47 protein-coding genes, 9 tRNA genes and 1 rRNA gene (1 of these 57 only partly in view) are annotated in these 45,735 nt (G+C 37.7%); 10 read left to right on the top strand and 47 right to left on the bottom strand.

Translation table 11 applies throughout. From position 1 onward, the window contains the following. The 27 genes from ABD814_RS10175 to acpS form a co-directional block, all read right to left on the bottom strand. Positions 1-26 (bottom strand): 16S ribosomal RNA (locus tag ABD814_RS10175) (its annotated part extends 238 nt beyond the left edge of the window); the annotation flags it as partial. Between the two features lie 98 nt (positions 27-124). Further along, a tRNA-Ile gene (locus tag ABD814_RS10170) sits at positions 125-201 on the bottom strand. Between the two features lie 4 nt (positions 202-205). Further along, positions 206-279 (bottom strand) — tRNA-Gly (locus ABD814_RS10165). 131 nt (positions 280-410) lie between these two features. Beyond that, positions 411-494 (bottom strand) — tRNA-Leu (locus tag ABD814_RS10160). Positions 495-510: 16 nt separating this feature from the next. Beyond that, a tRNA-Lys gene (locus tag ABD814_RS10155) sits at positions 511-583 on the bottom strand. A gap of 120 nt (positions 584-703) precedes the next feature. Further along, positions 704-778, bottom strand: a tRNA-Gln gene (locus tag ABD814_RS10150). Between the two features lie 8 nt (positions 779-786). Next, positions 787-863, bottom strand: a tRNA-Asp gene (locus ABD814_RS10145). 30 nt (positions 864-893) lie between these two features. Next, a tRNA-Glu gene (locus ABD814_RS10140) sits at positions 894-968 on the bottom strand. Positions 969-982: 14 nt separating this feature from the next. Beyond that, positions 983-1,073: transfer RNA gene (locus ABD814_RS10135), tRNA-Ser, on the bottom strand. A gap of 1 nt (position 1,074) precedes the next feature. After that, positions 1,075-1,149: transfer RNA gene (locus ABD814_RS10130), tRNA-Asn, on the bottom strand. 147 nt (positions 1,150-1,296) lie between these two features. Beyond that, complete coding sequence (locus ABD814_RS10125) at positions 1,297-1,749, bottom strand: SprT family protein (protein WP_344912803.1); 453 nt, start codon at positions 1,747-1,749, stop codon at positions 1,297-1,299. A 178-nt stretch (positions 1,750-1,927) separates the two neighbouring features. After that, positions 1,928-2,860, bottom strand: a complete 933-nt coding sequence (arcC, locus tag ABD814_RS10120; RefSeq protein ID WP_344912801.1) for a carbamate kinase — start codon at positions 2,858-2,860, stop codon at positions 1,928-1,930. Positions 2,861-3,089: 229 nt separating this feature from the next. Further along, entirely contained in the window at positions 3,090-5,261 is a 2,172-nt protein-coding gene (locus tag ABD814_RS10115) for a Tex family protein (protein ID WP_344912799.1), read from the bottom strand. An 80-nt stretch (positions 5,262-5,341) separates the two neighbouring features. Further along, positions 5,342-5,935, bottom strand: a complete 594-nt coding sequence (locus ABD814_RS10110) for a PP2C family serine/threonine-protein phosphatase (protein ID WP_344912797.1) — start codon at positions 5,933-5,935, stop codon at positions 5,342-5,344. Continuing rightward, the gene (sigB, locus tag ABD814_RS10105; RefSeq protein ID WP_344912795.1) at positions 5,935-6,723 is read right to left on the bottom strand and encodes an RNA polymerase sigma factor SigB; all 789 of its coding nucleotides are present in this window, start codon (positions 6,721-6,723) and stop codon (positions 5,935-5,937) included. Before sigB ends, ABD814_RS10110 begins: the two co-directional genes overlap by 1 nt. Beyond that, positions 6,698-7,171, bottom strand: coding sequence for an anti-sigma B factor RsbW (gene rsbW, locus ABD814_RS10100; protein WP_344912793.1), 474 nt, complete (start codon positions 7,169-7,171; stop codon positions 6,698-6,700). The genes sigB and rsbW overlap by 26 nt, the downstream gene beginning before the upstream one ends. Then, positions 7,171-7,506 (bottom strand): STAS domain-containing protein, encoded by a 336-nt coding sequence (locus ABD814_RS10095; RefSeq protein WP_344912791.1) that lies wholly within the window; start codon positions 7,504-7,506, stop codon positions 7,171-7,173. Before ABD814_RS10095 ends, rsbW begins: the two co-directional genes overlap by 1 nt. Positions 7,507-7,564: 58 nt before the next feature. Next, positions 7,565-8,575: a PP2C family protein-serine/threonine phosphatase gene (locus ABD814_RS10090; RefSeq protein ID WP_344912789.1), complete on the bottom strand. Its 1,011-nt coding sequence runs from the start codon at positions 8,573-8,575 to the stop codon at positions 7,565-7,567. A 17-nt stretch (positions 8,576-8,592) separates the two neighbouring features. Next, the gene (locus ABD814_RS10085) at positions 8,593-8,991 is read right to left on the bottom strand and encodes an anti-sigma regulatory factor (RefSeq protein ID WP_344912787.1); all 399 of its coding nucleotides are present in this window, start codon (positions 8,989-8,991) and stop codon (positions 8,593-8,595) included. Between the two features lie 2 nt (positions 8,992-8,993). Next, positions 8,994-9,350, bottom strand: coding sequence for an STAS domain-containing protein (locus ABD814_RS10080; RefSeq protein ID WP_344912785.1), 357 nt, complete (start codon positions 9,348-9,350; stop codon positions 8,994-8,996). Positions 9,351-9,354: 4 nt separating this feature from the next. Then, a complete protein-coding gene (locus ABD814_RS10075; protein WP_344912783.1) occupies positions 9,355-10,224 on the bottom strand; it encodes an RsbT co-antagonist protein RsbRA in 870 nt (289 codons plus the stop codon). Between the two features lie 919 nt (positions 10,225-11,143). Further along, entirely contained in the window at positions 11,144-11,494 is a 351-nt protein-coding gene (locus tag ABD814_RS10070; protein WP_344912781.1) for a type II toxin-antitoxin system PemK/MazF family toxin, read from the bottom strand. A 4-nt stretch (positions 11,495-11,498) separates the two neighbouring features. Beyond that, positions 11,499-11,774 (bottom strand): antitoxin, encoded by a 276-nt coding sequence (locus ABD814_RS10065; protein WP_344912779.1) that lies wholly within the window; start codon positions 11,772-11,774, stop codon positions 11,499-11,501. Positions 11,775-11,970: 196 nt separating this feature from the next. After that, entirely contained in the window at positions 11,971-13,098 is a 1,128-nt protein-coding gene (gene alr, locus ABD814_RS10060; RefSeq protein WP_344912777.1) for an alanine racemase, read from the bottom strand. Positions 13,099-13,210: 112 nt separating this feature from the next. After that, positions 13,211-14,233, bottom strand: coding sequence for a LolA family protein (locus ABD814_RS10055; RefSeq protein ID WP_344912775.1), 1,023 nt, complete (start codon positions 14,231-14,233; stop codon positions 13,211-13,213). 54 nt (positions 14,234-14,287) lie between these two features. Beyond that, positions 14,288-15,790 (bottom strand): NAD(P)H-hydrate dehydratase, encoded by a 1,503-nt coding sequence (locus ABD814_RS10050; RefSeq protein WP_344912773.1) that lies wholly within the window; start codon positions 15,788-15,790, stop codon positions 14,288-14,290. A gap of 69 nt (positions 15,791-15,859) precedes the next feature. Next, positions 15,860-16,216: a holo-ACP synthase gene (acpS, locus tag ABD814_RS10045; RefSeq protein ID WP_344912771.1), complete on the bottom strand. Its 357-nt coding sequence runs from the start codon at positions 16,214-16,216 to the stop codon at positions 15,860-15,862. 122 nt (positions 16,217-16,338) lie between these two features. Here acpS and ABD814_RS10040 point away from each other — a divergent pair, with 122 nt between their 5' ends. Next, positions 16,339-17,109 (top strand): rhomboid family intramembrane serine protease, encoded by a 771-nt coding sequence (locus ABD814_RS10040; RefSeq protein WP_344912769.1) that lies wholly within the window; start codon positions 16,339-16,341, stop codon positions 17,107-17,109. Between the two features lie 53 nt (positions 17,110-17,162). Here the strand turns inward: ABD814_RS10040 and cshA are convergent, their stop codons facing one another. Further along, positions 17,163-18,620, bottom strand: a complete 1,458-nt coding sequence (cshA, locus tag ABD814_RS10035) for a degradosome RNA helicase CshA (RefSeq protein ID WP_344912767.1) — start codon at positions 18,618-18,620, stop codon at positions 17,163-17,165. A 530-nt stretch (positions 18,621-19,150) separates the two neighbouring features. Here cshA and ABD814_RS10030 point away from each other — a divergent pair. Then, positions 19,151-20,017, top strand: a complete 867-nt coding sequence (locus tag ABD814_RS10030) for a DegV family protein (protein ID WP_344912765.1) — start codon at positions 19,151-19,153, stop codon at positions 20,015-20,017. Between the two features lie 16 nt (positions 20,018-20,033). Here ABD814_RS10030 and ABD814_RS10025 read toward each other — a convergent pair whose 3' ends face one another. The 9 genes from ABD814_RS10025 to ABD814_RS09985 all read right to left on the bottom strand — a co-directional run bounded on the left by ABD814_RS10025 (position 20,034) and on the right by ABD814_RS09985 (position 26,924). After that, positions 20,034-20,750, bottom strand: coding sequence for an alpha/beta hydrolase (locus ABD814_RS10025; RefSeq protein WP_344912763.1), 717 nt, complete (start codon positions 20,748-20,750; stop codon positions 20,034-20,036). A 61-nt stretch (positions 20,751-20,811) separates the two neighbouring features. Next, positions 20,812-21,141: a YppG family protein gene (locus ABD814_RS10020; RefSeq protein WP_344912761.1), complete on the bottom strand. Its 330-nt coding sequence runs from the start codon at positions 21,139-21,141 to the stop codon at positions 20,812-20,814. A 76-nt stretch (positions 21,142-21,217) separates the two neighbouring features. Further along, positions 21,218-21,457, bottom strand: coding sequence for a glutaredoxin family protein (locus ABD814_RS10015; protein ID WP_344912759.1), 240 nt, complete (start codon positions 21,455-21,457; stop codon positions 21,218-21,220). Positions 21,458-21,736: 279 nt separating this feature from the next. Continuing rightward, positions 21,737-22,201, bottom strand: a complete 465-nt coding sequence (locus tag ABD814_RS10010; RefSeq protein WP_344912757.1) for a MarR family winged helix-turn-helix transcriptional regulator — start codon at positions 22,199-22,201, stop codon at positions 21,737-21,739. Then, complete coding sequence (locus tag ABD814_RS10005; RefSeq protein ID WP_344912755.1) at positions 22,198-23,622, bottom strand: hypothetical protein; 1,425 nt, start codon at positions 23,620-23,622, stop codon at positions 22,198-22,200. The genes ABD814_RS10010 and ABD814_RS10005 overlap by 4 nt, the downstream gene beginning before the upstream one ends. After that, a complete protein-coding gene (locus ABD814_RS10000) occupies positions 23,619-24,308 on the bottom strand; it encodes an ABC transporter ATP-binding protein (protein ID WP_344912753.1) in 690 nt (229 codons plus the stop codon). The genes ABD814_RS10005 and ABD814_RS10000 overlap by 4 nt, the downstream gene beginning before the upstream one ends. A 9-nt stretch (positions 24,309-24,317) precedes the next feature. Then, on the bottom strand, positions 24,318-24,827 hold the full coding sequence (locus ABD814_RS09995; RefSeq protein WP_344912751.1) for a GNAT family N-acetyltransferase: 510 nt from the start codon (positions 24,825-24,827) through the stop codon (positions 24,318-24,320). Positions 24,828-24,848: 21 nt separating this feature from the next. Further along, complete coding sequence (locus ABD814_RS09990) at positions 24,849-25,670, bottom strand: DUF368 domain-containing protein (protein WP_344912749.1); 822 nt, start codon at positions 25,668-25,670, stop codon at positions 24,849-24,851. A gap of 108 nt (positions 25,671-25,778) precedes the next feature. After that, positions 25,779-26,924, bottom strand: coding sequence for a CapA family protein (locus ABD814_RS09985; protein WP_344912747.1), 1,146 nt, complete (start codon positions 26,922-26,924; stop codon positions 25,779-25,781). Between the two features lie 133 nt (positions 26,925-27,057). Between ABD814_RS09985 and ABD814_RS09980 the strand changes: the two genes are divergently transcribed. The 7 genes from ABD814_RS09980 to ABD814_RS09950 all read left to right on the top strand — a co-directional run bounded on the left by ABD814_RS09980 (position 27,058) and on the right by ABD814_RS09950 (position 33,281). Beyond that, positions 27,058-27,618: an HD domain-containing protein gene (locus ABD814_RS09980; protein ID WP_344912745.1), complete on the top strand. Its 561-nt coding sequence runs from the start codon at positions 27,058-27,060 to the stop codon at positions 27,616-27,618. A gap of 386 nt (positions 27,619-28,004) precedes the next feature. Further along, entirely contained in the window at positions 28,005-28,883 is an 879-nt protein-coding gene (gene ehuB, locus ABD814_RS09975) for an ectoine/hydroxyectoine ABC transporter substrate-binding protein EhuB (protein ID WP_425549078.1), read from the top strand. Between the two features lie 111 nt (positions 28,884-28,994). Next, a complete protein-coding gene (locus ABD814_RS09970) occupies positions 28,995-29,654 on the top strand; it encodes an amino acid ABC transporter permease (protein WP_344912743.1) in 660 nt (219 codons plus the stop codon). Further along, the gene (gene ehuD, locus ABD814_RS09965) at positions 29,654-30,370 is read left to right on the top strand and encodes an ectoine/hydroxyectoine ABC transporter permease subunit EhuD (RefSeq protein ID WP_344912742.1); all 717 of its coding nucleotides are present in this window, start codon (positions 29,654-29,656) and stop codon (positions 30,368-30,370) included. The genes ABD814_RS09970 and ehuD overlap by 1 nt, the downstream gene beginning before the upstream one ends. Beyond that, on the top strand, positions 30,370-31,140 hold the full coding sequence (gene ehuA / locus ABD814_RS09960) for an ectoine/hydroxyectoine ABC transporter ATP-binding protein EhuA (protein ID WP_344912740.1): 771 nt from the start codon (positions 30,370-30,372) through the stop codon (positions 31,138-31,140). Before ehuD ends, ehuA begins: the two co-directional genes overlap by 1 nt. Positions 31,141-31,255: 115 nt before the next feature. After that, positions 31,256-31,954 (top strand): ABC transporter ATP-binding protein, encoded by a 699-nt coding sequence (locus tag ABD814_RS09955; RefSeq protein WP_344912738.1) that lies wholly within the window; start codon positions 31,256-31,258, stop codon positions 31,952-31,954. Next, positions 31,944-33,281: an ABC transporter permease gene (locus ABD814_RS09950; protein WP_344912736.1), complete on the top strand. Its 1,338-nt coding sequence runs from the start codon at positions 31,944-31,946 to the stop codon at positions 33,279-33,281. The genes ABD814_RS09955 and ABD814_RS09950 overlap by 11 nt, the downstream gene beginning before the upstream one ends. 61 nt (positions 33,282-33,342) lie before the next feature. Here ABD814_RS09950 and glgP read toward each other — a convergent pair whose 3' ends face one another. The 8 genes from glgP to ABD814_RS09910 all read right to left on the bottom strand — a co-directional run bounded on the left by glgP (position 33,343) and on the right by ABD814_RS09910 (position 43,096). Beyond that, a complete protein-coding gene (glgP, locus tag ABD814_RS09945) occupies positions 33,343-34,956 on the bottom strand; it encodes an alpha-glucan family phosphorylase (protein ID WP_344912734.1) in 1,614 nt (537 codons plus the stop codon). 206 nt (positions 34,957-35,162) lie between these two features. After that, entirely contained in the window at positions 35,163-35,933 is a 771-nt protein-coding gene (pstB, locus tag ABD814_RS09940; protein WP_344912732.1) for a phosphate ABC transporter ATP-binding protein PstB, read from the bottom strand. 36 nt (positions 35,934-35,969) lie between these two features. After that, on the bottom strand, positions 35,970-36,812 hold the full coding sequence (gene pstA, locus ABD814_RS09935) for a phosphate ABC transporter permease PstA (RefSeq protein WP_344912730.1): 843 nt from the start codon (positions 36,810-36,812) through the stop codon (positions 35,970-35,972). A 3-nt stretch (positions 36,813-36,815) separates the two neighbouring features. Then, positions 36,816-37,727, bottom strand: coding sequence for a phosphate ABC transporter permease subunit PstC (gene pstC, locus ABD814_RS09930; protein ID WP_344912728.1), 912 nt, complete (start codon positions 37,725-37,727; stop codon positions 36,816-36,818). A 129-nt stretch (positions 37,728-37,856) separates the two neighbouring features. Continuing rightward, the gene (locus tag ABD814_RS09925) at positions 37,857-38,765 is read right to left on the bottom strand and encodes a phosphate ABC transporter substrate-binding protein (RefSeq protein ID WP_344912726.1); all 909 of its coding nucleotides are present in this window, start codon (positions 38,763-38,765) and stop codon (positions 37,857-37,859) included. Between the two features lie 393 nt (positions 38,766-39,158). Further along, positions 39,159-40,985, bottom strand: coding sequence for a translational GTPase TypA (gene typA / locus ABD814_RS09920; protein ID WP_344912724.1), 1,827 nt, complete (start codon positions 40,983-40,985; stop codon positions 39,159-39,161). 96 nt (positions 40,986-41,081) lie between these two features. Beyond that, a complete protein-coding gene (locus tag ABD814_RS09915; protein ID WP_344912722.1) occupies positions 41,082-42,401 on the bottom strand; it encodes a sensor histidine kinase in 1,320 nt (439 codons plus the stop codon). Beyond that, on the bottom strand, positions 42,398-43,096 hold the full coding sequence (locus ABD814_RS09910) for a response regulator transcription factor (RefSeq protein ID WP_344912721.1): 699 nt from the start codon (positions 43,094-43,096) through the stop codon (positions 42,398-42,400). Before ABD814_RS09910 ends, ABD814_RS09915 begins: the two co-directional genes overlap by 4 nt. Before the next feature lie 167 nt (positions 43,097-43,263). Here ABD814_RS09910 and ABD814_RS09905 point away from each other — a divergent pair, with 167 nt between their 5' ends. Next, positions 43,264-44,553 (top strand): S1C family serine protease, encoded by a 1,290-nt coding sequence (locus ABD814_RS09905; protein WP_344912719.1) that lies wholly within the window; start codon positions 43,264-43,266, stop codon positions 44,551-44,553. A 133-nt stretch (positions 44,554-44,686) separates the two neighbouring features. Here the strand turns inward: ABD814_RS09905 and ABD814_RS09900 are convergent, their stop codons facing one another. Both ABD814_RS09900 and ABD814_RS09895 read right to left on the bottom strand, forming a co-directional pair. Next, positions 44,687-45,127: a GNAT family N-acetyltransferase gene (locus ABD814_RS09900; protein ID WP_344912717.1), complete on the bottom strand. Its 441-nt coding sequence runs from the start codon at positions 45,125-45,127 to the stop codon at positions 44,687-44,689. Positions 45,128-45,143: 16 nt separating this feature from the next. After that, positions 45,144-45,446 carry a hypothetical protein gene (locus tag ABD814_RS09895; protein ID WP_344912716.1) on the bottom strand — a complete coding sequence of 101 codons (303 nt, stop codon included), beginning with the start codon at positions 45,444-45,446 and terminating at the stop codon, positions 45,144-45,146. Positions 45,447-45,735: the final 289 nt, after the last annotated feature.

Below are 45,735 nucleotides of genomic sequence, written 5' to 3'. Positions count from 1 at the left end.
TGAGCCAAGATCAAACTCTCAATAAAATTGATTGAGTTGAATTAACTCGTTCTTGAAGCACTAGCTTCTGTTTACTTCTTTTCTTAACTTCTTTGGTTGTTTGGATTCAGTTTTCAAAGATCAATGGTGGGCCTAAGTGGACTCGAACCACCGACCTCACGCTTATCAGGCGTGCGCTCTAACCAGCTGAGCTATAGGCCCTTAATGGAGCGGGTGAAGAGAATCGAACTCTCGTCATCAGCTTGGAAGGCTGAGGTTTTACCACTAAACTACACCCGCATTAAAATAAATTGTTTTTTATAAAACTATTGAAATTAATTCTTTAAAAATAATTCGTTTCGTCAACAAGCGACGTCCCTTATTGTAACACGACTATTAAATCATTGTCAACAACTTTTTTAAAATGGATATGCGGTCGAGAGGACTTGAACCTCCACCGAGTAAACCCCGACTAGGCCCTCAACCTAGCGCGTCTGCCATTCCGCCACGACCGCTTAATTCAATTAAAAGTGAGCCATGAAGGATTCGAACCTTCGACCCTCTGATTAAAAGTCAGATGCTCTACCAACTGAGCTAATGGCTCATATACAATAAGTTATCTTTCAACTTGATCCATTCATCTCATCTTTCCAATAGAAAACCCTTTAAAACGATTTGTTTTAAGGGTATCTTTATCGAAGTTATAAATGAACGAAAAAGAAAATGGCTGGGCTAGCTGGATTCGAACCAACGCATGACGGAACCAAAAACCGTTGCCTTACCGCTTGGCTATAGCCCAATAAATAATGGCGGTCCGGACGGGACTCGAACCCGCGACCTCCTGCGTGACAGGCAGGCATTCTAACCAACTGAACTACCGGACCGAAATTATACTAAACTTATTAAATTTGAAATGGTGACCCGTACGGGATTCGAACCCGTGTTACCGCCGTGAAAGGGCGGTGTCTTAACCGCTTGACCAACGGGCCATTCTTTGTGAAAATGGCGGAGAAGGAGGGATTTGAACCCTCGCGCCGCATTAGCGACCTACACCCTTAGCAGGGGCGCCTCTTCAGCCTCTTGAGTACTTCTCCATGGCTCCACAGGTAGGATTCGAACCTACGACCGATCGGTTAACAGCCGATTGCTCTACCACTGAGCTACTGTGGAATAATGTCTTATGTTTATTAGCGACGTTAAAAACTATACTATATATAATTTTTATTGTCAACTCATTTTAAATATTTTTTTCACAAAAGCCACACACATATAGTTTACTCGGTTTCATATGATTTGGTCAAGGGTTTCAGTAATTATTTAATGGACAAGTTTGATCTTTCCTTTGCATCGTCCACAAGTATATTGATTAATATTTACTTTTCTCTTTCGTTTATACAATTGACCACATTGTTTACACTTATATTTGTGAAAACTCACAGTCTTCCCCTGCTCTGAAGGGAGTGGCTGACAATGGCGTGGTGATTTGGTCTCTTTTAGTAGTTCTTTAAAAGCTTTATCTCCATGTCTAAAAGGTCTTCCTTCAATATGTAAGTGGTAATGGCAAAGTTCGTGCTTAATAATTCCAATCAATTCTTCTATCCCAAGCTCAGTTAAATATTTACGGTTGATTTCTATTTTTCTCTGTTGGGGTAGATAGCGCCCTCCTGTGGTTCGCAACCGGGAGTTGAAGCATGCTACGTCAGTAAAAGGTTTCTTAAAATACTCTATTGATAACTTAGAAACAAGTTGCTGTAATTGTTTATCATCCATAATCTCAAATCCTTTTTCTAACCTAAACAAATCATAGTGATTCTTTAGAAAACTTGGCATTCGCCAAGCCTTTAGGCGAATGCTTTAGTTGCACTTATGTAGTAAGAAAGTTGTTATACTTTCTTACCTACCCAAAATAAATCAAGCCCATAATCACAATCATTATGGGCGATTCACTTTAATAAACGTGTGTACCTACTTGCTTAGTGAGGATCTCTTCAATATTATCTAAAGATGTGATAATTGCTTTTTTCGTTCGATTTGAATGTTCTGCGAATTTTATCGCCGCCTCAACTTTAGGGAGCATACTACCAGGTGAAAAATGGTTTTCTTTTATATATTGCTTTAGTTCTTCTACAGATACTTTATTTATTTTTTCTTGATTTGGCTGATTGAAATTCGTAAATGCATGATCAACTGCGGTCAATATAATTAGTAGATCGGCATTGATTTGCTCTGCTAATTTTTCCGAAGCAAAATCTTTATCAATCACAGCTTCTACACCCGTGACGACACCGTGATCTTCTATAACAGGGAGCCCACCTCCACCGGTAGCGATCGTAATCACGCCTAAGTCAACTAATTTTTCAATTAAATGGGCTTCAGTCACTCGAATTGGCTTTGGAGATGGCACAACCTTACGCCAACCTCTACCTGAATCTTCTACATACGTTTCTTGCTCACTTCTTTGGTTCTTTTCATCTTCTGTCAAAAATGGCCCAACTGGCTTTGTAGGATGATCGAAAGCAGGATCATCTTTACTAACAACTACTTGTGTCAACAATGTCATGACATCCTTTTCGATTCCTCTTTTCTCAAGAGCATCCCGTAGTGCTTGTTGAAGCCAATAACCGATACTACCCTGTGTCATTGCTACACATGTATCGAGTGGTAAAGCTGGGTTTTCTGGTGAATCAGCTGCGCTTTGTTGTAAAAGCAGATTGCCTACTTGTGGCCCATTCCCATGTGAAATAATCAACTCGTGCCCTTGCTCAACTAATGGAGCGAGTTTCTCAGCCGTTTGTTTTAAAGCTAATTGTTGCGATTCCGCGCTCGGATCTTTTGTTAAAATTGCATTTCCCCCTAGTGCTACAACGATTCTCTTTCTCATCTTTCCACCTCGTTAAGTTAATTTTAAAAGCAGGTACGGTGCGCCATTTAGTCAAGCGATGACCCTATGTATTTTCCTATATGATATTGTATATTTATACAAGACATACGTAAAGCTTTTTATTGATGTTTTTTAATTTTTAGATAATTACTACGATAATTAATATGTAAAACCCTGAAAATGAGCGTATCAACTCTGTTTTCAGGGTAATTTGGTTAAATTCATTCAATTAGTCGTCTTTTACCATTGTTAGAGCAATGCGTTCTTTTTCTAAATCAATATCACTCACCCAGACAGTAATAACGTCACCAACAGCGACAAGATCTTTCGGATGTTTAACATATTTTTTCGACATTTTTGATATATGAACTAATCCATCTTGTTTAACACCAATATCAACAAAAATGCCAAAATCAACAACGTTTCGTACTGTCCCTTGAAGTTCAATTCCTGGTTTTAAATCTTCCATAGATAAAACATTTTTCTTTAGTAATGGTTTCGTTAAGTCATCACGCAAATCACGCTCTGGTCGACTTAACGCTTCAACAATGTCACGTAAAGTTGGTTCACCAATTTCAAGTTGGCTTGCAACATCTGTGATATTTAATTCGGTTAGCTTTGTTTGTAATTTTTCTGAGCCAAGATCGGATTTTTCACAATCAATCATCGTTAGCAATTGTTCTGTGACCTGATACGTTTCAGGGTGAATTGGCGTTCGATCTAGCGGTTCATCGCCATCATTTATTCTAAGAAAACCGATACTTTGTTGATACGTTTTCTTTCCTAATCGAGGAATCGACTCAAGCTGCTTGCGATCAGTAAAGAATCCTAATTCCTCACGTTTTTTAACAATATTATTTGCAACTGTTTTACTGAGGCCAGAAACATACTCTAATAATGATACCGATGCTGTATTTGCATTAACACCAACTTGGTTAACAGCTGTTTCAACAACAAATGTCAATGACTCAGCTAATTTCTTCTGACTGACATCATGCTGATATTGACCGACACCAATTGATTTCGGGTCAATTTTAACAAGTTCAGCTAAAGGATCTTGAACACGTCTACCAATCGAGACAGCACTTCGTTCCTCAACTTGCAGATCAGGAAATTCCTCTCGAGCTAATTTTGAGGCTGAGTAAACACTCGCTCCCGCTTCATTAACAATTAAATAAGGAACATCAAACTGCTCATCATTAATCAAATCAGCGATAAACAATTCTGTTTCTCGGGATGCCGTACCATTACCAATTGCAATTAATTGAACTCGATAATCATTCATCAATTGTTTAACAATTTTCCTTGAGCCAGCAATATCATTTCTAGGTGCGGTCGGATAAATAACATCGACAGCCTTCACTCGTCCTGTTTCATCAATGACCGCAAGCTTACAGCCCGTTCTAAATGCAGGATCAACTGCTAAGATTGTCTTTCTCTTAAGCGGAGGCTGAAGCAAGAGGTTTCTTAAGTTCATTGAAAAAATCTCAATCGCTTGTTCTTCAGCTATTTCAGTCAATGTCGTTCTAATTTCACGTTCAATTGAAGGTTGAATTAAACGCTTATAACTGTCTTCAATAGTTGCTTGTAAAAATGTTCTCACTTGATCAGTCGTCGTTTGGTTAATCATTTTCCGTTCAAGGTAATTGACAATCTGGTCAATTGAGATCGAAAGATTAATTCGAATCACACCTTCTTTTTCAGCGCGGTTCATCGCGAGCGTTCGATGTGATGCAACCTTTTTAATTGGTTCAACATAGTCATAATACATTTGATAAACACGTTTTTCATCTAAGGAATCATCTTTGACAGTCGCATTGATTTGACCATGATTGAATGTTTGATTTCTTATGTACTCACGATAACCTGCATCATCTGAAATCCATTCAGCAATAATATCATTCGCACCACTCAATACGTCTTCAACTGTCAATAATTCATGTTCTTCAGATAAATAAGGCTCTGCTTCTTTCGTTAAATCGATTAGTTCTTGCTTCCAAATTAATTCCGCTAACGGTTCTAAACCTTTTTCCTTCGCAACTGTCGCTCTTGTTCGTCTTTTCTGTTTATATGGTCGGTAAAGGTCTTCTAGCCGTTGGAGCTGATCAGCCGCTAAAATTTCTTCCCTTAACTGTTCCGTTAACTTACCTTGTTCATCGATTAAGCGAATCACTTCCTGCTTTCGATTCGTCAATTGAACAACGTAATGCCACTGATCCTCGATTGTTTTGATTTGAACCTCATCGAGGCCACCTGTTTGCTCCTTACGATAACGTGCAATAAAGGGAACCGTATTACCTTCTTCTAATAAGCCAATCACCTCTTTTACAACGTGTTGACTTAATGTTACTTTCTTTGCAACAATTTTAATCAAGTCTGTTTGATTTAATTCAACTTCCATTCTCGTTCCTCCAATCTCTTCAACTCATTTTACCAAATAAAACACAAAAGCTCTATGATAAGTCGCATTATCATAGAGCTTTAATTATATTTAATCACGGCTAGGGTAGTATCATCATCACGCGATTGATCCATGTGGAACCGAAATGCATCCGTAACTGCTTCAGCGCTGCTCTCTCTAAATAAATGATGTGTTAATTCATTTGATTGCACACCATCTGAAAACATCACAAATATTGTATTGCTCGTAAATACACCTGAGACAACTTTCGCTTGTCTTGGATAACCACCTAAATAACCTGACATCGGGATATTGCGCTTTTTAATCCCTTCAGATGTAATTGTCATTAAACCAATATTACCTATTGAAGAATAAGTAAACTGCAATGTCTTTAGATCAAGTCGAAGCATACCTAATACAACGCCTCGCTTACCAGTCAGCCTTCGGTTACTCAATTCAATGATCTCCGTTGTTGGTCTAAGCGGATCTGATTTAATCACATCAACAACAGCTTGTGATGATTCATGGGCAAAAAATCCACTACCAAGACCATCGACGACGACACACAAAAAATGATTCTCATCTTGATAGTAATAATAACTATCTCCACAAACAACATTGCCCTGTTTCACCTTTTGATAAACAGACACATCAACTCGATTGTACATACTCATTAGTCGGTAACACCTATTCCATCAGCTTGTAAAGCCTCTCTAAGTTTTAACAGTGCTCGACGTTGAATCCTTGATACGTGCATTTGAGAAATATCTAGTCGTTCTCCTGCTTCTTTCTGGCTCATATTTTCAAAATAAGTGTACTGGAGAATTTTCTGTTCGCGTTCCGATAAAATTGGCAAAACCTTTTCTAATAGCAAGCGTAGATCCGTTTTTTCAAAACGATCATCTTGATCACCAATTAAATCTAGGATTGAAACAGTACTGCCATCTGAATTAGCCTCAATTTTCTTATCAACGGATAGCGCTTTATAACTTTGACCCATTTCCATCGTCTCTAGCACTTCTTCTTCTGTAACCTCTAAATAGTTAGCGATGTCTGCAACTGATGGTGAGCGTTGATTTAGAATCGTCAACTCTTCTGTTGCCCGTTTAATTTTTGGACCGAGTTCTTTAATTCGACGTGGTACATGGACACTCCACGTTTTATCGCGAATAAATCGTTTAATTTCTCCAATAATAGTAGGAATCGCAAATGATTCAAAAGATTTACCTAGAGATGAATCATACCTTCTGATAGCCGCCAATAACCCTAACATCCCTACCTGTACTAAGTCTTCATGGATAGAGTTGTTTCTAGCATATTTTCTAGCAATTGAACGAACAAGATTTTGATAGGTTAAGACGATTTTTTCTTGTATTTCTTCATCTTTTGGGTTTTCTTGAAGGTACTCAATCCATTGGTAAACCTCATCCTCACGATTATTGTGTGGTTGAGATTTGGTCATCTATTTCCACCTCATTTGTTGGAAGTTGCTTAGTCATTAAGACAATCACACCGTAATTATTACTAATTTGAACTTTATCCATTAAGGCATCAATTAAGAAGAGTCCAAAGCCGCCTTCTCTAAGGTTCTCAATTTTTTCGTTTTGTTGATAAGGACCGATGTGTTTTTTCACTTCCTCTAAATCAAAACTTCCTCCACGGTCTGCAACCATGACTTCCAGACGATCAGGATAGACACCAAAGCCAATTGTAACTTCACCTTCTTCATCTAGGTCATACGCATGTGTCGTCGCATTCGTCATCGCTTCTGAAATCGCAACTTTTAAATCTTCTATTTCTTCATATGAAAAGCCCATTCGGTTTGCAATACCTGACACACTTAATCGAACGACGCCAACATATTCTGATTTTGCCGGTAACCTCATTTCAATAAAATCAAAATCTCTCATTAATTTCCACCCCGTACTGTGTTTTCAATTGAAATTATATTATCCAAACTCGTAATTTTAAACAGTCGCTCAACTCGTTCTTGGAGATTCACTAACTTAAATGATGACGAGTATTCTTTAGATGATTTTAATGCACTAATAAAAACACCTAATCCCGTACTGTCCATATATTTCACATTCTCTAAATCAACGATCACTTCTACATTTGCTTGCTTTGTAAGTGGTAATAAAGCTTCTTTTAATTTCGGTGCAGTATACGCATCAATTTCTCCTGAAAGGACAAGTCTTTTTACCGTTTCCTCTTCAATAAGCTCAACATCTAAATTAATATCCATTAACCCTCTTCCCTTCTGACTGTCTAATTAAATTATGTATTTCCCTTATTACTTTTAATTAAACTTCTTTTTTAATAATGATTAAGGTAAAATCATCACGCAATTGAAAGTCTTGAAGTTTTTCAAAGTAACAAAATACTTTTTCGACAGCTTCTTGTGCCGGTAGGTGTATAAAGCTTTCAATCACTTGTAAAATTTGTTTACCTTCTATGAAATGTTCACCAAGGCGACACTCTGTCACGCCGTCTGTTAATAAAATTAAACAATCATCTTTTTCAATTTTGCGAACAAATTGTTGATAATTAGTATCGTTGTTTACCCCCAGAACAAGTCCTGGCGCATAGATTTCTTCAAATTCATTACGGCTTGCATGATAGTAAAAACAAGGTTCATGACCTGCTGATGCATACGCAAAAGTTTCATTTTCAGGGTTATATAGACCGTAAAACATTGTAATAAACATGCTTGGATCAACGTTTCTTTCAACAACACGATTTAAATTTTCTAAAATCGCTTTTGGTTGCTGTTGACTTTCCGGAAAACTATCCATTGAATATTTAATCATCGACATCGCTAAAGCGGCTGGTATCCCTTTGCCGATTACATCTGCAAGTGCAATACCTAAGTGATTTTCCTTATTTGTGACAAAGTGATAGTAATCACCATTCATTGTGCTTGCTGGCACACTGATCGCACCAATATCTAAACCTTTAACTTCTGGTTTTACCGTTGATAATAACGTTTTTTGCATATTAGCTGCAACTGAAATCTCTGATTCTAGCTCAGATTGCTTTTCTCGTAAAAATTGATTCTCTTGTAAAGCAAGTCCATATGAAATCATCGCTTCTAGCAAGAAGTTTAATGAATCATTAATTTCTCGAGGGAGTTCAGGATACAAATCCTGAAGTGCCTCGATATGAATCTGAATCATTTCTTCTGGTGGTACATTATGCTTTACCGATAATCGGCTAAATTGTTCAGCTTGATAAAGGGCGGTTTCATCATTTGTTAATAAATATTCTTTTAATAATTGTCGATAGCTATTTAAATCTAAATTAGTTGTCTTCATCTCAGCACTCCACCCCATTATCTAACCCATTTTATTGTATCAATTCTCGTCCCATCTCCGTTTGATTGAATATCAAATTGATCCATTAGGCGCTTAACTCCAGGCAAACCAGCACCAAGCCCTCCTGATGTTGAATAGCCATCTTGCATAACCTGACTAATATCTGGAATCCCCGGTCCATTGTCAGTCGCAATGATCTTTAAGCCTTTTCGATTAATTTGATCAATCACTTCAAAAGAAATTTTCCCTGCATCAGCATACAAATAAATATTTCGAGTTAATTCTGATATTGCCGTAGCAATTCGCGCCTGATCAACCGTACTGAAACCCAATTCCTTAGCATATTGCCTGCCAAGTTGACGTGCACCGACAATATCAATTTCTTGTCGTATATTTACACAAGGTTTGATTTCCATTATTACCCCTCCAATTCCTGGCGAAGTTTAATCAAGCCTTGCTCTAGATTCAACGCTGTTTGAACTTCTTGCATATGGATGCCTAATTCAAGTAGCGTCATAGCCACCGCAGGTTGAATCCCAGTTAAAACCACTTTTGCCCCCATTAGATCTGACATTGTCACGACATCACCTAAAACTTTCGCAATAAAGGAATCAATGATGTCGACTGAAGTTAAATCAATCACAACACCTTTCGCACCACTTTTGTAAATTTGGCTCAATAAATCTTCTTGAAATTCAATAGCGGTTTGATCATCTAAATCAACTTGGATTGAAATAAGTAGATAATTCTGTAATTTCAAAATTGGAATACGCAAGCGATCACTCCTTTTCGATTGATTTCATAATATCTTCGATTATTTCTTTTTTCTTATTTTCTCTAATAATTTTTCGACCTGTCATTTCTAAAGCTGTTTCAAAACCTTTTCTTAATGATGAGCGTGTTGGGAATCGCGTTAGATCAATCCCCAAATTAACAATTGTTTGAGCAATTTCCGGTCTGATCCCAACCAAGATACAGTTCGCTCCAATTAATCGCACCGCTTCAGCTGCTTGAATCAAGTGATGAGCAACCATTGTATCAACTACAGGTACACCAGTGATATCGATCAGAACAACTTCTGCATTGTGCTTAATCACACCTTGAAGTAAGTTCTCCATGATCAGCTTTGCCCGCTCAGTATCAATTGTGCCGATTAAAGGCATGATCGTAATGTTTCGCATCACAGGAATGAGTGGTGCAGATAATTCTTGTAATGCAACACGTTGTAACGACACTGTATGTTCCCAATTTCCTGAGTACTCGTTAACAAGCCTTGTAATAATTGGATCGACCCAGCCATTCACTTTGTCCAAGATAACTGAGAAAAAATCAGTTTCAATTTTTTCATTCTGACTCAAAATAAAATCAAATACAACCCGACGGAAAGTTGTTAATCCATCTGTTAAGTAAGACAACGGCCACCCTAAATGAACAAGTCTCTCTGAGAAATCTTCGATATCAGTTGTCAAGTGATCTTCATGTAGACTTTTAAAGATGACGTTTACAAACTCTCTGTTCGTGCTCTGAAGCATTTCCTCAGAAATGGTTGATGTATACTCATCTTTATTTTTTTCCGAGACAGCTTTTAACCAGTTTTTAATAATAATATCGCTATTATTAATGATGATTTGATTTACACGCTTTGGCAACATTATAACCACCTTCATTTTTAGTTGTAATCGATTTCGATATTATATTTAATTTAACACTAAATTCCCCTAAAAACTATCTTTACACGTCAATTTGATACATTTTATCTACTCAACTTTCGCAGTTACATTTTTAGGTTGTGCTTAGATTGATTAAGGGTGACATTGCTTTTCAGTATAGTACTTGACTTAATGACTTACTTGAGGAAAAAACACGAATAATTTTGTTGGTGCTAGACCCGTGATTTCCACTCTGGGTGGACGCGTTCCGTGGGCACGGCCTCAACTTTTATTGCTCCACTGCCGTGTCGCAATAAGGATTTTCGGACTCGCGCTTTTCCCACTGGAGTCGCCACCCGCCGTTCCAATCACTTGATTTTACTTTCTTATTTACGTGTGGTCTTTATTATCTTGTTTGTAAAGATTCGTGTTTTGATCATGATTTTGTACTATGGAAATTGACACAATTTATTTTCTTTACACTTTCCAACTTAATAAACTTATTAGTTAAACTAGCGACAGCAACTCTAAGTGGAGATAAGCAATAGGTGAGACTTCTGCGGGAATAGGATGAGCTGAAGATCCACTTTTGTAGCGGTTTTTGCTACAAAAGTTAAGGAAGGCAGGCTAAGTGCGCCACATCATGTGGCAACGCCTGCATGACCTACGTCCTGTAGGCCTCCATCACCGCGAAAAGCGAACCTGTTGCTTTTCGGAACGAATAAACGCTCAAACTATGGATCTACAGTTAAATTTCCCACGTGTACAAGTAAGGGCAATGTGGACAATGAATAGCTCACCTATCTTACCATACCAAGGTTTACTTGCACATTTTGATCTACGAAAGTTGAGTTATCTAGATATAACGAAAAGCCCTTGTCCTCTTTTGATGACAAGCGCTTTATTATTTTTGTTGATCTTAAATATTCGTTAAGCCTAAGCTTATTTCTAATGCCTGATTAATTTTATCCATCATTTGTTCGTCTAGTTGAGTAATTTTATCAGTCAATCGTTGTTTATCGATTGTTCGAATTTGTTCGAGTAGGATAACCGAATCTCGTTCGAAGCCATATTTTTCTGCTTCTATTTCAACGTGTGTTGGTAGTTTAGCTTTTTGAATTTGAGCCGTAATTGCAGCGACAATCACTGTCGGACTAAAACGGTTACCAATATTATTCTGAATCACTAATACCGGGCGAACACCACCCTGCTCTGAACCAACAACTGGCGATAGGTCAGCGAAATATACTTCGCCTCTTTTTACGATCAAGCCATCACACCCCGCTCACTAAGCGTTCTAAGGCGATTTCGGCCTCCTCTTCAGCTAAAAAAGATTCTGAAGCGATCGTCAGGTTAATCTTTGCCATTTCCATGTATCCTCGTTGCATCGATTCATGAATATGTTGTGCTTTTTTGTCTTGTACATAAGATTTTGCCGCTTGGATCAGCAGATCATTTAAGTCTTTCTCTTCTTCTACCAAGAGTCCATTCACCTCTTCAAACAGGTTTTCAGGTAACTTCACAATAATTTCTTTCATGCTACTTGACAAAACCTCCACCTCCACACAATAATAAGCCGGATAAATTCTCTCTTATCATACCATTGCTAGCCCAAGTTTTAAAGGTGTTTTTAATCGTTTTTTTAATATTTTCAAGAAAAACTTACGATTTTCTCCACATTTATCGTTTTGTTGGTGATTTTCCTTGTTTTTTGCTTCATTAAACTTTTAAAAACTTCGAATTCAATCAAGTTTCGTCAAGATATGCACGTGGTAGGCGATCAGTTAATAAACAGGCTACTTCATAATTAATTGTTTCTAAATGAGCTGAAATTTCCTCCAATTGAATCGATTCATCTCCATCTTGTCCAATAAAAGTAACTTCTGTACCAATAGGATATGCACGATCAAGTCTAACCATACATTGATCCATACAGACTCGTCCAACAATCGGCATTCTTTTCCCATCAATCAGCACATCTAATCCTTGCCACTTTCTTTGAACACCATCTCCATAACCGACTGGGATTGTGCCAATCCATTCAGCTTGATTTGTTTGATATGTTGCTCCGTAACTAATCACTTCTCCCGCCTCAACTTTTTTAACGTGGGAAAGTTGTGTCTTTAATGATAAAGCAGGCTTTAATTTGAATGGGCGATTTTCTTCGATATAAGCTGACGGATATAAGCCGTACATACCAATTCCAAATCTAACCGCATCAAATAAACCACTCGCCTGCCTTAATGCAGCTGCACTGTTACCAATATGGACAAACAACTCCGTTTTAATCACTGTTCGGACTATTTTAAGCATTGATTCAAAGCGGTTCAATTGCTGTTGATAATAATCTGTATCTGGCTCATCTGCAGTGGAGAAGTGAGTAAATACGCCTTGGACATTTAATTGACGATGATCTATTTTTGTTAAAAAATCTTTCAGTTCAGCTTCCGTACGCAAGCCGATTCTACCCATTCCCGAATCAAGTTTGATATGGATCGCTAATTTTTTCTGTCGGTCAAAGTTAGCGTAGTATTGTTCGAGCCAACTCGATTGAAAAACAGTTAGGGTAATTTCGTGTTCGATCGCAACATCGGCAAATATTGGGTCGACCCAGCCCATCACAAGAATTGGGGCGGTTATCCCAGCTTGTCTAAGTTTGAGCGCTTCTTCTAAAAGTGCAACAGCTAATTGAGTCGCGCCTGCCTCTAGCGCAGCTTTGGCAACTTGAACATCCCCGTGTCCATAGCCATTTGCTTTTACAACTGCGATCACTTCCGTTCCTTTTGCTAAAGTTGCTTTGAGATTTTTTATATTTAATTTGATCGCTGATAAATCAATTTCGATCTTTGCTGGTCGATAATTAATTGGCTTCATCTTCTGCCTCCAGATTAACTTCTTTTGTTCATTATCTTTTTTTCCCCCAACAGTGTCAACTCACTGACAAAACAAAAACAGACCCTACTATAGGATCTGCCTTTTGGTCAAGCTATTTTTCTAGTTGTAATGTCATTGATTGAGCAACTTCGATCATTTCTGTTTCTGTCAGGTCTTCACTTGCTAAGTAATAATCAATCCCACTTTCAGACCACGACAGCGAATGATCAGTGATCGCACCCATTGTTGCACCAACTTGGATCGGATTACCGATCGAATACTCCGGCTTGCGGTAAGCAACCATTGACGATGTTTTTACTTCTTGAACGATCGTAAAATCACGTTCTCCTTGGTAACTTAACACGACACGGCGACCATCTTCCAAATCAAATTCAGACGTATCAGTTAACTCACTTTGATAAGTCACACTAGGATATCGAATTGAAAAATCACTTTGGTTCACTTGCTCTTCCATTGTAGCAACAGGTAAGCTGAGCAGACTACTCGTCAAGTTTGCATCAACATCGAAAAACTCCGCTTCAAACTCAACATCCAACTCAAACGGCTCAAAAGTAACTTCGACAGCGAGATTATTATCAGCATCATAGATTTTAACTAAATGTGGCGTCAATGTTTTTTGATCAAGATAAATCTCTTGAACTGGTAATGTTTGATTTTGCTGATAATTTGTAACAGTTGTAAAGACAAAGTAGTCTTCAACAATGACAAATTCAGCCTGCTCATCATTTAAAATATCTGAAACTAAAGAATGAAACAAGTAGGGTTGGTTCGCATTTGTCGGCCAATCCGATTGGAACTGAAAACTTTTGTTTAGTGCCGGCGTCAAGACAAATACACCCTGATCATTTTTCAAAATGATTTGACTGCCTTCTTCATCTTCTGCATTGTGCATATAGACACGATAATAGTGATCCTTCTTGAATGCGACATCAATTTGATAATGTTGGGCTGTTTCGCCCGTCTGCATATTCATCGTCGCTTTCGTTTGATAGCTTGTTAATTCAGTTACTGTCTGCTCAAGATCTTCAATTACATCCTCTTTCGAAGCCTCTCCACAGCCAGCTATAATAAAGATTGAGAAAAGAATGAGACTAAGCTTAATCATTCTGTTCATCATTTCAACTCCTTTTACTCTAGTCAGAGAAAAAGGGAATGAGTGTCCCGCAGATTAATCTAAACATGTCCGAAAAGCTTTTGGTAAGAAATTAATTAAATCTGTTGCTAGAAAGTCAATCATCGAGTGGTCTTTTTCAACCGCCAGATCGGCTGCTAAGCCATGGATATAACAGGCATTTGCTAGACTTGCTTCGATTGTACCCTTCTGCATCACTTGCGCTAAGATGATGCCAGCTAAGCAGTCACCACTACCACCTTTAGCTAATGCTGGGTTACCTGTTTGATTAATCGTCTGATAACCATTTGGGGCAGTTACAATCGTGTAGGCACCTTTTAACACTAAATACAGCTGATGTTTTACGGCAAATGATTTAGCAATTTCGAATGGATTATTTTTGATTTGCTCAATCGATTGATCGATTAACATCGCCATCTCACCTGGATGTGGTGTTAAAATTGTTGGTGCTTTTCGATTTTTCAGCTCAGACAAGCGGTTTTTAAGATAAAATAAGCCATCTGCATCAACGACGACAGGCTTTTCACTTGTTAAAACTGTATCGACAATTAACTGCGTTTGATCGGAGCGCCCCATGCCCATTCCGATCGCGATTGCATCAAATGATTTAATTTCAGCTAGTAGGTCAATTTGTTCGTCATCCAGATCAAGAAAAGTTGCTTCTGTCACACCACTCGCAACAACCGGAAGTGCCTCTTGGCTTGTCGCAACAGTTAGTAAACCAGCACCTGATCTGAGCGCTGCATTTGCCGTTAAGCGTGCAGCACCTGGCATTGTTTTTGTCCCACCAATAATTAACCCCTTACCATGGCTACCTTTATGACTATGTTGTTCTCTTCTTGGTAAGGTTTGTTTGACTTTTTCAAGTGTCCAAACTTCTTTTGAGCTTGCTTCAATTAATCGGCTCGGTAAACCGATTTCAACGATCTCCCACTTACCATAAAAACTGGCATAGCGTTCAATGAAGGCACTTGGCTTAGGTGCTTCAATGCAGTAAGTAAGATCAGCTTTAATCGCTGTGATCGGTTGATTCGTTGTTTCAGCTGGTACACCACTCGGGATGTCAACCGCGACAACCTTTGTTTCAAGTGTGTTAACCTCTTCAACAACTGATCGATACGGTTCTTTTAATCTACCTTTAAAGCCGATCCCTAGCATCGCATCGATGATAATGTCTGCTGAGTGAATCAGTTTTTGGCAAAGAGCTGTTTGATCAACATGAATAATGGGACAATTAAATTTTGTCAAAATAGCTTTATGCTCAGCGGCATCTCCTTTTATGTCTGCGTCTGCCACAAGCTGAATCACGTCAAGCTGAAAGCCAAGATTAAGCAAAGTCCTAGCAATAACGAATCCATCGCCACCATTATTACCAGCCCCGATTAAGACAACGGCCTTCATATCTTTTGTAAGCTCGGCTTGTATTTTTTCTGCAATCGCTCGACCAGCATTCTCCATTAATAGGACACCTGAAAGTTGATAATCGTTAATCGCTTTTCGGTCAATATCATACATTTCTTTCGCGGTAACACTTCTCATTTTAGTCCCTCCTACCCGCACTACACTATATGAGTTTGTCCGTTTATTTATGCAGACAAGCTCAAGCTTCTACTGCTCCAAAATAACGTTTGCGATAGCATATGTACGGCTATGTGAAATTGAAATATGACTTTTAAATGATGCTTCTCGTTTGAAAAAAAGGATCGGCTCACCTAAAGAACCTGTTAGAATCGAGATGTCTTGGAAACTTATCTGACCGATCCCAGTTCCATAAGCTTTTGCAAAAGCTTCCTTACCTGCAAAGCGTCCTGCTAAAAATTCTAGTTTTGCTTGTTCTGTTTGCTTTTGATCATAAAGCGCCTCTTCATCAGTTGTTAAAATTTTCTTGATAAATTGTGGGTTTCGTTTCACAATTGATTCAATCCGATTCAGTTCAATCATATCTATCCCTGTACCAATTATCATAAGATCACCTTTTTTAATCTATTAGTTTTATTATAGTATAAGTTTTTGATGAATGATATAATTTGTCAAACCCCATTTAAATAGCGTATGATTTTAGTATCGTCAATTAAAGGAGCGTTTCTATGTTTTTTCGTAATGAGTCATTTCGAGATTTTCTACAATTTTATCCTGTTGTTTCGGTAATTGTTGCTATTAACGTGATCTTATGGTTGCTTATGTTTATTCCAAATCCACTTAGTCCAATTATCTATACTTGGGGGGTCGGTTGGAATGTTGGGATTGATCTAGGTGAATATTGGCGCTTAGTCACACCTATTTTTCTTCATTCTCCAAACGATGTCAGCCATATCTTATTTAATTCCTTCTCACTAATTTTATTTGGCCCTGCTTTGGAGCAAATGATCGGAAAGTTTAAGTTTATGTTAGTTTATTTAATTACTGGAATTGTTGGCAATGTATTCACTTATTTAGTTGGAACATCTGCCTTACATTTAGGGGCATCTGGTGCACTTTATGGGTTGCTTGGCTTGCTCTTATATATGAGTTTTTTCCGATTGGACTTAATCGATCCAGCCAGTAAACAGATTGTGACGGTCATTACCTTAATCGGTGTTTTCATGACATTTATTCAGCCTGGCATAAATATTTCTGCACATATCTTTGGCTTAATTGCTGGTTTTGCCCTCGGACCGATCTTTTTAACTCATGCAGTTCCTTACTCACCTTGGCGGAATCAAAGACGACGTGTCGTGAGAAGTGATGGTTTAAATTATGACCCAAATCGGTGGGATAAAAGGCGATTCCGATTCCGTATGAATCGAAATGTGAGCTCAATCATTTGGTGGATTATTTTAATCTTAGCTGTTTTAGGAATTTTAGCAGGTGTGATTTAAATATCTAGGTATAAAAAAGGCCTTCCATTAGTTTGGATGGCCTTTTGTTTTTATTATTTTGACGCACGCTTGTTATTAAATTTACGATTCCGTCCGGAACTAGATGGTTTACCTTTTCTTCCGTAATGACGTTTTTTGTTAAAGTCATTTTTACCACGGAAGTTCTTGCGATTATCTTTATTGCGCTTCACACTTAGCGGTTGAACAGAAGAAAGTGTAACAGGTGTCTGGCGTCTTTCTTTTGTCATCATTTTAAGTGCTGCAGCGACAATTGTCACTGAATCATAGTCTTCTAATAAGTCCGCAGCTACTTCACGATAATCGTTAAGATCTTGCTTTTCAATTGTGCGAGTTAATTTTTTCAAGGCGATATTTTGCTGACCACGTCTTGCATCTGCTTGGCTCGGTAAGTCAATGCGTTCAACACGGGCATTTGTTACCTTTTCAATTAACTTTAGATGCGGCATTTCACGAGGTGTAATAAATGAAATCGCAACACCTGTTTTTCCAGCTCGACCTGTTCGACCAATTCGATGAACATAGCTTTCTGGGTCTTGAGGAATGTCAAAGTTATAGACATGTGACACGTTTGAAATATCTAAGCCTCTTGCAGCAACATCTGTTGCCACTAAAATATCAACTCGTCCACTTTTAAACTTGTTTAAAACACTCATTCGTTTTCCTTGAGTTAAATCACCGTGAATACCTTCTGCACGGAATCCTCGTGCTTGAAGGCCATCTGTTAATTCATCAACACGCTTCTTGGTACGACCAAAGATGATCGCAAGCTCTGGGACATGGATATCTAATAAATTTGTTAATGCATCAAACTTTTGTTTTTCATGGACAACGAGATGTTTTTGATCAATATTATCAACCGACATTTGTTTTGATTTAACTTTTACTTCTTTCGGTTCTTTCATCATCGTTGCTGCAATTTGACGAATTTCCTTTGGCATTGTTGCTGAAAATAGTAATGTTTGGCGCTCTTCTGGGACCATTTTTAAAATATCACGGATATCATCAATGAACCCCATGTTAAGCATTTCATCAGCTTCATCGAGGACGATTGTTCTGACTTCACTAATGTTGATTGTTTTGCGACGCATATGGTCAAGTAGACGCCCCGGTGTTGCCACCACGATATGTGGTCCATCTTTTAGCGAGCGAATTTGACGTTGCATGTCTTGTCCACCAAAAATCGGGAGTGAACGAATCCCTTTAAATTTGCCGAGTCGGTGAATTTCTTCCGATACTTGAATCGCTAATTCACGTGTTGGCGCAACTACTAAACCTTGAATTTTTCGTTGTCTTTTTTCAATTTGTTCGATCATCGGAATTCCAAAGGCTGCTGTTTTTCCCGTACCAGTCTGCGCCTGGCCGATCACATCCTCACCTTTTAATCCTAATGGAATCGTTTGTGCTTGAATCGGTGTTGCTTCTTCAAAGCCCATATTATCCAGTGCTTTCAATATCGGCGTCGAAATCTGTAGTTCTTGAAATGTTGTCAATTTATTTTCAAACTCCTTTTTCTAAATCTCATCGTGTGCTTGTAATGACACGTTAACAGATATCTTCATCAGTCAATACATTCACTTATTAGTGTGTATTTGATTGTAATCGTCGCATTCATCTACAAAATAATCATTGTTTTTCAAAAAATCATTTTTTGCGATACAGTATTTGTCTTATCGTTTCTGCACTTTCTAAGGCGACTCGAGAAAAGTGCTCACCGTTTATGGTGATAGGTTACCCGCAAATCTGTATGTTTATTAACGTGGAAAAAACCTCTCTCCACTTTAATGAAAGAGGCTTACTAACGAGCATTCAATGGATGTGCCTATTTTAACACAATATTAGCTTATGTTCTAGTCATAGCTATCCAATTCAAGCGACAGATCAAACAAATCATGATAAAATAGGGATATCTTATTGGATTTTGTGGTTAATAGCCGTGATTTACTTTCTTCTAAGGTAAACAATTGATCGATTTATATCTTATTCATGTTAAGAATTAAAAATAAATACTCGAGGTGAGTTTATGACAGTTCAACTAATTACAGATGGTGGATCTGATTTATCAAGACAAATGTGTAAAGACTGGCAAGTTAAAGTAATCCCACTCTACATTCATTTAGACAATGAACAAATTAAATCAGATGATGTTTCGGTAATAGATTTTGCAGAGAAAACAAGCCGGAGTAAATCATTCCCAACAACATCAGCAGCTGGGCCATTTGAATATTATAAAGTTTTTGAAAAAGTACCAAGAGAGAAAGCGATTATCCATTTCAGTGTATCTGACGGCGTAAGTAGCGCATACAAGCACGCAGTTATGGCCAAAAATATGCTGTTAGAAAAACAACCCGATCGTAACATTGAAATTATTAACACTGAATCTGCTTCATCAGGAATTATCTTATTAATGCAAGAAACGATCAATAAAATTACAGACGGGTTAGATTTTCACCAGTTACTTCACTTCATTGAAGACCGAGTGAAGCATTTAAGAACAGTTTTCATTCTTAAAACATTAGATAACTTAATCAGAAGTGGCCGCCTAGACCGAATTAAAGGGACAGTTGCTAAAACGTTAAATGTGAAGTTACTGCTTCAGGCAAGTGATGAAGGGAAAATTGAAGTACTTGAAAAGGTGCGTGGGACAAAAAAAGCTACAAAACGGTTTGTTGAAAAAATCGGTGAGTATCTTTCAGAAACAGCTAATCAAAAACTCGTAATTACTCATGCTCAAGCAAAGGAACGCTTAGACAATATTGTGACTTCAATTAAGGATAAATACCAATTTAATAAAATTATTACTGCAGAAATGGGACCATTGTTATCGATTCACGCAGGCAGTGAAGCAATTGTCATGGCATTCTTCAGTGACGAAAAAAGAAGAGCTTGAACAAAAAGATCACAGACTAACCTGTGATCTTTTGCTTTACTTCCTTTTCATTGCTCATTAAGTAATCGTAAACCGTTTGAATCACAAGCTCTTTATCATCACCTAAACAAATTAAATGCTTCGAATCCGCATAATAAATCACATCGATATCGACGGGAATTTCATTAGCGAGGTCATGTGTCGTTTGATATGGAACGAGGCCATCTTGAATCCCTTGTAACACTAGGACTGGACAAGTGATTTTTTTCAAATATGGGCGCGTTTTTGCAATACACTTAGCAAATTCGACATAAGCTCGTGCTGGAATCAAACCTTTCTTATGCTGTAAATTTTGATAAACTAAATTTTCTTCAATTTCACCAAAGAAGCGATCTCTTAATAAATGCCTTACTTCAGATGCAATTTTACTTAAACTAAGATATTTTCTAGAAGGCGACAGCATAACAAGTCCCTTAACTGGATACTTTGCCGCTAAATAAGCAGCAATCATTCCTCCCATCGAAAATCCAATTAAATAAATCTGATCAACCTTCGTTGCTAATTCTTGATAAGCCTGGTCAGCTGCTTCTAGCCAGTCTTCATGGGTAACATCGTCTAGTTGTAAGTTTAAACCGTGACCTGGTAACGTTGGCGCTTCGATTAACCAATCTGTTTCTTCTGACAAGAAAGTAGTCAACGGTTCAATTTCATAAGGTCCTCCAGTAAATCCATGAATACATAAACAACCAATCATTAAAACCATCCTTTAATTATCATAATAATGATAGTCTTGTCAATATTGACAAGACTATCCGTTAGCCGCCTTTAAAAAATGATCCAATCCCTTTAACTATTGGAGAAAATTGCTGATACGTATTTGCCACTTGGCCCGCTGTATTCAGAACTTTATCAACATCGAATTTTCCTTGATCATTTTGAAAATACCCCATAACTCCTTTAATCGGTGATTTTTGCTCAGGTCCCATCCCTTGCATATCTTGGTAAGGTGGTTGCCAAGCCCCTTGATGAAATGGCATGGTTTGATATGGTGGATAGGGCTGATGATTCATTTGTGTATGTGGTGGGAATTGATTATAGTGGTATGGGTAATTTTTGGGTCGAAAAAAGAATCGATTTGATTGCATAATAAACACCCCTATTCAATAATCTTTGTTAGATTATCATATGAGAATGTGAATCAAATCGTTCACCTAAATCCTTCTAGCTCAATCGAACTAAACGATAAATCTTATCTTTTTGAAATCCTAAAACAACTTGATTATTGATAAAAACGGCGGGAACGGAATAGACATTTCGTGCTTGTAACTCTGTTAAGTAAGCCCGATTTTCACTCACATTCCTTTCGTTGTAATTAACTTGTAATTCCTTTAAATAGTCAATGATTTGTATAGACTCTTCACAGTCATCACTCGTATAAACCGTGATCTCTTTCTCTGACATATAGATTAAGCCCCTCTCCAAAGATGAAAATTCAAATATTTATCGTTTGATGTGATACTCTTTAAATTTTAAAATTTGCTTTTCAAATAATAAATAGAGCCGATTAGGCTCTTATTCCTACTTACTCTTATAATATATACCCAGTTTTTGAGTATCTAAACGTCTGAGTTAAGTTTTCCTTTCAAAAAAATTCTGATCAAACATTAGATTTAATCAGCTTCTTCGACATAAAAAAACCCCTTTCTGTTCTCGATAAGTTAGAAAGAGGTGTAGAAGTTACTATTTATTCTCATCAGCATATAGACCTAGTTTTTTCAACAAATCAATCGACGCTAATTTTTCATCTTCAGATAAACCTGCGGTAATTTGTTCGATTTTCTTCCAGTGATCAGGGAAAGCTGAATTAAGAAAGTCTTTTCCTTTATCTGTGATTGAGGCATGAGTAATTCTCCGATCCTCTGCACATTGCGTCCGCTTAATATAGCCTTTTTCCTCTAACTTATCGACGACATAAGTAATGCTTCCACTTGCTAATAAGATCTTGTCACCGATCTTTTGTAATGGCTGATCCCCAGAATGATACAACAGTTCAAGCACCGCGAACTCTGTAGGGTTTAAACCATACTGCCGAATATCATCTGTCACTTGATCAACTACCGCACGATAAGCTTTTGATAATACAACAAATAACTTCAATGACGGATCTTGCTTTCTTTTAAGATACTGTTCTTTATTTTGATTCATTTTGTTCGCTCCTGTTTTACAATATATTGATCATTATAGCGTATTAAAGTATAGATGATAACTAATACGCTGACAATGGATGATTTTACTGAATAGATCACACCAAAAAATAAGATAATAAAGCTCAGCAGATAAAGGGAAGAAGCATGATGTTTTTCTCCAGATAATCGTTTGATTCGAAGATCGATTTGATCGAGGATCAGTCGATGGCCAATTAAAAAATAACTGCTGACATTCAAGATGAAGATCAGATTAACTTCAAACCAAAATAGTCCAGGGATCATTAAAATGATAAATATAGGGACTAGGCCAAACGTCAGCCAATAACAAAATGCCTTCCGCCATTTTTCAAGATTCCAAGGTAAAGCAAAGATCAGCCGATCTTCAAAAATTACAGGGAAAAAGCTTGTACCAATTTGAGCATAAAGTGAAATCACAATAATAATCGACCACACATAGGTAATCTCCGCGTATGTACTTAAAAAAATAATTAATCCGACTAAACCTGAAATTGCTTTGATCACTTGCTCTTTCTGTTCAGTAAACTTTAAAAAAATAATTCGATGATAACTTTGATATTTTTTGTTTTCTTTAAAAGGTTTAGTTAATTGCTTGCTTCGAATCACTTGATGGTAAAATCCTCGATGTTTTGGCGGATCAATTTTGATATTTGATGCAAGTGAGACCAACAAGCTTTTCCGTAGCAAGCGATCATTTGTTTCAATAATTGGTGACCAGTCGGTAAAGTCAAATAGTCGTCGATAGCCCCAGCTATTCACCAGGATTAGCATAATGAGACTGATGATGAGTAAAAATCCTGTTCCACCAAACCAAAACATGAATAAGTTCGCTAATAAGCTGATGCTCATAATTCCCTGACTAATTAAAAATTTAATATACCACCGTTTTTGAAACAGGAGCCATTGCGGAATAATCATTAACAACTCAATCAACCAAAACCCAAGTAATAAAGTGATGATTAATTGCGATGAAAAATAGGTCAAGCATTTTATAACTAGACCAATGACCAATCCAATCAGCACTGTTTGTTTGATCTTATCAATCACATGATAAAACCATAATTTATTTCGATCCAACGGTAATGTGATCAAAAAGAGGTCTGAACTACTAAATAAGACGCCCGGTCTCGTAAAAGCTAAAGAAAGTGGGCGTAAAAAGCCAAAGCAGAGCAAACCAAAATAGTGTGACCACAGAAAACTTTCAATATTAGAAAAGATTGTTTGATAGTCTTCAAGTTGATCGCTATACCAGATTAACAGCATTAAGCCAAAAATAGCTAAATAACTTAAACTCGTTTTATCGATTAGAATCCGAGAAGCTGATCGTGTTAACTGTTGTTTCTTCTGACGACGATTTTTCTTGACAAAGCGATAGGCAGTATAAGTTGAACTCGTTTTCATGATTGATCAAACCTGCGCTTTAATTGATCAAACGCCTCAATCGGACCAGAACTAATTAATTTTCCCTGTTGAAGCATTAAATAATGATCTGCCAATCCTTGTAAGCGATCAAGTTGATGTGTCGTTAGTAAAATCATCGTACCAGTTCGGGCTTTTTTCTTTAAAATATCGATTAAATATTCTGTCGCATGAACATCTAGCCCTTCAAACGGTTCATCGACAAGTAACAACTTCACTTCTGGTAACAGTGCACAAATAATTTGCACCTTTTGCCGCATCCCTTTTGATAGTGACTCAGGATACTGGTCTAATTTATCTCCAATCTCAAACGCATCAACATATTGTTTAATCTGTTGCTCCATTTTAACAGGATCAAGCTGATAACTCTCGATATATAGTTGAAAATGCTGTTCAACGGTTAACTCAGATAGCAAAAAAGCCTCTTCTGGTATATACGAAAGATGCTTTTTAAATGCTAAAAAATTATCTGATTGGGCGATTCCATCTAAGATGATTTCTCCTGCCTCAAGATGAATCATTCCCATAATTGCTTTAAATAATGTTGATTTACCGGCCCCATTATGACCGATTAATGCGGTAATAGAGCCGGATTTTAATAAAAATTGAATCTGATCTAAAATGACTTGTTGCTTGGTTGAAAAATAAACTTGATCAACAGTAAGCATGAATAAATCTCAGTCCTCCTCGTTGGACAAAACCTTTTCAAAATAGAAAAATTCGATCGTACCTCGGCGACCAGTTCGTTTATCAACTAACTGATAACCGTGTCGTTTGAATAGTTTCTGAGCATGCAAATTTTCACTATAAGTATCCGTATTTATTCGATAAATACCAGCATTCTTTGCTTGCTCTTCAGCAAATCGCATCAATTGATCTGCTATTCCACGACCATGATAGTCAGGATTTATGGCTACTCGTTTAAGCGTCCACGCCGGGACATCGCTAGCCCAATTAATTGAAGGGTACTCTTGATGCCCTTCGCAACTGAGCGTATACACGCCAACTATTTTACCTTCTAAAAGATAAACAAATAATTCACGTCTATCGATATCTTTTTGATAATCCGCTTCAGTTGGATAACTCATATCCCATTGTCGGCTACCTCTTTCGTGCATCCATTTTACTACAGCCCGCACGTTTGTCATAATTTCTTCTAAATCCTGAATTGTTGCTTCACGGATCATCGCATCACATCCTAACTATCATTAATAATTTTCTTTATATTCAACTCGGCCAAGCATATATGCAAGAGCTAAGCCGAGTAATAAAGCGAATCCACTTAAAATAAACTCACTACCTCCTACTGGCCAGCCAGGGAAAATAACCAAGATTGAGCCAATTACTAAACCAATAATTGAAGCATAAGTTGCGATCGGATATTGGCGCAACAAATAGCTAATGATTTTACTCATCGTAATAATACCTAAACCAATACCGATAGCAACGACGATTAAAATATCTAACTGTAACTCAGTAACTGCATTGATGATCGTCCCATAGACACCCATCATCAACAAAATTAACGAACCACTTATCCCAGGAAGAATCATCGCTGTACTAGCAATAAAGCCAGATAACAGAAGAATTCCATATGTCCCAAGATCAATTTCAGCAATGATAAATCCTTCATCACCACCAAAAAACTCAAAGCTAGCTGCAACAACTACACTAATAAGTAGCAGTATAAGGTGTTTTCCTTTAAAGTTTTGCTTTATACCTGATTCTTTAAAAAGTAATGGTAAGATCCCAATAATTAGACCGATAAAAGCAAACTGTGTCGGATCAGGGTAATACTCAAACAACCATTTAATTGCATTTGAAAAGACAAATGTTGCGATTACCATCCCAATTCCAAGCGGGATTAAGAAAGTTAATTGTTGTTTCCACCTTCTACTGAACAAGTTATTGATTGAGAGTATCAGCCGATCATAAATTCCTAGTAATAAAGCAAGCGTCCCCCCACTTATTCCAGGCACAACATTTGATGCCCCGATAATTAGACCTCTATATAAATTTTTCCACTCCATACTTGGTTACTCCTCATTTACAGTTATTTAGCGTGTAATTGTTCGTCAATATTATACATTCAATTTTAATTTTTAGCACGCATTAAATACCTCTTATTTAATGATTAATTATTCAAAAAAATCAAGTTCAGGCATCCATTGAGACATGTGACTTTTTATCTCCTCATAATGCTGTCTCGCGTCAGGCAACTGTTGATCTGTCACATCCTTCAATGGAATAACTTTATAGCCTTGATTGGGATCAACATATGTCGGTAAAAATCTTGGTGCGGCTAAAGTAATTTTTTCCGATGAAGACGTCACTTCCTTATGAATCTCAAGCTCAACTATCCCGCCGATTTGGCGATAAAGTTGGTCTTGACCTGATAAAAAGTTACCCAGAGAGTAAATCACAAAAGCTTCTTCACCTGATGCAGACTCAACCCAATCTACTGGTTGGAGCACATGCGGATGATGACCAAAGACAATATTCACACCTAAATCAACAACATATTGAACAAGTTCTTGTTGAAACATATTCGGCATTCGAATATACTCATCACCAAAATGTAAATGCATGACAACAACATCGGCTAATTCTTTAGCTTCTGCAACATCTTGAGCGATTTGTTCTTGATCAATCAAGTTAATTAAATAATCTTTACCGTTTGGAATTGGAATCCCGTTCGTTCCATAGCTATAACCTAAGAAGGCAACAGAAATATTATTCTCTTCAATTACTCTTATTTCTGCCCGATCAGCCTGATCGCGATAAGAGCCTGTATAGAGTACGTCAATCTGATCCCAATAGTCTAACGCAGAATAAACGACTTGTTCACCACGATCTAGTGTATGATTATTCGCCAAGGTGACGATATCAATTCCTAGCTCCTTAACCATATCACCAACTTCTTGCGGGCTATTAAATTGCGGGTATGTCGACAAGCCAAATGCCTCCCCACCGATCATCGTTTCTTGATTAGCTGTTGCAATATCAGCACTTACTAAATAATCCTGTATCTCACTTACCATCGGCATAAAATCAAAGCCTGAATTCGTTCGTGCATGATTATATACACGACCATGAATGAGTAAATCGCCAATTGCTGCAATCGATAGTTGATAGCTTTCTGCAGGTAAATAGGTGAGCGTTTCTTTGTTTACCTGTTCAATTTCTTTTAATTGATGCAATTCTGATCGCTTCTCTTCCGCTAGACAACCCGTCAATATAAACATAGTAATTAATATAAAACTAATCCGTTTAAAAATAGGCAAATAATCATCTCCAAATTCTTTTCATCCCCAATTTAATTGATGGACGATCCTTTAATTAATCATTAAAAATAAGTATAATAATAGTACTATAATTTATTTTAATATGCTAGCGTTAGAGAAGGGGGTAATAGCAATGTCAACAGAACGTTTAATGCGAGCAATTACTTTTGCAACAGTCAAGCATGACGGCCAAAAGCGCAAAGTAAACAAAGAACCTTTTATTGCTCACCCATATCGAGTTGCGATGTTATTAAAAGAACATGACTGCAATCAAGACTTAGTTATTGCTGGACTTCTACACGATGTCGTTGAAGATACTGACGGTACACTCGACGAAATTGACGCTTTATTCGGTCAAAACGTCACCCAACTTGTTAGTACAGTCACTGAAAAAGAAAAATCTTTACCTTGGGACACTCGGAAACAGCAGAGCATCGATCAAATCCGACAAGCACCAATCGATGTTAAGTTGATTGCTTGTGCTGATAAAATCGATAACCTTGGTTCAATGCTAGATAATGAAATGGTTTATGGAGATGCGATGTGGCATGCTTTTGAGCGTGGAAAGAAAGATCAACAATGGTACTATCAAAATATGTTCGACAGCGTCACAGCTGGTATCAATCGAAATCAATTCCACCCATTAATGGAGCAATTTGAGTTTTTATTAAGACAATTTTTAGATCAAAAATAATGATTAACTTTAAATGGATCAACTTTATTAACCACTTTTGTAATTTTTCAAAAAATTATAAAAGTGGTTTTTGATTTGCATTTTTAAAATTTCCCTATATTGTAAACCAATTTTTGAGGATCTTGAAGAATTCAAGACAATCAGCGACCATTCCTTTGATAAGTTCCGCTATTTTTTCGAGATGAGGCGAGATCACCGCTAATCCGTTCAGATCATTATATTTGCCATTTGATATCCATTTCAGCTTTCAGTTATGATATAACACATGCTTATCAAGCTTTGTTTCATAGGTTTGAAAGTCTTAGATGGAGGTATAAAGAAAAACGAGCCACCATATATAAAACAAGGAAACTTGTTTGACAAATCATTTAGGAGGGTTTTTGATTTTGAAAAACATTGTTAAAATCATAGTTTTTGTAACTATCGCGTTATTTTTAGTAGCTTGTAGCAATGGTGAAGAGACTACAAATGGAAATAATCGCTTAGAAGAGCTACAGGAAGCAGGCACAGTTACGGTCGGCTTTGCTAATGAAGCACCTTATGCATACGAAGAAGACGGTGAACTAAAAGGAGCTGCTGTTGATATTGCTACAGCTGTTTTTGCAGAATTAGGGATTGATAATGTCCAGGGTGAACTTGCTGATTTTGGACAACTAATAACAGGCGTTCAGGCAGGACAATTTGATATCATCACTGCTGGAATGGCAATTACGCCGGATCGTGGTGAAAATGCTTTATTCGGTGAGCCTGAGATGGTCTATGGTGAAGCTTTAGTCGTTGAAACAGGAAATCCCCTTGATCTATATAGCTATGAAGATATCGCTAATAATCCTGATGTAACCGTCGTTGTTATGGAAGGTGCAACTGAAATCGAATTTATGAGGCAAGCGGGTGTCAGTGATGACCAAATTACAACAGCCCCGGATATTCCCGCAACTTTCTCAGCGATTCAAGCAGGACGCGCTGATGCTACAACCGCAACAGAGATGACTGTTCGGATGGCATTGGATTCAATCGCTTCAGATGATATTGAAATTGTTGAAGATTTTGAACAACCCGACGTAGAGGGGAATCCGAGTTATGGCGCTGCCGCTTTTGCGTTAGAAAATGAAGATTTACGAGATGCATATAATGAAGTGCTTGCAGAATTAAAAGCAGACGGGACTGTTGCAGAGTTACTTGAAGCTAATGGCTTCCACCCTGAAACAAACTTCCCACCAGAGGAAGTAACGACAGAGAGTGTGATTAGCGGAGAACATTATTAATCAAATGAGTTTTGTAATTATATAATGAAAAAACTCCATAAGTCCTGTTACCATCTTTGGAACAGGACTCTTCTTTTTGTCTAAAACAAATCTAAATCTAGGAGTGAAAAAATGAATGATGTGATCAATATTAGCCGCCAACTAATGCAAGGTTTAGGGGTTACCATTACAATTCTACTCGCTGCAGCAATTTTTTCTTATCTGATGGCTTTTATTGCTGGCTTATCTCGATTATCTAAAAATTTGTTTTTAAGAAAGTTTACTGGTCTATATATTGAGATTTTTCGTGGAACATCTTTAATTGTTCAGTTGTTTTGGTTTTATTATGCTTTACCAATGTTGTTTGGCATTCGACCGGGTTCAAACTGGATCATTGGTGTCATTGCAATCGGACTCAACTATGGTGCTTATTTATCTGAGGTCGTACGCAGTTCAATTGAAGCTGTTGCTCCAGGTCAAACTGAAGCAGCTACAGCATTAAATATGTCTAGCTTTCAACGGATGCAATTAATTATTTTCCCTCAAGCACTTCGAATGATGCTACCTGAGTTTGCTAATTACACGATCCAGATGTTAAAAGGAACAGCACTTGTTTCCTTTATCTCATTAAATGACATTCTCTACTACGGAGATATTATGCGCAGCACGAGCTTATCACTTGCTCCGCTCATTTATACTGTCTCACTTGGTTTTTATTTCATACTCGCTCTACCATTAATTCACCTTTCACGAAAGGCTGAAAAAATTGCTAAGAAAGGAGTGGCTAGCTAATGAATAGTAATTATTGGAGTTGGGAAACTTTTGCCGATGCGTTTCCAAGAGTTTTAGAAGGGTTAAGTACGCTTGTATCTGTAACGATTTTAACTTTTATATTTGCTCTTGTCTTTGGTTTTGTTTGGGTTATTTTGCGACGAATTAACAATAAACAAATCAATTGGCTTGTGACATGGATTATGGAATTCATCCGATCCACACCACCGATTGTTCAATTATTCTTTATTTACTATGCATGGCCAGTTATTCCGGCTATCGGGGTAACATTAAGTGGATTTACTAGTGCGGTCATTGGACTTGGCATTCACTTTAGCACGTATATTGGTGAAATTTATCGATCTGGAATTGAATCTGTCGATAAGGGACAATGGGAAGCGTCAACTGCCTTAAATCTCTCGACTTGGGATAAGTGGTGGAGAATTATTTTACCGCAAGCAATTCCACCAACAATTCCGATGTTAGGAAACTATTTCATTATCTTATTCAAAGAAGTTCCAATTACCAGTACGATTGGTGTACAAGGTATTTTGTTTATGGCTAACTCTTATGGGGCACAGCACTTCGCCTTTCTTGAAGCGATTACGATTGTCGGCATCATTCTATTAGCGCTAAGTTATCCTTCAGCTATTTTAATTCGAAAACTAGAAACTAAACTAAATACTCGGTTTGACAAAAATGCACCGATAAAAATTATTAAAGGAGCGACAGAATAATGACAGAACCTATTGTTCGTTATCAAAATGTTCATAAATCATTTGGCGATGTTGAGGTTTTAAAGGGAATTGACTTAGATATTTCTCCGAGCGAACGGATTGCCATCATCGGACCGAGTGGATCAGGAAAAACTACAATCATTCGGATGTTGATGACATTAGAAGAGCCAACTTCTGGTGATATTATTGTTAATGGTACAAATCTATGGAAGATGGAGAAACAAGGAAAGTTAGTACAGGCCGATGAAAAACACTTACGCTCAGTTCGCGGTGACATCGGGATGGTGTTTCAACATTTCAACCTCTTTCCACATATGACGATTTTAGAAAATTGCATGACGGCACCGATTCATGTAAAAGGTGTTGAAAAAGCAGAAGCTGAGCAACGATCAGTTGAAATGCTAGAGCGAGTTGGACTGAAAGATAAAATGTCCAACTATCCTAGTCAACTATCCGGAGGACAAAAACAACGAGTGGCGATGGCAAGAGCACTTGTGATGAAGCCAAAAGTGATGTTGTTTGATGAAGTGACCTCGGCACTTGATCCTGAACTTGTTGGTGAAGTATTAGAAGTCATTCGTGATATCGCAACAAATGATGATATGGCGATGGTACTCGTCACACACGAAATGGACTTTGCCTTAGACATCGCTGATCAAGTCTTATTCCTTGATCAAGGCGTAATCGCTGAACGCGGCTCCGCCCAAAAAGTGATTAACGAATCAAAGAACGAAAGACTCCAAGAATTCCTGACTCGATTTAGAGGCTAAAAAAAGCTAAACAAAGCATCAGCATAAAATTGCTGATGCTTTTTTATTTTTTGCATCCTTTTTCAATTCGTCAACGTCATAAGGGATAGAAACGCAACGAGGGGGGATTTACTTAATGATTACAGTAAAAAATTTATCCCATCATTTTGAGATGGGTAAAAAAGGACAGAAGACAACTTTACCTGTTCTACATGATATTTCATTCTCAATTAATCCGGGTGAGATCGTAACAATGATCGGTCGAAGTGGCTCAGGAAAATCAACATTACTCAATTTAATCGGTGGCTTTATTCGACCAGTATCCGGGGACATTACAATTAATCAGCAAAATGTAAGTTCATTTTCTGAAGCACAATTTGCGGATTTTAGATTAGATCAAATTGGATTCATCTTTCAAAACTTTCAATTGATTCCTTCAATGACCGCCTATCAAAATGTTGAGCTGCCACTTATCTTAAAAGGCATCAAAGAAGCTGAGCGCAAAGAGATTACTGATAAAACATTGAAACGAGTCGGTCTCGAAGATTTTCATGGTCACTACCCAAGTGAATTGTCAGGTGGACAACAACAACGAGTTGGCGTAGCACGAGCACTCGTCTTGAACCCACCGATTATATTAGCAGACGAACCAACTGGAAGTCTTGATAGTGAAACAGAAGCCGATTTACTTAACTTTATCCAACAGCTCAATCAAGAATTAAAAATTACTTTCTTAATCATTACCCACGATGAGCAAGTCGCAAAGATCGGTCATCGAACAGTTGAAATTCAAGATGGACGTTTAATTGAAGGTGGTGACACCCATGCGTTTTAGTGATCAGTTTAGGTTTGTTAGACAAAATATTAAAAAGAACAAAATGCGAATCTTTATGACTGTTCTCGCTTCAGCAATGGGAACAACCTTCCTAATTGTGTTAGCATCAGTTGGATTCGGTTTGCACGACACACTTTTAAAAGATGTTATGGAACAAGACATGATTAATGAAATTTCAATTTATGGTTATGATGATGGTGAATACCGTTCAATTAATGACCAAGATGTTGCTTATTTTAAATCTTTAGAGAATGTTCGGGCAGTAAGGCATCTAAACTATTTATCACAAAGCCCAACCTATCGTGTCGATGATTTTGAATTAATGAGCAATACACAAAGTGTTGATTTCGCTTCAGAACAAGCAGCCGGAATGAACCTAAGTGAAGGTCGATATCCAGAAACAGATCAAGAAATTATTGTTGGTTATCATTTTGTTGAAGAACTATATCCAATTGATGTAGACCCTGAGAATATCTATGATGAAGAGGGTAATCAATTAGATGAATACACTTACCAAGATGAACTTCTAGGAAAGACGATTGCCTTTGAAATTGAAAAAATAGATTCGGAAAATAATAGCGAAACCAGATCTGTTGAAGTAACGATAGTCGGTGTGGTAGAAAAGCCGAGTCGCGAGTGGCAAATCAGTTCTAATGTTTATATCTCAGAAGGTTTGCTAACCGAACTTGAATCCTTTACAGGTACACGGAACGCCAATCCATTCACTGATGATGAATACGCTAAACTAACAGGAGAGAAAATGTACGATGAAGTTTTCATTCATTCAGATTCGATCCAGCATATTCAAAATTTAACAACTAAATTATCTGACGAACATTATTATGCATATTCGGTTGCCAATGAAATTAGACAAATTAACATGCTCTTTAATGTTGCAAAAGCCGGACTGATTTTTATTGGAACGATTGCTGTTTTAATTGCCTCAATTGGTATTTACAACACAATGACAATGGCTGTCACTGAACGTGCACCAGACATTGGAATTATGAAAGCAATCGGAGCAAATCCAAAAACAATTAAGCAAATTTTCGTCTTAGAAAGTAGTTATATCGGCTTGATGGGGGCAGCCATTGGTACAGCTGTCGCTTACGTAATTAGCTTAGCAGTTAATTTAGGTATCCCACTTATTTTAGAAGCCGTATTTGAAGAGCAATTACCTGAAGGGTTAAAATTCTCGGTTATTCCTTGGTCACTGATTGCGATAGCGATTAGCATTTGTTTAGTCGTCACGATTATCTCCGGTGCACGACCAGCTAAAAGAGCGACTCAAATCGATGTTCTAAAAGCGATGCGACGCGATCTGTGATTACCACTAAAAATAAAGCTGAGCGCATTTAATATGACGCTCAGCTTATTTTTAACTTAAGTTAGTTAGTTGCATAGAGTTTACTATAATAATCTTCAAGCATCCGCTTAACAGCAAAACGATCTCGCGTACTATTAATACTTTCCTTCATCATCTCTATCCACTTATCACGATCATCATAATAAGTTGGTAGGACTTCATTTTGTAAAACATGATAAAGTGCTTTTAAATCATGTGCGTCCAATTCGGCTTCATCATCACTTTCAAAGCCATCACCAAATTGCCAACCATTGACACCATCGTTACAACCTTCTGGCCACCAACCATCAAGTGTACTGAAGTTCAGCACACCATTCATTGCAGCCTTCATTCCTGACGTTCCACTTGCTTCTTTCGGTCGTCGTGGATTATTCAGCCAGACATCAGATCCTCGTGTTAACATAGCACCGATCGTCATATCGTAATTTTCTAAAAAGATCACAGCATTCGGATATTTTTTGGCCATCTTTACGAGTGAGCGAACAATTCCCTTCCCTGTATCATCGAGTGGGTGAGCTTTTCCTGAAAAAACAATTTGGACTTTTCCTGATTCCAATAATGGTCCAATCACTGATTCATCTGAAAAAATAAAGTCGCTTCGTTTATAAGGAGCTGCACGACGAGAGAAGCCAATGATCATCTTATCTTCAGCCAACTTCACACCTGTTCGGTCTTCAATAAAATCGATCAAATCACGTTTGTTTTTCATATGAGCTTCCCAAAGATCGCCACCTTCTTCAGCAATCCTTAGCATATTTTCATCAACCCATGTTGGAATATGAATACAGTTTGTGATCGGAATAATTTCTGATCGACCTTCAACATGTGCCCACATTTTATTTGCTGTTTTTCCGTGTAATTCAGCAACTGCATTTGATTTTCGTGACAAGCGTAGCGCACCAACTGTCATATTAAATGGCGCCCCACCAATTTCAACAAGCTGTTCGATTGTTAAGCCATTATTTGCACCCATGTATAATAGTCGATCAAGTGGGTGTGATTCGTTCCCTTCAACAATTGGTGTATGTGTTGTAAATACTGTTTCTGCTCTTGTTTGTTCCCATGCTTCTTCAAAGCTTAATCCTTGATCGATTCGCTCCTTCATTAATTCAAACCCTGCAAACAATGCGTGACCTTCATTGAAATGGTAAACATCTACATCATGTCCTAGTGCTCTTAACGCACGTACCCCACCAATACCTAAGACCATTTCCTGCGCAATCCGATCTTCACCAGCGCCACCATACAATTGGCCAGTAATCCATGCATCAGGATTTTCTGGAAGATCCGTATCTAATAAATAGAGCGGTACGTTACCAAACGCTTCAGTTTTCCATACCTTACAAGTAATATCACGTTGACGAATGGTCACAACGACTTTGACTCCTGTATCTTCTAAGAAGTCATAGTCATAGTTATGATACGAGTCATAAGGTTTACCGTTTTGATCAATCAATTGATCGGTATACCCTTGTTTCCATTTGATCCCGATTCCGACCATTGGGAAGTCATGATCCTTTGCCCCTTTTAAATAATCACCAGCTAAAATGCCTAATCCACCTGCATACGTTTTCATTCGTACGTCAAGCCCATACTCCATACAAAAATAAGCAACCTGAGAATCTTTCTGAACCATTTTAATTCCTCCTAAGCTTGTTTTTATAAGACTTATGCTGATCGTGATGTCGAAGGTTTTATCATAATGATCAAACCTTTATATTTTTATCTTACTAAACTTTTTGAACTTTTACCAGTAAATAATGAAAACGGTTGCATTATTTTTTTAAAAAAGAGCATTTTTAAATGATTCTTTTAAAAATGCTCTTGCTTATGCTAACTAACCTAACCGAATTTTCCAGTAATATAATCTTCTGTTTCTTGTTTTTCTGGATTAGTAAATAGTTGGTCAGTCGGGCCAACTTCGACGACTTCACCATCAAGGAAAAATGCTGTTTTGTCTGATACCCGAGCGGCTTGTTCCATATTATGTGTAACGATAACGATCGTATAGTTTTTTCTTAATTCGTTAATTAAGTCTTCTATTTTAGTTGTCGCTAATGGGTCTAGTGCAGATGTCGGTTCATCCATCAAAATAATCCCCGGTTCAACTGCCATCACACGCGCGATACAAAGTCGTTGCTGCTGGCCACCTGATAGACTTGTCCCTGGTTCATCTAGTCGATCTTTTACCTCATCCCATAAAGCCGCTTGTCGCAAGCTTTTTTCAACAATTTTGTTTAATTCCTTTTTATCTTTAATCCCATGAGCTCTTGGACCATAAGCCACATTATCAAAAATACTACTCGGGAATGGATTCGGCTTCTGGAAAACCATGCCCACTGCTGTCCGAAGTTGAACAACATCAACATTCGAATCATAAATATCTTGCCCGTCAATTTCAATTGTTCCGGTTACTTTTGTTTTATGAATTAAATCATTTAAACGATTTAATGTTCTTAAAAAAGTTGACTTCCCACAACCAGACGGACCGATTAATGCAAATACTTCTCGTTCAGGAATATCTAATGATATTTCATGTAATGCTTGTTTCTCTCCATAATAAAATGATAGCTTATTTACCGCTATTTTTGTTTTATTTATCTGTTTATCCACCTTAACTTACCCCCATTCACGTAAAAAGCAAGACAACTATGAAAAACGCTTAACAAGTCTTTTAAATAAGAAGCCTGCTGTGAAATTAATGATTAAAACTAGAATAATTAGAACTGCTCCAGTTCCTAATGCCATATCCATATTTCCAGTCTCCATTGCGACCATATATAAGTGGAGTGACAATGTTCGGCTTCCATCAAAAATTGTTCTTGGTAGTAGTAAACTTCCCCCGAGCGTTAATAGGAAAGCTGCTGTTTCACCAACAACACGACCAATTGATAAAATAATACTCGATAGAATCCCTGGAAAAGCGACCGGTAAAACGGTTTTCTTAATTGTATACCAACGTGTCGTACCTAGCGCTAAACTTCCTTCCCGTAATGCATTCGGAACATTACGTAGCGCCTCTTCTGATGCACGGATAATCACTGGCAAGATCATAATTACCCCTGTTAAAGAACCTGATAAGATTGACCATCCACCGGTGTATGGCTCAAGTAAGATAACGAAGAAGACAAAACCAAACAATCCAAATACGATTGAAGGAATCCCCGCTAGAGCCTCTGTCGTAAATCGAATCGTCTTTTTAAATGGACCTTCGCGTGTATATTCATTTAAATAAATCGCCGTTCCAACTCCAATCGGTGTTGCAATTAATAGTGTTGTACCGACTAAATAAATTGTTCCTAAAATTGCTGGATAAATTCCACCTTCAGCCCCCATATTTCGAGGATTTTCAGTTAGAAACTCCCAACTAATCATTTCAAGCCCCTGACTCATGACATAAAATAGGATTGCAAGTAAAATCACGATCGTAAATGCTGTCGCTAAACTTAATAGGCTAAAAGCGATCCATTGATTTCTTTTTACTTTATTCATCGCTTAATCCTCCTTCTTTTTAACGACTGCAAGTGTAACTGAATTTAAAATAATGATGAAAATGAACAGGATAATACCTGTGGCAAATAAAGCTTGGCGGTGTTCAGGACCCGCATAACCCATTTCTAACGCGACGTTTCCAGTCAACGTTCGAACAGGTGAGAAAATCCCGGTCCAGCCAAGTTCTGGGATCGCAACCGTGTTACCAGCAACCATAATAATCGCCATCGTTTCACCTAGCGCACGTCCCATGCCTAAAATAATTGAAGAGACAATACCTGATTTAGCCGCTGGCACAATGACGGTATAAATACTCTGCCACTTTGACGCACCCAAACCAACAGATGCTTCATAGTATTCGCTTGGCACCGAGTTAATCGCATCCGCTGATAACGTAATAATCGTCGGTAAAATCATAATCGCCAAAATGATACTCCCAGCTAGAACAGAGTATCCCGTTTGATAGTTTGCAGGTAAATAGTCACTTAATGGCCCGTGAGCCAATTCTCTGATCAACGAACGGATAACGATCATACCAAAAAGCCCGTATACTACTGATGGAATACCGGCCAACAATTCGATCATCGGTTTAATTGCCCGTGCAACTTTTGGTGGTGCAATTTTTGAAAGAAAAATAGCAACAGCTACTCCAATCGGTGCACCGATAATTAATGCCAAGATCGTAACATAAACGGTTCCGACGATCATTGGGAAAATACCATATATTTGTTGAAGCGGCGCCCATTCTCTTCCGAAAATGAAATTTCCAATGCCATAGTTGATCATAAAGGGTAATCCTTCTTTAAAAATAAAAAAACCAATTAACCCTAAAGCAACAACTGAAGTTAACGCTAAAATAAAGAGAATAGCCTTAACAATTCTTTCTTCTATATTATTGTTCACTTTACTAAACATTAATTTCACCCCATCATCTTTGCAGATAAATAACTTTTTTAAACAGTTAAGAACAGGGCAGTACAGAGCTACCCCGTTCTTTTATATCTCTAGTTTGTTTGATAATTTAAATTATATAATAAATATTTCTTAGTTAACTCTTACAAATCCTTGCTCTTCAACGATCGCTTGTCCTTCTTCACTTAAAACGAAGTCTAGATAAGCTTGTGCTAATTCAGATAATGATTCACCTTTATTTGCCACATAGTTGAATGGTCTTGCAACTGAATAGTCACCAGCAATAATATTTTCTGGAGTTGGTTCAACACCTCCAACACTTAAAGCTTTTACATCTTCATTTAAACTACCAGTTGAAACATAACCAATTGCGTTTGCTTCAGATCCAACCGACTCTCTAACCGATCCACTCGAGTTTTGGATAAGTGCTGTATCAACTAAAGCAGCATCTCCTAAAACGATGTCATCAAATGCACCACGAGTCCCAGACCCTTCTTCACGGCTAACCACTACGATGTTTTCGTCAGCTCCACCGACTTCTGACCAATTTGTAATCTCACCAGCAAAAATTTTCTGAACGTCTTCTACAGTTATGTCGCTCACTTCGTTATCTGGGTGAACAATAATTCCAATTCCATCAATTGCAATTGTATATGTGTGAATTCCTGTTTCATCTTCTCTAACTTCTCGCGAAACCGCACCGAAGTCTGCAGTATTTTCTTGAGCTGCTGTAATACCTGAACCTGATCCTCCACCGGATACTTCTAATCTAACACCTGTGTGTTCTTCCATGAAAACACCAGCCAATACTTCAGAAAGTGGTTGAACGGATGTTGAACCAGCCATTGTAATTGTACCTTCTAAAGTTGCACTCGCTTCTTCTGCTGAATCATCTTCACCTGCATCATCATTTGATTCTACTTCTTCTTCAGCTGGGCTATCATTTCCAGCATCTTCTGTATCGTCTCCAGCACAGCCTACAAGTACAGCTGCTGCAAATAAACTAACTAATAGTAATAAAATAAACTTCTTCATCTTCATTTTTAAAAAATCCCCTCTCACTTAATTAATTTTGGTTACAATAATCAGTATAGAGGGTGAGTTTTAAGTTAGTGTTAATGAACTATAAAGTAATCGTAAAGAAATTGTTACGATTGTGTAAATTACTATCTTATTCTATGTAAATTGATTAATAAAAGAAGTGATTTGCTTTAATTATGTTCGGGTTTTCCAAACAGAAAATCAATTCTGTATTTGCTCTCAAGTTACGCGAAATGCTCTCAAGTTGCGTGAAATGCTCTCAAGTTGCGCGAAATGCTCTCAAGTTACGTGAAATGCTCTCAAGTTACGCAAAATGCTCTCAAGTTGCGTGAAATGCTCTCAAGTTCATCAAAAAAAACAGTGATAAAAATTTCATCACTGTTTTCCTATCAATTAATCATTTTTCTTTTTTGCTGCTTTTTCACGTTCACTCTTATTTAAAATTTTCTTCCGTAAACGGATCGATTCCGGTGTGACTTCACAGTATTCATCATCATTTAAATATTGAATTGCTTCTTCTAATGACATCGTCCGCGTTTTTCGGATTGTTGCCGTCTGATCTTTATTCGCTGAACGAATATTGGTCAAATGTTTTTCTCTAGTAAGATTAACCGTTAGATCATTTTCTCGATTATGCTCACCAACAATCATCCCAGCGTATACTTCTGTACCAGGCTCAACGAAAATTGTACCTCGGTCTTCAAGCTGCATGATTCCATAGGTCGATGTTTTTCCGTTTTCTAAAGCCACAAGCACACCTTGGCGACGACCACCAATTTGACCTGGAGTAACTGGTGCGTAGCGATCAAATGTATGATTGATAATGCCGTAACCGCGTGTTTGGGTCATAAACTCTGTCGAATAACCGATCAGACCACGTGAAGGAATTCGGAATTCTAACCGAACCTGACCATTGCCTTGGCTTTGCATGTCGAGCATTTCAGCCTTACGCGAACCCATTGTTTCAATGATTGTTCCGGTAAATTCTTCAGGGACATCAATTTGCACATGCTCCATCGGTTCATGTTTGACACCATCGATTTCTTTAATAATAACTTCAGGCTTTGATAATTGTAGTTCAAAACCTTCTCTACGCATATTTTCAACAAGAATCGATAAATGAAGCTCACCTCGACCAGAAACAATCCACGCATCCGGTGAATCTGTTGGATCAACACGTAAGCTAACATCTGTCTCTAATTGAGTCATTAGACGTTCTTTAATTCTTCTCGATGTAATGTATTTACCTTCCTTACCGGCAAACGGACTATTATTAACGACAAAAGTCATTTGTAATGTTGGCTCATCGATATGCAGGAGTGGCAATGCCTCTTCCTGACCAACCGGACAAATCGTTTCACCAACGTTAATATCCTCTAACCCCGATAGTGCAACAATGTCTCCCGCATAAGCTTGTTTAATTTCAGTTCGCTTCAAGCCTAAAAAGCCAAACATTTTTGTGACGCGGAATTGTTTTCTTTCTCCATTCCCTTTCATAACAGTCACTTGTTGACCGACTTTAATGCTACCGCGAGCGATTCGTCCAATCCCGATCCGACCGACGAAAGCATTGTAGTCGAGTAAAGTAATTTGTAATTGTAAAGCCTCTTCGCGATTATCAATTGGTGCTGGAATATGGCTAATAATCGTATCAAAAACAACATCCATCGATTGGTGTTGCTCATCTGGGGTTTCCCCTGATGTTCCATTAATAGCAGATGCATATAAGACAGGGAATTCAAGTTGTTCATCATCCGCACCGAGTTCAATGAATAAATCTAACACTTGATCGACAACAAAATCAGGACGGGCGTTCGGACGATCAACCTTGTTCAACACAACAATTGGCGTTAACTTCTGATCAAGTGCCTTTTTTAGAACAAACCGAGTTTGTGGCATACATCCTTCATAAGCGTCAACAACGAGTAATACACCATCGACCATTTTTAAAATCCGTTCAACCTCGCCACCGAAATCAGCGTGGCCTGGTGTGTCTAATATATTTATCCGCGTATCTTCATATTGAATCGCGGTGTTCTTTGCTAAAATCGTAATACCACGTTCACGTTCAATATCATCTGAGTCCATCATCCGGTCTTCAACTTGTTCATGATCCGCAAAAGTCCCTGAAGCGCGAAGCAATTGATCGACTAAAGTTGTTTTACCATGATCAACGTGAGCAATAATAGCAATATTACGAATATCTTCTCTTAATGACATACTTTTTACCTCTCCTCTTTCTTGTGAGCCTGCGTGCTAGACAACTGGGTTATTATAGCACACCTCTAGTAGTGAAGGATAGTTTTTTTTGTAAATTTAAAAAGTAATAATGAAACGTGCACCGCCTAATGGTGAATCTTCAACCCGAATCGTTCCATTTGAGCGTTCCACAATTGCTCTTGATATCGCCAAACCAAGTCCAGTTTCACCGTCTTTCCCTTTGATAAAACGATCAAATAGATGTGGCATAAGTGCATGATCAACACCTGGGCCATCATCGTCAAAAATAATTTCTAATCGATCATCATTATTGACAACTTGAATATTGACTTGTTCTTTCGCATGACGAATGGCATTCATCACTATATTTAACATGGCTTGAAGCATTTTTTCTTGATCAACTTGAATGATCGCCTCTGTAGAGATCTGATATGTGAGTGCGATCGATTGCTCCCTTGCAATTGGAAGTGCTCGGTCAACAGTTGACTGCACCAATTCACTGAGATAAAGTTTTCCTTCGTGATAAATAATCTCATTACTATCTAACTTGGCTAATAAAATCATTTCGTTAATAATTTTTTTTAGACGGCCAATTTCGGCAATGATCACTTCAAGCCCACGCTCTGATTCGTCCCCTCTAAATACACCATCCTTAATTCCCTCGGCATAGCCTTGGATGGTCATTAGTGGGGTTTTCAGTTCATGACTTGCATTTTGGAAAAACTGCTGTTGTGTTTTCATATAGCGTTGCAATTCTGTTGCCATGTCAATCACACTTTTCTCAACTTCTTTAATCTCTCCCGTTGCTTTGACCCGTTTAATTTGATCAAATTGACGTTTTTCAATCCGTTTAAGCTGAAATTTTAGTTGCGTTAACGGCGTAACCAATCGATGCGTTAAGTAATGCGTCAAAACAATAATCACTAACATACCGATTAAGAAGACAATCATTAACCGATTAAAAAAGATCTGTTGCACCTCTTGAATATGACCAAGCGGTGTGATTAAGACCATTTCTTGATCTAACAATCCAGGATAAATTGACAGCGTCGATACAACATATTGATTTTCGCCATCGAACCATAGGGGTTGCTCCTCCTGCGTCAGGTCATAACTGTCGACCCATTCATGAATTAAATCAAGATCAAGTGAACTTGAATAAAGCATGACCCGATCAAGCGCACGGTTATAAACAAATAAATATAACTCTTCATCGCTAAGCCAGTGGGAAAAATTACTTGGCATTACTTCACTAAATAAAAATTGTGACAGCATCTCACCTTTATCTTGTAATTGATCTTTTTCATTTTGAATCAACACATTTAATAGTAATGAATGAATCGTAATTGACACAATTGTCATCGTAATCACAAGTAGGGTTGTGAAAGCTAACGTGAGTTGAGTTTGGAGCCTCATTGGTTAGCCTCTTGATCATCACGGAAGCGATAGCCATAACCCCAAACTGTTTCAATTGGTAAGCCATCGATTTTTTTCCGCAACCGTTTAACTAAATCATCTACAGCTCGATCACTACCGAAATAATCTTCTCCCCAAATTAAAGTTAATAATTCCTCTCGGGAAAAAGCTCGATTTTGGTTTTGCATTAAACTATAAAGCAATTCAAACTCTTTTGCTGTAACCTCAATTTCCTCATCATGCCAAAATACACGGCGATTAGTTACTTGAATAATTAAATCACCTGAACGATATTCTTGATCTTTTTGTGCTTTTTTATGTTCTTGATAAATCTCTACCCGTTTAAATAGACGCTTAATACGAGCAACTAGCTCTCTCGGACTAAACGGCTTTGTTAAGTAATCATCACTACCTAGCTCTAACCCTAATATTTTATCGACTTCTTCATCTTTAGCAGAAATAATTATAATTGGCACTTCACTTTCCTGCCTAATTTTTTTGCATAAATCATAGCCGTTCATTCCTGGTAACATAATGTCTAGAATCCACATATCCGGGTGACCATCACGTGCCATTTCCCATGCTTCTTCAGCATTATCGACCATCGTTAGGGTGAAATTTTCTTGCTTCAAATATGCAGAGACAATATTTCTAATATTTGGATCATCTTCAACAATATAAATATGCTGGGACATACTGATCGCCTCCTGATTCAATTTCTCTTGATAGAATACGATTATAACACTCGATCTTCCATACTTTTTTCACAATTTTTCCGAATGTTTGCCAAAGCTACTCGTTATACTATTTAGTATAAAGCAACACCAACGAATTTCAAAAGATATCGAAAGGAGTAATCGGAATGGACGAATTTAATCAAAATCAAACAAAGCAAGATGAGGAAAAAACATTTTATAATTTCTCTGAATCTAATCAAAATCAGCAACCAACGCCGATTCCACCTAATCATAATAACGACAGTCAGAATCAACACAAACCTGTTAAATCAGATATTTGGAAAGTGTGGTTAAGTGGGATTATCGGAGGACTTACCGTTGCGGTCTTTGGATTTTTACTACTTTATACCGGTGTGATTCCAATTGAGCAGTTGATTCCAACTAATGAGGTGACTCAAACTGAAACACCAAGAGCACCAATTATTCAAACAGCTGGACACGGAGATGGTGTCCCTTCTGAACTATTGAGCGACGTTGCTGGTGCAGTCGTCGGTGTGTCAAACTTACAATCATTTAGCCTCTGGTCTGACAGTGTTGACGCTGGGACTGGGTCAGGTGTGATCTATAAAGTTGAAGGCGACCTCGCCTATGTCGTCACAAACCAACATGTCATTGATGGCGCTAACCAAATCGAAGTCATTCTATCCGATGGCGAACACGTTGAGGCGAATTTACTTGGTCAAGATGAATTAACCGATTTAGCCGTACTGTCAATTGACGCTCAATATGTTGATACAGTAGCTGAATTTGGTAACTCTTCAGAACTTATTGTAGGTGAACCTGCGATTGCAATCGGGAACCCACTAGGAACAGAATTTGCTGGTACAGTCACAAAAGGAATCATTAGTGGGCTTGATCGTTCAATCGAAATTGACATTAACAATGATGGAACACCAGACTGGAATATCGATGTGATTCAAACAGACGCGGCGATTAACCCTGGTAATAGTGGGGGGGCATTGATCAACTCAGCCGGTCAATTGATTGGCATTAACTCAATGAAGATCGCTTCACATGCTATCGAGGGAATTGGTTTTGCGATTCCAATTGATGAAGCGCTACCGATTATCGAGCAGCTAGAAACAAACGGTGCTGTCACGCGACCATTTATGGGGATTAGTGCGATTAACTTTTCTCAAGTCCCACCACAACACATTAGTCGAACACTAAAACTTGATCCTACTGAAGTAACCGACGGCATCGTCATTGCTGAAGTTCATCCAGGTTCATCTGCAGATCAAGCTGGACTACAGGTTTATGATGTTGTCATAGCTCTAGATGATCAGCCAATTAATAATATGCTAGATCTTAGACAGTACCTCTATCGTAAAACAACGATCGGAGAATCCGTTACGATTAGTTATTATCGTGACGGCGAATTGCAAGAAACCGAATTTGTTTTACAAGGTGAGTAATTCAGGTTCCTTTCATGAGAAACTATGATTTCTCATGAGTTTAATATAAAAATTGCTAATGATTGCGATCCTCTATACCCCTAACGTTTTATGATTAATCATTAGCAGCCCCCCTCTTGTGCCATAGAGGGGGTTATTTTTTGTAGATCATATCAACATGAGGGATGCCATCTTCCAAATAAGGCTCTGAAATTTCTTTAAAGCCAAATGATTGGTAAAACTCACGTAAATATGTTTGGCCTTGAAGCTTGATTTTAGCTTCAGACCAATCTTCAATAATAATGTTTATCGCTTGATCGATCAACTCACGCCCATAGCCATGCTTTCGGTACGCTTGATTGACAATGATTCGGCCAATTGCCGGTTGATCATAAAGGATTCCCTTAGGAACAAGACGCGCATATGCAACAATCTCAGCTTGATCTTTTTTAAATAAATGATAGCATTTCGGGTCGATCCCATCGATTTCAGGATAAGCACACTCCTGTTCAACAACAAAAATATCGACCCTATTTTTTAAAATTTGATAAAGTTCTTCTAGCTCCAATTGCTGAAATTTTTTCAACTGCCACATGATTGATTCAACCTCTCTACTTCTTCGATAGTTTTTCAGCATAATTAGACACAACAAAAGCCAAATCATCGTTGCCGTATAGTTGCAAAACATCTAATAATAATGCTGTTTCTAGCTCAAATGTATCGTTTGATTCGAGCTTATCTTGATTGATTTCAATTAAGTTCTCTGGAAGCTCTTGATTCGGATAAGCTTCACGATAAATCTCTAACGGGTCTAATTTATGATGATGACACCACTCGACAAACAATAAAATCATTTCAGCTTCACCAGCCTGATAACGTTCAATAATGTATTGATCACGTTCACTACGATTCATTTCATCACTTCCTTTTTAAAAGCTTATCGAGTCTTGTCCAATAATGCAAGCTTGAAAAATTCAGACTTTAAAAACCAAAAGGTTGAAATAGTCAAGCGAACAATTTATAATTAACAGTTGCAAGAGATCGATGTTGACACCTGAAACCGTATCTTGCAAATACGACAAATAGGTGGTTATTAAAAATGGAAAAATATCAAGTATTATTGTATTACCATAGCTATGAAGAGTAAATTTATTTAAATGCATATTACTTGCTCAAACTGTGAGTTAAATTTTACCATCTGGT

The organism is Amphibacillus indicireducens (assembly GCF_039539605.1).
Taxonomy (GTDB): Bacteria; Bacillota; Bacilli; order Bacillales; family Amphibacillaceae; genus Amphibacillus; species Amphibacillus indicireducens.
Note: the sequence above shows the minus strand (reverse complement) of the source record. Positions and strands in the feature narration are given on the sequence as shown.

Excerpts from the sequence above, each read along its gene's own strand:
- ABD814_RS10015 (WP_344912759.1), bottom strand. The coding sequence starts at position 21,457 with ATGTCAGAGAAAGAGATCACGGTTTATACGAGTGATGACTGTGAAGAG.
- ABD814_RS10030 (WP_344912765.1), top strand. The coding sequence starts at position 19,151 with ATGACAGTTCAACTAATTACAGATGGTGGATCTGATTTATCAAGACAA.
- pstA (WP_344912730.1), bottom strand. The coding sequence starts at position 36,812 with ATGAATAAAGTAAAAAGAAATCAATGGATCGCTTTTAGCCTATTAAGT.
- ABD814_RS09895 (WP_344912716.1), bottom strand. The coding sequence starts at position 45,446 with ATGAATCGTAGTGAACGTGATCAATACATTATTGAACGTTATCAGGCT.
- acpS (WP_344912771.1), bottom strand. The coding sequence starts at position 16,216 with ATGATAATTGGTACAGGGATAGATATGATTGAACTGAATCGGATTGAA.
- sigB (WP_344912795.1), bottom strand. The coding sequence starts at position 6,723 with ATGACCAAATCTCAACCACACAATAATCGTGAGGATGAGGTTTACCAA.
- ABD814_RS10095 (WP_344912791.1), bottom strand. The coding sequence starts at position 7,506 with ATGGATATTAATTTAGATGTTGAGCTTATTGAAGAGGAAACGGTAAAA.
- ABD814_RS10085 (WP_344912787.1), bottom strand. The coding sequence starts at position 8,991 with ATGGAAATCAAACCTTGTGTAAATATACGACAAGAAATTGATATTGTC.
- ABD814_RS10000 (WP_344912753.1), bottom strand. The coding sequence starts at position 24,308 with ATGCTTACTGTTGATCAAGTTTATTTTTCAACCAAGCAACAAGTCATT.
- ABD814_RS10010 (WP_344912757.1), bottom strand. The coding sequence starts at position 22,201 with ATGAATCAAAATAAAGAACAGTATCTTAAAAGAAAGCAAGATCCGTCA.
- typA (WP_344912724.1), bottom strand. The coding sequence starts at position 40,985 with ATGTCATTAAGAGAAGATATTCGTAATATTGCTATTATTGCTCACGTT.
- ABD814_RS09910 (WP_344912721.1), bottom strand. The coding sequence starts at position 43,096 with ATGTCCCAGCATATTTATATTGTTGAAGATGATCCAAATATTAGAAAT.
- rsbW (WP_344912793.1), bottom strand. The coding sequence starts at position 7,171 with ATGAGAGATTTTGATTTTATTGAAATGAGGTTACCGGCAAAATCAGAA.
- ABD814_RS09955 (WP_344912738.1), top strand. The coding sequence starts at position 31,256 with ATGATTACAGTAAAAAATTTATCCCATCATTTTGAGATGGGTAAAAAA.
- ehuA (WP_344912740.1), top strand. The coding sequence starts at position 30,370 with ATGACAGAACCTATTGTTCGTTATCAAAATGTTCATAAATCATTTGGC.
- ABD814_RS09995 (WP_344912751.1), bottom strand. The coding sequence starts at position 24,827 with ATGATCCGTGAAGCAACAATTCAGGATTTAGAAGAAATTATGACAAAC.
- ABD814_RS09950 (WP_344912736.1), top strand. The coding sequence starts at position 31,944 with ATGCGTTTTAGTGATCAGTTTAGGTTTGTTAGACAAAATATTAAAAAG.
- ABD814_RS09970 (WP_344912743.1), top strand. The coding sequence starts at position 28,995 with ATGAATGATGTGATCAATATTAGCCGCCAACTAATGCAAGGTTTAGGG.
- ABD814_RS09900 (WP_344912717.1), bottom strand. The coding sequence starts at position 45,127 with ATGTGGCAGTTGAAAAAATTTCAGCAATTGGAGCTAGAAGAACTTTAT.
- ABD814_RS10025 (WP_344912763.1), bottom strand. The coding sequence starts at position 20,750 with ATGATTGGTTGTTTATGTATTCATGGATTTACTGGAGGACCTTATGAA.
- ABD814_RS10040 (WP_344912769.1), top strand. The coding sequence starts at position 16,339 with ATGTTTTTTCGTAATGAGTCATTTCGAGATTTTCTACAATTTTATCCT.
- ABD814_RS10005 (WP_344912755.1), bottom strand. The coding sequence starts at position 23,622 with ATGAAAACGAGTTCAACTTATACTGCCTATCGCTTTGTCAAGAAAAAT.
- ABD814_RS10020 (WP_344912761.1), bottom strand. The coding sequence starts at position 21,141 with ATGCAATCAAATCGATTCTTTTTTCGACCCAAAAATTACCCATACCAC.
- ABD814_RS10055 (WP_344912775.1), bottom strand. The coding sequence starts at position 14,233 with ATGAACAGAATGATTAAGCTTAGTCTCATTCTTTTCTCAATCTTTATT.
- alr (WP_344912777.1), bottom strand. The coding sequence starts at position 13,098 with ATGAAGCCAATTAATTATCGACCAGCAAAGATCGAAATTGATTTATCA.
- arcC (WP_344912801.1), bottom strand. The coding sequence starts at position 2,860 with ATGAGAAAGAGAATCGTTGTAGCACTAGGGGGAAATGCAATTTTAACA.
- ABD814_RS09905 (WP_344912719.1), top strand. The coding sequence starts at position 43,264 with ATGGACGAATTTAATCAAAATCAAACAAAGCAAGATGAGGAAAAAACA.
- ABD814_RS09990 (WP_344912749.1), bottom strand. The coding sequence starts at position 25,670 with ATGGAGTGGAAAAATTTATATAGAGGTCTAATTATCGGGGCATCAAAT.
- ABD814_RS09980 (WP_344912745.1), top strand. The coding sequence starts at position 27,058 with ATGTCAACAGAACGTTTAATGCGAGCAATTACTTTTGCAACAGTCAAG.
- glgP (WP_344912734.1), bottom strand. The coding sequence starts at position 34,956 with ATGGTTCAGAAAGATTCTCAGGTTGCTTATTTTTGTATGGAGTATGGG.
- ehuD (WP_344912742.1), top strand. The coding sequence starts at position 29,654 with ATGAATAGTAATTATTGGAGTTGGGAAACTTTTGCCGATGCGTTTCCA.
- ABD814_RS10125 (WP_344912803.1), bottom strand. The coding sequence starts at position 1,749 with ATGGATGATAAACAATTACAGCAACTTGTTTCTAAGTTATCAATAGAG.
- ABD814_RS10115 (WP_344912799.1), bottom strand. The coding sequence starts at position 5,261 with ATGGAAGTTGAATTAAATCAAACAGACTTGATTAAAATTGTTGCAAAG.
- ABD814_RS10090 (WP_344912789.1), bottom strand. The coding sequence starts at position 8,575 with ATGAAGACAACTAATTTAGATTTAAATAGCTATCGACAATTATTAAAA.
- ABD814_RS10110 (WP_344912797.1), bottom strand. The coding sequence starts at position 5,935 with ATGAGTATGTACAATCGAGTTGATGTGTCTGTTTATCAAAAGGTGAAA.
- ABD814_RS09925 (WP_344912726.1), bottom strand. The coding sequence starts at position 38,765 with ATGAAGATGAAGAAGTTTATTTTATTACTATTAGTTAGTTTATTTGCA.
- ABD814_RS10050 (WP_344912773.1), bottom strand. The coding sequence starts at position 15,790 with ATGAGAAGTGTTACCGCGAAAGAAATGTATGATATTGACCGAAAAGCG.
- pstC (WP_344912728.1), bottom strand. The coding sequence starts at position 37,727 with ATGTTTAGTAAAGTGAACAATAATATAGAAGAAAGAATTGTTAAGGCT.
- ABD814_RS09915 (WP_344912722.1), bottom strand. The coding sequence starts at position 42,401 with ATGAGGCTCCAAACTCAACTCACGTTAGCTTTCACAACCCTACTTGTG.